The 55,924-nt window shown below is 55.8% G+C and carries 58 protein-coding genes and 1 tRNA gene (2 of these 59 cut by a window edge); 26 read left to right on the top strand and 33 right to left on the bottom strand.

All coding sequences use genetic code 11. The annotated features are described in order from the left end of the window. The 5 genes from ybeY to V5T82_RS01145 all read right to left on the bottom strand — a co-directional run. On the bottom strand, positions 1-121 hold the 5' portion of the coding sequence (gene ybeY, locus V5T82_RS01165; RefSeq protein WP_332893741.1) for an rRNA maturation RNase YbeY. 392 nt of this gene lie to the left of the window's left edge; 121 of the gene's 513 nt are visible here — the first part of the coding sequence; it begins with the start codon at positions 119-121; its stop codon lies beyond the left edge, outside the window. Continuing rightward, positions 118-1,179, bottom strand: a complete 1,062-nt coding sequence (locus V5T82_RS01160; protein ID WP_332893740.1) for a PhoH family protein — start codon at positions 1,177-1,179, stop codon at positions 118-120. Before V5T82_RS01160 ends, ybeY begins: the two co-directional genes overlap by 4 nt. Then, a complete protein-coding gene (gene miaB, locus V5T82_RS01155) occupies positions 1,176-2,534 on the bottom strand; it encodes a tRNA (N6-isopentenyl adenosine(37)-C2)-methylthiotransferase MiaB (protein ID WP_332893739.1) in 1,359 nt (452 codons plus the stop codon). The genes V5T82_RS01160 and miaB overlap by 4 nt, the downstream gene beginning before the upstream one ends. Positions 2,535-2,611: 77 nt before the next feature. Beyond that, on the bottom strand, positions 2,612-3,073 hold the full coding sequence (locus V5T82_RS01150; protein ID WP_332893738.1) for a Fur family transcriptional regulator: 462 nt from the start codon (positions 3,071-3,073) through the stop codon (positions 2,612-2,614). 126 nt (positions 3,074-3,199) lie between these two features. Continuing rightward, complete coding sequence (locus V5T82_RS01145; protein ID WP_332893737.1) at positions 3,200-3,625, bottom strand: Ros/MucR family transcriptional regulator; 426 nt, start codon at positions 3,623-3,625, stop codon at positions 3,200-3,202. Between the two features lie 105 nt (positions 3,626-3,730). Here V5T82_RS01145 and V5T82_RS01140 point away from each other — a divergent pair, with 105 nt between their 5' ends. Then, the gene (locus V5T82_RS01140) at positions 3,731-4,021 is read left to right on the top strand and encodes a sulfurtransferase TusA family protein (protein WP_332893736.1); all 291 of its coding nucleotides are present in this window, start codon (positions 3,731-3,733) and stop codon (positions 4,019-4,021) included. A 20-nt stretch (positions 4,022-4,041) separates the two neighbouring features. Here the strand turns inward: V5T82_RS01140 and V5T82_RS01135 are convergent, their stop codons facing one another. From V5T82_RS01135 to tsaB, 3 genes are read right to left on the bottom strand one after another with little or no spacing between them, the layout of a single operon-like run. Further along, on the bottom strand, positions 4,042-6,216 hold the full coding sequence (locus V5T82_RS01135) for an ATP-binding protein (protein WP_332893735.1): 2,175 nt from the start codon (positions 6,214-6,216) through the stop codon (positions 4,042-4,044). 54 nt (positions 6,217-6,270) lie between these two features. Then, positions 6,271-6,744, bottom strand: a complete 474-nt coding sequence (gene rimI / locus V5T82_RS01130) for a ribosomal protein S18-alanine N-acetyltransferase (RefSeq protein ID WP_332893734.1) — start codon at positions 6,742-6,744, stop codon at positions 6,271-6,273. Continuing rightward, positions 6,741-7,448, bottom strand: a complete 708-nt coding sequence (gene tsaB, locus V5T82_RS01125; RefSeq protein ID WP_332893733.1) for a tRNA (adenosine(37)-N6)-threonylcarbamoyltransferase complex dimerization subunit type 1 TsaB — start codon at positions 7,446-7,448, stop codon at positions 6,741-6,743. The genes rimI and tsaB overlap by 4 nt, the downstream gene beginning before the upstream one ends. Before the next feature lie 71 nt (positions 7,449-7,519). Between tsaB and ddpX the strand changes: the two genes are divergently transcribed. Then, positions 7,520-8,080 (top strand): D-alanyl-D-alanine dipeptidase, encoded by a 561-nt coding sequence (gene ddpX, locus V5T82_RS01120; protein ID WP_332893732.1) that lies wholly within the window; start codon positions 7,520-7,522, stop codon positions 8,078-8,080. Here ddpX and V5T82_RS01115 read toward each other — a convergent pair. Further along, the gene (locus tag V5T82_RS01115) at positions 8,077-8,778 is read right to left on the bottom strand and encodes an SDR family NAD(P)-dependent oxidoreductase (RefSeq protein WP_332893731.1); all 702 of its coding nucleotides are present in this window, start codon (positions 8,776-8,778) and stop codon (positions 8,077-8,079) included. The genes ddpX and V5T82_RS01115 overlap by 4 nt on opposite strands. 121 nt (positions 8,779-8,899) lie before the next feature. Here V5T82_RS01115 and V5T82_RS01110 point away from each other — a divergent pair, with 121 nt between their 5' ends. Both V5T82_RS01110 and V5T82_RS01105 read left to right on the top strand, forming a co-directional pair. After that, positions 8,900-9,955 carry a polysaccharide deacetylase family protein gene (locus V5T82_RS01110; RefSeq protein ID WP_332893730.1) on the top strand — a complete coding sequence of 352 codons (1,056 nt, stop codon included), beginning with the start codon at positions 8,900-8,902 and terminating at the stop codon, positions 9,953-9,955. Between the two features lie 22 nt (positions 9,956-9,977). After that, positions 9,978-10,373: an MmcQ/YjbR family DNA-binding protein gene (locus V5T82_RS01105; protein ID WP_332893729.1), complete on the top strand. Its 396-nt coding sequence runs from the start codon at positions 9,978-9,980 to the stop codon at positions 10,371-10,373. Here V5T82_RS01105 and V5T82_RS01100 read toward each other — a convergent pair. Both V5T82_RS01100 and V5T82_RS01095 read right to left on the bottom strand, forming a co-directional pair. Continuing rightward, entirely contained in the window at positions 10,355-10,543 is a 189-nt protein-coding gene (locus tag V5T82_RS01100) for a GNAT family N-acetyltransferase (protein WP_332893728.1), read from the bottom strand. The genes V5T82_RS01105 and V5T82_RS01100 overlap by 19 nt on opposite strands. Next, positions 10,540-10,899, bottom strand: coding sequence for an acetate--CoA ligase family protein (locus tag V5T82_RS01095; protein WP_332893727.1), 360 nt, complete (start codon positions 10,897-10,899; stop codon positions 10,540-10,542). The genes V5T82_RS01100 and V5T82_RS01095 overlap by 4 nt, the downstream gene beginning before the upstream one ends. On the opposite strand from V5T82_RS01095, the gene V5T82_RS01090 reads away from it, so the two are divergent. Continuing rightward, positions 10,879-11,247 (top strand): arginase family protein, encoded by a 369-nt coding sequence (locus tag V5T82_RS01090; protein ID WP_332893726.1) that lies wholly within the window; start codon positions 10,879-10,881, stop codon positions 11,245-11,247. The genes V5T82_RS01095 and V5T82_RS01090 overlap by 21 nt on opposite strands. A gap of 2 nt (positions 11,248-11,249) precedes the next feature. Here V5T82_RS01090 and V5T82_RS01085 read toward each other — a convergent pair whose 3' ends face one another. Beyond that, a complete protein-coding gene (locus tag V5T82_RS01085) occupies positions 11,250-12,158 on the bottom strand; it encodes a universal stress protein (RefSeq protein ID WP_332893725.1) in 909 nt (302 codons plus the stop codon). A 14-nt stretch (positions 12,159-12,172) separates the two neighbouring features. Beyond that, complete coding sequence (gene nhaA / locus V5T82_RS01080; RefSeq protein WP_332893724.1) at positions 12,173-13,396, bottom strand: Na+/H+ antiporter NhaA; 1,224 nt, start codon at positions 13,394-13,396, stop codon at positions 12,173-12,175. Positions 13,397-13,504: 108 nt separating this feature from the next. Here nhaA and V5T82_RS01075 point away from each other — a divergent pair, with 108 nt between their 5' ends. Beyond that, the gene (locus tag V5T82_RS01075) at positions 13,505-14,413 is read left to right on the top strand and encodes a hydrogen peroxide-inducible genes activator (RefSeq protein WP_332893723.1); all 909 of its coding nucleotides are present in this window, start codon (positions 13,505-13,507) and stop codon (positions 14,411-14,413) included. On the opposite strand, the gene V5T82_RS01070 is transcribed toward V5T82_RS01075, so the two are convergent. After that, positions 14,410-15,390, bottom strand: a complete 981-nt coding sequence (locus tag V5T82_RS01070) for a glucosaminidase domain-containing protein (RefSeq protein WP_332893722.1) — start codon at positions 15,388-15,390, stop codon at positions 14,410-14,412. The two genes, V5T82_RS01075 and V5T82_RS01070, sit on opposite strands and share 4 nt — an antisense overlap. Positions 15,391-15,748: 358 nt before the next feature. Further along, positions 15,749-16,297, bottom strand: a complete 549-nt coding sequence (locus V5T82_RS01065; protein ID WP_332893721.1) for a NifU family protein — start codon at positions 16,295-16,297, stop codon at positions 15,749-15,751. 134 nt (positions 16,298-16,431) lie between these two features. On the opposite strand from V5T82_RS01065, the gene V5T82_RS01060 reads away from it, so the two are divergent. Continuing rightward, a complete protein-coding gene (locus tag V5T82_RS01060) occupies positions 16,432-16,827 on the top strand; it encodes a hypothetical protein (RefSeq protein ID WP_332893720.1) in 396 nt (131 codons plus the stop codon). Between the two features lie 125 nt (positions 16,828-16,952). Here V5T82_RS01060 and trpS read toward each other — a convergent pair whose 3' ends face one another. Continuing rightward, positions 16,953-17,954 carry a tryptophan--tRNA ligase gene (gene trpS / locus V5T82_RS01055; protein WP_332893719.1) on the bottom strand — a complete coding sequence of 334 codons (1,002 nt, stop codon included), beginning with the start codon at positions 17,952-17,954 and terminating at the stop codon, positions 16,953-16,955. A 78-nt stretch (positions 17,955-18,032) separates the two neighbouring features. Continuing rightward, positions 18,033-19,571: a murein biosynthesis integral membrane protein MurJ gene (murJ, locus tag V5T82_RS01050; protein ID WP_332893718.1), complete on the bottom strand. Its 1,539-nt coding sequence runs from the start codon at positions 19,569-19,571 to the stop codon at positions 18,033-18,035. Positions 19,572-19,710: 139 nt separating this feature from the next. Here murJ and V5T82_RS01045 point away from each other — a divergent pair, with 139 nt between their 5' ends. Beyond that, positions 19,711-20,250 carry a GAF domain-containing protein gene (locus tag V5T82_RS01045; protein ID WP_332893717.1) on the top strand — a complete coding sequence of 180 codons (540 nt, stop codon included), beginning with the start codon at positions 19,711-19,713 and terminating at the stop codon, positions 20,248-20,250. A 21-nt stretch (positions 20,251-20,271) separates the two neighbouring features. Beyond that, the gene (locus tag V5T82_RS01040) at positions 20,272-21,387 is read left to right on the top strand and encodes an NAD(P)/FAD-dependent oxidoreductase (protein WP_332893716.1); all 1,116 of its coding nucleotides are present in this window, start codon (positions 20,272-20,274) and stop codon (positions 21,385-21,387) included. Here the strand turns inward: V5T82_RS01040 and V5T82_RS01035 are convergent. Then, a complete protein-coding gene (locus V5T82_RS01035; protein WP_332893715.1) occupies positions 21,377-24,151 on the bottom strand; it encodes a [protein-PII] uridylyltransferase in 2,775 nt (924 codons plus the stop codon). The two genes, V5T82_RS01040 and V5T82_RS01035, sit on opposite strands and share 11 nt — an antisense overlap. An 84-nt stretch (positions 24,152-24,235) precedes the next feature. Between V5T82_RS01035 and V5T82_RS01030 the strand changes: the two genes are divergently transcribed. Further along, complete coding sequence (locus tag V5T82_RS01030) at positions 24,236-25,762, top strand: hypothetical protein (RefSeq protein ID WP_332893714.1); 1,527 nt, start codon at positions 24,236-24,238, stop codon at positions 25,760-25,762. After that, the gene (locus V5T82_RS01025; RefSeq protein WP_332893982.1) at positions 25,752-26,393 is read left to right on the top strand and encodes a glutathione S-transferase; all 642 of its coding nucleotides are present in this window, start codon (positions 25,752-25,754) and stop codon (positions 26,391-26,393) included. The genes V5T82_RS01030 and V5T82_RS01025 overlap by 11 nt, the downstream gene beginning before the upstream one ends. Before the next feature lie 9 nt (positions 26,394-26,402). Here the strand turns inward: V5T82_RS01025 and V5T82_RS01020 are convergent, their stop codons facing one another. After that, the gene (locus tag V5T82_RS01020) at positions 26,403-26,864 is read right to left on the bottom strand and encodes a DUF411 domain-containing protein (RefSeq protein ID WP_332893713.1); all 462 of its coding nucleotides are present in this window, start codon (positions 26,862-26,864) and stop codon (positions 26,403-26,405) included. A 95-nt stretch (positions 26,865-26,959) separates the two neighbouring features. Next, the gene (locus V5T82_RS01015) at positions 26,960-27,229 is read right to left on the bottom strand and encodes a DUF411 domain-containing protein (RefSeq protein ID WP_332893712.1); all 270 of its coding nucleotides are present in this window, start codon (positions 27,227-27,229) and stop codon (positions 26,960-26,962) included. Positions 27,230-27,369: 140 nt separating this feature from the next. On the opposite strand from V5T82_RS01015, the gene V5T82_RS01010 reads away from it, so the two are divergent. Together V5T82_RS01010 and V5T82_RS01005 are read left to right on the top strand one after the other, a co-directional pair. Further along, a complete protein-coding gene (locus tag V5T82_RS01010) occupies positions 27,370-28,122 on the top strand; it encodes an MBL fold metallo-hydrolase (protein WP_332893711.1) in 753 nt (250 codons plus the stop codon). 73 nt (positions 28,123-28,195) lie between these two features. Then, positions 28,196-29,005 carry a DUF3800 domain-containing protein gene (locus tag V5T82_RS01005; protein ID WP_332893710.1) on the top strand — a complete coding sequence of 270 codons (810 nt, stop codon included), beginning with the start codon at positions 28,196-28,198 and terminating at the stop codon, positions 29,003-29,005. Positions 29,006-29,137: 132 nt separating this feature from the next. On the opposite strand, the gene mutS is transcribed toward V5T82_RS01005, so the two are convergent. Further along, positions 29,138-31,759: a DNA mismatch repair protein MutS gene (mutS, locus tag V5T82_RS01000; protein WP_332893709.1), complete on the bottom strand. Its 2,622-nt coding sequence runs from the start codon at positions 31,757-31,759 to the stop codon at positions 29,138-29,140. A gap of 198 nt (positions 31,760-31,957) precedes the next feature. Between mutS and V5T82_RS00995 the strand changes: the two genes are divergently transcribed. From V5T82_RS00995 to V5T82_RS00975, 5 genes are all read left to right on the top strand, one after another. After that, positions 31,958-32,440, top strand: coding sequence for a hypothetical protein (locus tag V5T82_RS00995; protein ID WP_332893708.1), 483 nt, complete (start codon positions 31,958-31,960; stop codon positions 32,438-32,440). Between the two features lie 54 nt (positions 32,441-32,494). Further along, on the top strand, positions 32,495-34,771 hold the full coding sequence (locus tag V5T82_RS00990) for an NADP-dependent malic enzyme (RefSeq protein WP_332893707.1): 2,277 nt from the start codon (positions 32,495-32,497) through the stop codon (positions 34,769-34,771). Between the two features lie 2 nt (positions 34,772-34,773). Beyond that, a complete protein-coding gene (locus tag V5T82_RS00985) occupies positions 34,774-35,337 on the top strand; it encodes a pyridoxamine 5'-phosphate oxidase family protein (RefSeq protein WP_332893706.1) in 564 nt (187 codons plus the stop codon). A gap of 229 nt (positions 35,338-35,566) precedes the next feature. Then, positions 35,567-35,734: a hypothetical protein gene (locus V5T82_RS00980; protein WP_332893705.1), complete on the top strand. Its 168-nt coding sequence runs from the start codon at positions 35,567-35,569 to the stop codon at positions 35,732-35,734. Positions 35,735-35,802: 68 nt separating this feature from the next. Beyond that, positions 35,803-37,002, top strand: a complete 1,200-nt coding sequence (locus tag V5T82_RS00975; protein ID WP_332893704.1) for a tetratricopeptide repeat protein — start codon at positions 35,803-35,805, stop codon at positions 37,000-37,002. Between the two features lie 277 nt (positions 37,003-37,279). Here the strand turns inward: V5T82_RS00975 and V5T82_RS00970 are convergent, their stop codons facing one another. From V5T82_RS00970 to V5T82_RS00945, 6 genes are all read right to left on the bottom strand, one after another. Further along, the gene (locus tag V5T82_RS00970; RefSeq protein WP_332893703.1) at positions 37,280-37,948 is read right to left on the bottom strand and encodes a hypothetical protein; all 669 of its coding nucleotides are present in this window, start codon (positions 37,946-37,948) and stop codon (positions 37,280-37,282) included. A 26-nt stretch (positions 37,949-37,974) separates the two neighbouring features. Continuing rightward, a complete protein-coding gene (locus V5T82_RS00965; protein ID WP_332893702.1) occupies positions 37,975-38,901 on the bottom strand; it encodes a hypothetical protein in 927 nt (308 codons plus the stop codon). A 34-nt stretch (positions 38,902-38,935) separates the two neighbouring features. Then, the gene (locus tag V5T82_RS00960; protein ID WP_332893701.1) at positions 38,936-39,469 is read right to left on the bottom strand and encodes an O-acetyl-ADP-ribose deacetylase; all 534 of its coding nucleotides are present in this window, start codon (positions 39,467-39,469) and stop codon (positions 38,936-38,938) included. A gap of 163 nt (positions 39,470-39,632) precedes the next feature. Further along, the gene (gene ppa, locus V5T82_RS00955) at positions 39,633-40,163 is read right to left on the bottom strand and encodes an inorganic diphosphatase (RefSeq protein ID WP_332893700.1); all 531 of its coding nucleotides are present in this window, start codon (positions 40,161-40,163) and stop codon (positions 39,633-39,635) included. 152 nt (positions 40,164-40,315) lie between these two features. After that, positions 40,316-41,863 (bottom strand): AmpG family muropeptide MFS transporter, encoded by a 1,548-nt coding sequence (locus tag V5T82_RS00950; RefSeq protein ID WP_332893699.1) that lies wholly within the window; start codon positions 41,861-41,863, stop codon positions 40,316-40,318. Between the two features lie 64 nt (positions 41,864-41,927). After that, entirely contained in the window at positions 41,928-43,316 is a 1,389-nt protein-coding gene (locus tag V5T82_RS00945; protein WP_332893698.1) for a sensor histidine kinase, read from the bottom strand. A gap of 247 nt (positions 43,317-43,563) precedes the next feature. On the opposite strand from V5T82_RS00945, the gene V5T82_RS00940 reads away from it, so the two are divergent. Beyond that, positions 43,564-44,310: an alpha/beta fold hydrolase gene (locus V5T82_RS00940; protein ID WP_332893697.1), complete on the top strand. Its 747-nt coding sequence runs from the start codon at positions 43,564-43,566 to the stop codon at positions 44,308-44,310. Here the strand turns inward: V5T82_RS00940 and arfB are convergent. Continuing rightward, entirely contained in the window at positions 44,305-44,733 is a 429-nt protein-coding gene (gene arfB / locus V5T82_RS00935) for an alternative ribosome rescue aminoacyl-tRNA hydrolase ArfB (protein WP_332893696.1), read from the bottom strand. The two genes, V5T82_RS00940 and arfB, sit on opposite strands and share 6 nt — an antisense overlap. 105 nt (positions 44,734-44,838) lie before the next feature. Between arfB and V5T82_RS00930 the strand changes: the two genes are divergently transcribed. Continuing rightward, on the top strand, positions 44,839-45,963 hold the full coding sequence (locus tag V5T82_RS00930) for a GGDEF domain-containing protein (RefSeq protein ID WP_332893695.1): 1,125 nt from the start codon (positions 44,839-44,841) through the stop codon (positions 45,961-45,963). A gap of 46 nt (positions 45,964-46,009) precedes the next feature. On the opposite strand, the gene typA is transcribed toward V5T82_RS00930, so the two are convergent. The 3 genes from typA to V5T82_RS00915 form a co-directional block, all read right to left on the bottom strand. Then, positions 46,010-47,845 carry a translational GTPase TypA gene (typA, locus tag V5T82_RS00925; protein WP_332893694.1) on the bottom strand — a complete coding sequence of 612 codons (1,836 nt, stop codon included), beginning with the start codon at positions 47,843-47,845 and terminating at the stop codon, positions 46,010-46,012. A 136-nt stretch (positions 47,846-47,981) separates the two neighbouring features. Then, positions 47,982-48,980, bottom strand: coding sequence for an adenosine kinase (locus V5T82_RS00920; RefSeq protein ID WP_332893693.1), 999 nt, complete (start codon positions 48,978-48,980; stop codon positions 47,982-47,984). Positions 48,981-49,046: 66 nt separating this feature from the next. Beyond that, positions 49,047-49,144: transfer RNA gene (locus V5T82_RS00915), tRNA-Trp, on the bottom strand. A gap of 111 nt (positions 49,145-49,255) precedes the next feature. Between V5T82_RS00915 and V5T82_RS00910 the strand changes: the two genes are divergently transcribed. From V5T82_RS00910 to V5T82_RS00900, 3 genes are all read left to right on the top strand, one after another. After that, positions 49,256-50,758: a hypothetical protein gene (locus tag V5T82_RS00910; RefSeq protein WP_332893692.1), complete on the top strand. Its 1,503-nt coding sequence runs from the start codon at positions 49,256-49,258 to the stop codon at positions 50,756-50,758. A 218-nt stretch (positions 50,759-50,976) separates the two neighbouring features. Next, complete coding sequence (locus tag V5T82_RS00905; protein ID WP_332893691.1) at positions 50,977-51,729, top strand: EI24 domain-containing protein; 753 nt, start codon at positions 50,977-50,979, stop codon at positions 51,727-51,729. 3 nt (positions 51,730-51,732) lie between these two features. Beyond that, positions 51,733-52,107, top strand: coding sequence for a hypothetical protein (locus V5T82_RS00900; RefSeq protein ID WP_332893690.1), 375 nt, complete (start codon positions 51,733-51,735; stop codon positions 52,105-52,107). A gap of 50 nt (positions 52,108-52,157) precedes the next feature. Here the strand turns inward: V5T82_RS00900 and nth are convergent, their stop codons facing one another. Beyond that, the gene (nth, locus tag V5T82_RS00895) at positions 52,158-52,739 is read right to left on the bottom strand and encodes an endonuclease III (RefSeq protein WP_332893689.1); all 582 of its coding nucleotides are present in this window, start codon (positions 52,737-52,739) and stop codon (positions 52,158-52,160) included. Between the two features lie 62 nt (positions 52,740-52,801). Here nth and V5T82_RS00890 point away from each other — a divergent pair, with 62 nt between their 5' ends. From V5T82_RS00890 to V5T82_RS00880, 3 genes are all read left to right on the top strand, one after another. After that, positions 52,802-53,617, top strand: coding sequence for a bifunctional transcriptional activator/DNA repair enzyme AdaA (locus V5T82_RS00890; protein ID WP_332893688.1), 816 nt, complete (start codon positions 52,802-52,804; stop codon positions 53,615-53,617). 95 nt (positions 53,618-53,712) lie between these two features. Next, positions 53,713-55,008 carry an adenylate/guanylate cyclase domain-containing protein gene (locus V5T82_RS00885; RefSeq protein ID WP_332893687.1) on the top strand — a complete coding sequence of 432 codons (1,296 nt, stop codon included), beginning with the start codon at positions 53,713-53,715 and terminating at the stop codon, positions 55,006-55,008. A 44-nt stretch (positions 55,009-55,052) separates the two neighbouring features. Further along, a complete protein-coding gene (locus tag V5T82_RS00880; protein ID WP_332893686.1) occupies positions 55,053-55,565 on the top strand; it encodes a DUF2244 domain-containing protein in 513 nt (170 codons plus the stop codon). 1 nt (position 55,566) lies between these two features. Here V5T82_RS00880 and V5T82_RS00875 read toward each other — a convergent pair whose 3' ends face one another. Then, on the bottom strand, positions 55,567-55,924 hold the 3' portion of the coding sequence (locus tag V5T82_RS00875) for a hypothetical protein (protein ID WP_332893685.1). It continues 176 nt past the right edge of the window; the window shows 358 of its 534 coding nt (coding positions 177-534); the start codon falls outside the window, past its right edge; its stop codon occupies positions 55,567-55,569.

Genomic DNA, 55,924 nt, shown 5'->3' with positions numbered 1-55,924 from the left:
TGGCGACGCAGGCGTTAATGGCGCGTTCAATGATCGCTGGGTGGTCCGGCAAAGCCGTTTTCCAATCGCCGTTTTCCAGGCTGATGTCGATCCACAGATTGGGCAGGGGGGCATTGATCATTTGCGGTTGGTCCCGTTTTTGTCGTCTTGTTCATAAGGCGCGCTGGCCTTGCGGCGTTTTTCGGCTGCGTCGTAAGCATTGACGATGCGTGTCACGATTTTATGACGAATGACATCCTTTGCGCCAAACTCGACAAAGCCCAGGCCCTTGACGTCCTTCAAAATTTCACGCGCGTCGCGCAGCCCCGAACGGGTGCCGCGCGGCAAATCCACCTGGCTGAGATCGCCGGTCACCACCATGCGCGCATTTTCGCCCAATCGCGTTAAAAACATTTTCATCTGCACCGCGGTGGTGTTTTGGGCTTCGTCCAAAATCACAAACGCGTTCGCCAATGTGCGCCCGCGCATAAACGCCAAGGGTGCCACTTCGATCTCGCCATTTTCCAGACGCTTCACCACTTGGTCCGTGGGCAGCATGTCGTAGAGCGCGTCGTAAAGCGGGCGCAGGTAAGGATCGACCTTTTCTTGCATATCGCCCGGCAAAAAGCCCAGCTGTTCGCCGGCTTCCACCGCCGGGCGGGACAAGATAATGCGGTCCACATCGCCGCGCACCAGCAATTCAACCGCCTTCGCCACGGCCAAGTACGTTTTGCCCGTGCCCGCAGGCCCGGTGCCGAACACCATTTCGCATTCATCAATGGCTTTCAAGTAAGCCGCTTGCGTGGCGGAGCGGGGCGAGATCACACGGCGCTTGGTGTGCACTTCGACGTTCACGTCAGCCAGTTTGCCGCCCGGCTGTTCGACCATGCGCAAAGCCGCCGCGACTTCGTCGGACGTCACTTCCAGCCCGCCGGATAAGCGATCGTACAATCCCATCAGCACCCGTTCGGCCATATCCACACCGCTGGGACCGCCGGTGATGGTGAGATCCGCACCGCGCGCTTGGATGGAGACGTCAAGCTCGGTTTCGATCTGCACCAAGTGCGTTGAATGTGCGCCGAACAACGCCTGAGCCAAATGATTGTCGCCAAAGCTCAGCTTGGCCGAGCGGGTCTCAGGCTTGGCGGCTTTTTTGGCTTTCGGCTTGGATTTCGATTTGGGTTTTGGCTTGGTGCTCACGCGCAGGCTTTCGTGTTGTCAGGCTGGATACGGCCCATCAAAGAGTTCGGACTACCTTGCTCAATGGTGACATCAAAAATCTGATCAATCAACGTGTTAGGCGCATCGTTCACGACCACGGCTTGCATATAGGGGCTGCGGCCCACCAATTGTCCCGCCAGCTTGCCCGCCCGGTCGAACAAAACCGGCAAAGTCTTGCCCACGGACGCCGTGTTGAACGCCAAGGTTTGTTCGGTAAGCCGCGCTTGCAACGCGGCCAAACGCTCGGCCTTGACGGCTTCGTCCACTTGAAAATCCATCAGCGCGGCAGGTGTTCCGGGACGCGGCGAATACTTAAAGGAATAAGCCTGAATGAAGGTGACGTCGTCGACCAATTTTAAGGTGTCTTGAAAGTCCCCGTCCGTTTCCCCCGGAAAGCCCACGATAAAGTCCGACGACAGGGCGATGTCGGGACGCGCGGTGCGCAGTTTGTCCACCAACGCGCGGTACTCATCGATGGTGTGATCCCTATTCATAGCTTGCAATATACGGTCGGACCCCGCCTGCACCGGTAAATGAAGATAAGGCATCAGCTTGTCCACATCACCGTGGGCTTTGATCAAATCATCATCGATTTCTGCAGGGTAGCTGGTGGTGAAGCGAATGCGCTTAAGCCCGTCAATCTCAGCCGCCTCGCGGATCAGACGCGCCAGGCCCCATTCGCCGCCACCCGGCGCTTCGCCGTGGTAGCTGTTGACGTTTTGGCCCAAGAACGTGATTTCCTGCGCGCCCGCCTGGACCAAGCGTTTGGCTTCAGCCAACACGTCGGCAGCGGGACGTGAATATTCGGCACCCCGGGTATAGGGCACAACGCAGTAGGTGCAGAACTTATCGCAGCCCTCTTGGATGGCCAAAAACGCGGCCGAACCTTCAACCGCACGGTCTTGGGGCAGCGCGTCGAATTTGCTTTCTTGAGGAAAGTCGGTGTCCAAAATCTGGCCCGATTGGCGGGTGATTTCGGCCACCATTTGCGGCAGGCGATGATAGGTTTGCGGACCGAATACCATGTCCACAAACGGTGCGCGTTTGAGAACCTCTTCCCCTTCGGCCTGGGCGACGCAGCCGGTCACAGCCAAGACCATGCGTTTGCCCGCTTGGGCCATCTTGTCTTTTTGAATGCGCAGACGCCCGAGCTCGGAATAGACCTTCTCGGCGGCCTTTTCGCGGATGTGGCAGGTGTTCAGCACAACCATATCCGCACCTTCGCCGTCATCGCTCAAGCCATAGCCCAGGGGCTTCAAGACCTCGGTAATGCGTTCAGAATCATAGACATTCATCTGACAGCCGTAGGTTTTGATGTGCAGTTTTTTGGTCAAATTCAGTCGTCCTCAAAACGAAAAGAGGGGCTAAAAAGCCCCCGATTTCCGCGAAATTAGCATTGAACCGCACGAAGTCAATCCCCGTCGGCGTCCGAACCCGGGTCGTTGGTCTTGTCCGCGTTGATGGGCACACCGTAGAGTTCCAGTTTGTGGCCCACCAAACGATAGCCGTATTCTGCCGCAATTTTTTCTTGCAACGCTTCGACGGCAGCATTGTGAAATTCAATCACTTTGCCGGAATTGATGTCGATCAGGTGGTCGTGGTGATCGCTACCCGCTTCTTCATAGCGCGCGCGCCCGTCACCAAAGTCCAGGCGTTCCAAAATGCCGCTTTCTTCAAACAGACGCACGGTGCGATACACCGTCGCGATGGAAATGTGATCATCAACCTCAACGGCACGACGGTGAAGTTCTTCCACATCGGGGTGGTCGTGGGCATCCGACAACACCCGCGCGATGACACGGCGCTGCCCGGTCATCTTCATGCCCTGCTCTTGGCACATGACCTCAATGCGTGACAGTTGGTCTGCTCCCATGTATCGATTCCCCTAAAATCGCCTTTGTTTTTATAGACTTTTTATGTCCCCGCAGGAAACAGAGCTATATTTCCATTGATCGCAGCAGAGGTAAAGAGGCAATAGCCGAACCGCGCGCTCGGTTTCTTATTTTTTGCGAGTACGTCCACCCTTGCGCGGCTTGGTGCCCAGGCCGATTTTTTTCGCCAGCGAGCTGCGGTGCTTGGCATAATTGGGTGCGACCATGGGATAATCGGCCGCCAGGCCCCAGCGTTCGCGATAGTCTTCCGGGCTCATATCATAAGCGGTTTTCAGGTGACGCTTGAGCATCTTCAGCTTTTTGCCGTCTTCCAAACAGATGATGTAATCGGGTGTGATGGATTTTTTCACCGGGACAGCAGGTTTGGGGCGTTCCGCCTCAACCGTTTGTGCCCCCAAATTCATCAACGTCTTGTACACGTCTTGGATCACGCCGGGCAGGTCCGATGTGCTGACAGAGTTGTTACTGACATAAGAGGCAACGATTTCCGTGGTCAATTCAAGCTTTTCAGCCGTGTCTAATTTATCACTCATCAGTTAATCCCTTTCTAAAAGGAAGACCGGGCAAGAAGCCCCCCGATCAAACATATTGTTTCATTTGAAAATTTTGATGCTTATATAAGGACCACGTCGTCAAACATGCAAGTAAAAGTCACAAAAAACATGAGCTCTATTCCATCTAATAGTCATACCGATTACTTTCTCGATATTACGGGCGATGTTTGCCCGATGACGTTTGTTCGTACGAAACTCTTGATCGAAAAGATGAAATCAGGAGAAACCGCCGAAGTTCGTCTGAAAAGTAAAGAGCCGTTGGAAAATGTTCCGCGCTCCGTGCGCGAAATCGGGCATGAGGTCGTGAGCCTGGAGCCCGAAAGTGCGGATGAGACTGACGAAGGGGTTCATCTTCTGGTGATCAAGAAGGCGTGAGTTTAGCGCTCTTGGCTTTCTCAAGACCTTGGCAACACCAAACACACCCGCGTTCCCGCGTCGACTTCGCTGGACAATTCAATCGTTCCGCCATGCAGTTCCATAATCTTTTGCGCCAAGCTTAAGCCCAAGCCCGTCCCGCCCGAACGCCGGGTATAAGCCCGACCATGAGCTTGTTGGAACGGTTGCATGGCAATTTTGGCTTGCTCTTTGGTCATGCCGACGCCGGTATCCGTCACGTTGATGCGATATGCGGTTTCGTCACTGTCGATTGTTATGCAGACCGTACCGCCATGCGTGAACTTGATCGCATTGCCAATGATGTTGAACATCACCTGCTTCATCCGCAAGGGATCAATCGTCATCTCATGATCTTCTGAAATGTCGGTGATCACGTCGACGGCGTTGTCTTTTGCCAAGGCGTCGAGGATATCAACACACTCGGTGATGATGGCGTTGATGTCTGCAGGGCGGCAATCGAGTTCAAGTTTGCCCGCTTCGATTTTCGACAAATCCAAGATCTGATTGATGGTTTCCAACAAATGCTGGCCGCTGGCGGAAATCAGATGAGTGTATTCATGGTAGCGCTCCGATAGCTCACCATAGACCTTGTATTCCATGAGTTGCGAGAATCCGATAATGGAGTTCAGCGGCGTGCGCAGCTCGTGGCTCATATTGGCCAAAAACGCCGACTTCGCTTTATCCGCAGCATTCACGGATTTAATCGCGTCTTGCAATTCCAGGGTCTTGCTTTCTAAAGCGATTTCCGTGCGTTTGCGCATGACTATTTTTTGAATGTCTTGGGCCGCGCGTTGTAAGTGTAAAACGTCTTTGTCCCCATACGCTTCTTGTTTGTTGCCGACGCCGATAATCATACGCACGAGGTCCCCATCCAACACAGGGGCCGACATATGACGGTGAACGGGGAAATGGCCTTCGGGGTAGCCCTTTTTGGTCTCTAGGGCCTCATATTCATTGTGGACCACAGGCATACGCCGTCGAACGGCGTCGGCCCACACCCCGGCTTCGTCGATGGGGTAATGGTCCGTATGCGACGCGGTGCAAAGCTTGCGCGCCTCCTCATTCCACACCGTCAATTGCAATGTGTTCTGATCTTCGCCCACCAGATGGAGATAGCCGATTTTCGACGCGGTGGCCTCAACGGCAATGTCCAGAGCGCGCGATAGAATTTCGTTTTCTGAAAGTGACGGAGCGTCTTTGTTCAGCTCCAAAAAAGCATTGAGACGATGTTCCGTTCTGAGCTGATCGGTGCAATCTTGCACGACGCTTATTAAGCGGTATGGCCTTTGGGACGCGTCCCGATAAATGCGCCCAGTTTGACGCACGGTCCGCACCGGGCCGTCATCGCCACCGTATCGAATTCTGTGTTGAATGTCGTAATTGCCGCCGCTGCGCATGGCATTGTTGATGGTCGCACGCACACGGTCGACATCGCGGTCATCCACACACGACATCAAGGCATCGAAACTGGGGTGTGTCACGTTGGCATCATAGCCCAAAATGTCGAACAGCTCTTGGGACCAAACCATGTCAAGATTGGCGACAACCATGTCCCAGGTTCCCACGTGCGCAATTTCTTGAGACATGCGCAGGCGCTCTTCACTGACTTTCAAGGTGCGTTCGCTCTCTTGCAACGAGCTTAAGAGCAACCGGTTCGACAAGCTTTCAGAAAGCCTCGCCGCAAAATCTTGAAACAATTTCTGTTCGTTGGGGCTCCACTGTCGCTCATAGCGGCACTGATGCAGCCCAAACATCCACGGTTTGCCTATCCGCGGGTAAAGCGCACAAATCATTGCCGATTTAGCGGGTGCAACGTTGGCTTCCTTGAAGTCCCTGAGATTGGCCAATTCCTTTTCGCTGTGAATGATCACACCGTCGGCGTTTAAGACGGCCTGAAATGCCATCTCATGAAAAGGAGTCAACGGAAAGTCCAACCCGGTTTCCAGCGCCCCGGGATAGTCGGGCTTCGTCGCTTCCACAGCGATGCGAAACGTATCTGCGCCGGGGTCCAATGGGGTCAGAAGAAAAACGCGATCACAATCCAAGACTTCGAGAACCGTTTCCACGAACGCTTGGACCAACGCATCCACGTCCTGGACGCGGTTGAGCACATCCAGAACCGCGTTCATGCCGCGGTTGTAAAATTCTTCCCCTCGATGTCCATGCACGTCCATACCACGCCCTTTACCAGAGCCTCCTGAGACATACTCTTATTTATAGTATTATAATTAGGGGTATTGGGGAACCAAATTGCGTTTCATCACCAAACCATCGGCCCGGGACCCATCGAAACGTTTGTAATAGCCTTGGCGGCGGCCAACCTCTTCAAAACCCAGGCTTTGATAGAGTTTCAGCGCCGCCGCATTATCTACGGCCACCTCCAAAAACATCGACTTGGCCCCAAGCTTTTGGCTCTGGGCCAGCGCGCGGTTCATCAGCGCTTTCGCAATACCTTGCCCGCGCAGGCTCGGCCGAGTGGCGATGGTGAGGACTTCAGCCTCGTCCACACTGGTGCGAAACAGGCCAAAGCCCAAGGGCTCGCCAGCAGCGTTTTCGGCGATGAAGCCGAACGTGCCGGGCATTTCAAGGGTGGTGCGAAGGGATTTTGTGCTCCAGCCCTCTTCAAAGCTTTCGCCGTGCAGCTCGGCCAATACATCCGCGTGATGAACACAGATGTCCGTGAAGCGCAGGGGCTTGATCATGGGCGGGCGCGCCCTTGATTTTTGGGCAGTTTGGCGTCGGGCGGGCGCAAATACAGCGGCGCGGGCGGATCAAAGGATTTTGCCCCGTCAAAGCGCGACAAAGCGATTTGGCCGACCAAGCGCGCGTCCGGCAACGCCGGGGCAGAGGACAATTTGAGATCGCCGCCATGGGGCGCCGCCATCTCTTGAGCGCGCCCGCTGGCGTCGCCGACACAAATCACCGGGCCTTGGCCATCGATCATAGCGGCGATGGCTTGGCCTTCGGCAGCGGTGGGTTCATTTAAGGCTTTTAAGTCTTCATCAAACAACTGCACATAAATGTCCGCACGTTTACTTTCGATGGCAGCCAAAATCACGTGGCCTTGGCGTTCATCTGCGCCAACATTTGCGGCGACGGCTTCTAATGTGGTGACGCCGATGCAAGGAATGCCAAGCGCCAAAGCATACGCACGCGCAGTGGACAAGCCGATGCGCATGCCCGTAAACGCCCCGGGACCACGGGTAATGGCGACGGCGCACAAGTCTTTGGGCAAGCGGTCCGCTTCTTTCAACACGCCTTCGATCATAGGCAGCAGGACTTCGGCCTGACCGCGCGCCATTTCACGCGCATCCAGCGCCAATGTGCAGTTGCCGTCCATCACCGCTGCTGAGCATCCGGTGGTGGTGCAATCCAAAGCCAATATCAAAACAGGCGTGTCGCTCACAGTTAATCCTTTGCCAAATCTTTGCCCGTTATACTCCCGCCTGAAACCGTTTGCCAGTTTGGGATTTTGAAATGTCTTTGGTTGAGATCACCCCCGCCCGACACAACGTCGAAATCGATTTACGCTACGCCACGTCCGACAACTTCACCGGCCAGCCCGTTTATCAGCGCGCGGCGTGTTATCTGCACACCGAAGCGGAAAAAATGTTGGTCGAAGCCGTTGAGCTCGCAGCGCTTCAGGGCTGGACGCTCAAAGTCTTCGACGCGTTTCGGCCCAGCGAGTCCCAATGGAAGCTGTGGAATCACACACCGGACCCAGACTTTTTGGCCGATCCGCGCCGGGGCTCGCCCCATTCGCGCGGGGTGGCGGTGGATCTGACCTTGGTTGACCAAAAGACTGAACAAGAGCTTGATATGGGCACGGGGTTTGACGCCTTCACGCCCTTGAGCCACCACGCAAATCGCGGCGTCAGCGTCCAGGCCCAGCACAACCGTTTGCTGTTGATGGGCCTGATGACCACAGCGGGCTGGGATTTTTACCGCAATGAGTGGTGGCACTACCAACTATTCGACAGCCGCGATTATGAGCTGTTCAGTGATAGCGACCTGCCGGAACCCATGACGGCCACTTAGACCCGCCCGTACACCGGAACCACGGCAGACCGCGCCGCACCATTGGCGGGCGAGGCCAAATGTATGATGGTGGCGGCCACCTCTTCGACCTTGGGCCAAGACGCATGATCTGCGTCGGGCATGGCTGAACGGTTAGCGGGTGTGTCCAAAATCGACGGGGCCACGGCGTTGACAAAAATACCTTCTGGCGCGAGCTCTTCGCCCATGGCCTCGCTCAGTGCGGCAACAGCGGCTTTGGACGCCGCATAGGCCACCATGCCCGCCCCTTCGCGCGGGGAAACCCCTGGACGCGCAGCAATGTTGACGATGCGCCCAATCCCTTCGGCTTTGCGGATGGATTTCACCGCTTCGCGCGCACACAAAAAACACGTCTTGGCATTCATGGACATCTGTTTGTCGAACTGAGCCGCAGACGTTTCGGCCACCAAAGACATATCGAACCCACCCGCAATGTGGACGGAACCCCAAAGACCCGGAACGCCTTGATAAAAGCCTTCGACCAAGGCCTCGTCGGTCAAATCGATGTCGGCAACCAGGTGCACGTTGCCATGGTCTTTGTGGACGAAGCGTTCGCCTTCCTCTGCGTTGAAAACGGGGATGTGTACAGTGGCACCCAAGTCCAACAATTGGCCCACGACAGCGGTGCCCAAGGCGCCTGTGCCGCCCGTAACGACAACGTGCTTTTGACGAAAATCCATAAAAACCTCTTTCAGCAGGGTCGAAATAAACCTGGGGAGTTGTGATGAATATCACTTGTACTTTGACCTTAAATGGAAACAATAGCGCAAAAGATCAAGTCGTTGAATGTGAGGGGCTCGCATGATTCACCGTTTTTGGCACGTAACCGCCTGCACCGCCACCATTTTGGCTGCGGTGTTGAGCAGCCAAACCACGCCTGCATTTGCCCAAGACGAAGACTTGGCACCCGACGATGGCGCGTCCGTTGTCATGTATCACCGCTTCGGTGAAAACGACTATCCTTCCACCAACACACGTTTGGAACAGTTGGACGCCCACATCCAAGAGCTCAAGAACGGCGAGTACACATTGCTGTCCTTGGGCGAAATCGTGCGCCGTGTGAAAGCCGGTGAAGACTTCCCGGAAAAATCCGTGGGCGTGACCATCGACGATGCTTATCGCTCCGTCTACACCGAAGCTTGGCCGCGTTTCAAAGAGGCCGGCATTCCGTTCACCCTGTTTGTCGCCACCAACCCGGTGGACCGGGGGCTTAGCCGTTACATGACGTGGAACCAGATCCGCGAGATCGCCAACGATCCGCTGGTCACCATCGGCAGCCAGACCGCTACGCATCTCCACATGATCGACGTCAGCGAAGCGCAAAACCGCCAGGACTTGGATGCTTCGAACAAGCGGTTTCAAAACGAATTAGGTTATGTCCCCGAATTAATCGCTTATCCCTATGGTGAGTTTTCAGAAGATGTCATTGCCCTTAGTCAAGAACTCGGCTTTGTCGCAGGCTTCGGCCAGCACTCCGGTGCGTTTGGCGCGAACGACAACATCTTTGCCCTGCCCCGTTTTGCCATGAACGAAAATTACGGCGACGTGGCGCGCTTGCGCACCGCCGCCCAAAGCCTGCCTGTGCCTGCAAACGATATGACCCCCACCGACACGGTCGTGGACCCCAGCAACAATCCGCCGCCCTTGGGCTTCACGGTGCCGATGGATTTCAAACGCATGGACCAGTTGGCGTGCTTTTCCAATCACGAAGGCAAGCTACAGCTGGAACGCTTGGGCCCCCGCGTCGAAGTGCGCATGACAGCCCCCCTGCCCAAAGGCCGCACGCGGATCAACTGCACCATGCCCGCAGGTAAGGGGCGGTGGCGCTGGTTTGGTAAGCTTTTGTATGTGAAGTAGGGTTTCCTATATACTCACAGACATGCTCACCATCGACGACTACAACGCGTTTTGCCAATCTTTGCCCGCCACGCACTATGTGGTGCAGTGGGGCGGTTCGCACGTGTGGAAGGTGGGCGGGGCGAAGGGCAAGGTGTTCGCCATCGCCAACCATCACAGTGTTCACACCCACGCAGATCAACCCGGCATTACCTTCAAAGTTTCCGACTTCGCCTACGACATTTTGCGCGATGCCCCGGGTTTGCGCCCCGCGCCGTACTTAGCATCACGTGGGATGAAGTGGATTCAACACTACGACGAACCGGGGCTGAGCGATGATGAACTGAAAGCGTACCTCGCTGAATCGCACCGTTTGGCAGCGGCCAATCTCACCAAGACACGACAAAAAGAGCTTGGGCTTTACGCCGACAAACGATGAATCGGGGCACTTTGCGGCTGGAGCTCCAGTTGCACCTCGACGATGTCGTGTTCCACGTGTTCGGTGAGCCGGAAGCCCATGCCTTCGACAAACTTGAGCATGCGCGTGTTGTCGGCCAAGACTTGCCCCACCATGGTGCGCGTGCTGCGGCTTTTGCAATACTTGATCATTTTTTGCAAAAGTTCACGGCGTCGAAATCCACCGCAGCGTGATCGCGGTAGCCTTCCAACAATTTGGAAACCTTGGTGCGCGACACCAGATCGCGCGCCAACGCCATGTTGAGCAGCGGCAACGCAACGGCGCGATCGCCCACCACTTCGACGGAGCTACCACCTTGGCCGAACATGATGACAGGGCCGAAGATCGGATCGTAGGACACCCCGATAATCAGCTCCTGTGCACCGGGGCGCAGCGACATTTGCTGCACCGAAAACCCTGTGATGTCGGCGTTGGGATAAGCTTCTTTTGACCGCACCAACATATCGTGTGCGGCGTGCTCGACCTCTTGGCGGGATTTCAGATCCAAGACCACACCCGCGAACAGCTGGAACGTGTGCATACATCTCACCACATTGAACACATCGTCAATTGCGCGCCAAACGACGGCCTCGGTTATTTAGACGCCGACACGGTGGTGTCCTCCGGCAGTATCGAAGCCGCGCTCTACGCTGCGGGCTTTGATGCACATTCCAGTGATCCGCAAGCGCAGCTGCGGCTATTAGCGCCAGACTATGCCTGGATCACCCACGAGCTTGTGATGCTGGCCAATGAGTGTTGCAAAGGGCGCGTGGTTTCCATGATGGAAGGCGGGTACGATTTGCACGCGCTCGCCAGCTCGGTCGGCGTACACGTGCATATCTTGTTGACGCAATAGCGCTATTCTGCGGCTGTAGCCGCCTGTTCAAAGTTCGCAGGAAGTGGCCTTGCAAACAAAACGGAACATGCAGCCTGTGCCAAAAACTTCGTCGCCTTGGTGCTGATGATCGCACTCATGACCGGATTGCTCACTTTGCCATCCGTGACCAAAATATCGGCTTTTTGTGTTTCGATATAGTCGTGCACCACGCTTACGGCATCACCATGCTGGACCACGGGGATAAACGTTAGGGGATCCCCCAACACAGTGCGGCCAAGATCCACCAATTGGCCCAAGTGCTCCAAATGCGCAAGTTTCATGCGATCCGCGTACTCGCTCGGTGAAAGGCCGTTGTCCATACGGTTTTTATCCTGGCCTTCAAAATCCCAAGCATAAACCACATGCAACTCGGCCTGTTCCAGTTCGGCCAGGGAGGAAGCCATTTCCAAAATGCGCCGATTGGCCGGGTCCGTGAGCGCGTCTTCTTTGCCCGCATTGACCGCTGCGACCACCCGGTGATAGTTCTGCTTGGTCTTTGCATGCACGACCCACACAGGGCAATCGGCGCGCCGCATCAAGTCCGTCGTTAGGTCCAGGCCGAACATCTGCTCATATTCGCCTGCATAACCGTCTGAGGTCATGATCAAGTCGGCTTGACGGGCACTGGCTTCACCTAAGATTTCAATAACTGGTGTCCCCAATAATACAACGTGATCTTTGCGATATGTTGGCAAGGGGATTCCAACCGCGACGCGTTCGATCATGCGCTTGTGTTGGTCGATGTGCTCCCAACCCCGTGACGGATCGACCACGTTCAACAGTGTCAAATGCGCGTCGTTCCGCTTCGCCAATTCAATGGCACGCTCGAGCGTTTCATCTCCCCCGGGTAAAATGTCATAGACGACAATGATTTTTTTAAAGCGCTTCATGATCAGGTCCTTTTTTACGCAGCAAGGGATTGCGGGGCGGTTTTTTCTCCGGCTTTGGTCGAATTGTCTTGGCGGGCGGACAGTGCGCGGCGCAGCACGACGAAGCCCAGGGCACCCGATGCTAACGAGCCCATCAACACGCCCAACCGCACAGCGTTGAGCTGATCGGGACTGTCGAAAGCCAACGTGCCGATGAACAAGCTCATGGTGAAGCCAATCCCGGTGAGGCACGCAACGCCATAGGTCTCGCGCCAGCTGACACCGTCGGGCAAGCGGGCCAGGCCGGCCTTCACACTGATCCAAATCAAGGACATCACGCCCAGCTGTTTGCCGATGAATAAGCCCAAAGCAATGCCCAAGGGCACGGGCGTGAAAAGATCGGCAAACGACAACCCCGCCAAAGACACACCTGCATTGGCAAAGGCAAACACGGGCATGATAAAATAGCTCACCCAGGGAAACAGTGCATGCTCGACGTCTGTCAGCGGCGAGTTTCCTTCGTCGTCGCGCATGGGCACGGTGAGCGCTATCAACACACCGGCCAACGTCGCATGCACACCGGATTTCAACACCCCAACCCACACGATCAGGCCGATCAGCACATAAGGGGCGATGCGTTTGACACCGAAAAAATTCAGCGCCAGCAAAACCAAAAAGCCGAGCCCACCGATGGCCAAGGACTGCGTCGACAAATCCGCCGTATAAAACAGCGCAATGGCCAAAATCGCACCCAAATCGTCAATGATGGCAATGCCCAACAACAAAACCTTCAGGACCGGCGGCACGGCGGGGCCCAACAGCGCCAAGATGCCCAGGGCAAAAGCAATATCGGTCGCTGCAGGAATGGCCCAGCCACCCAAATTTTCGGGGGTAGCGGCATTGATGGCGAGGTAGAACAGGGCTGGTACCACCATGCCACCCACTGCAGCGACCAGGGGGAGAGCTGCTTTATCTCGGGACGACAGCTTTCCCTCTAACACTTCACGTTTGATTTCCAGACCGACAAAAAAGAAAAAGATCGCCATCAAACCGTCGTTCACCCACAGCAATAAAGGCTTGTCGATGCTTAACGGGCCTGCAGACATGGACACGGGGGTGTCGAATAAGGCCACGTAATATCCGGTTAAGGGGGAATTGCTCACCAGCAGTGCGGCCAGCGCAGCCATCATCAACAACACACCGCCTAAGGTTTCTTTGTTGATAAAACTCTGTTTTTGGGATGCATATGAGGCGTTCATTGTTCTCTTCTCACCATACGGAGGGGCACCAGCTCCTTAAAGTATGGGGACTCTCCTTTGATTATTAAAATTGAAAGATATCGTCGAAACTGATAGTTTTTATCTATCATGCCCACATTGAGACAGCTGCAATACCTGGTCGCCATTGACGATGAACGCCATTTCGGGCGCGCCGCCCAGCGCGTGCATGTGGCGCAACCGACCTTGAGCGCCCAATTTTCCGCACTGGAACACAAACTCGGCTGCCGCTTAATGGATCGTGACCGCAAAGGCGTCAGCCCAACGCCTGTGGGCCGCGAAGTGATCGAGCGCGCGCGCAAAGTCTTGGACGACGTTCAGGGCATCGTCGATTATATCGACACCAGCCGATCCCAGCTCAGCGGCAAACTCAAGCTCGGCGTGCCGCCGACGTTGGGGCCGTATCTTTTGCCCCACATGGTGCCTGTGATGCACCAACGCTTTCCCGCGTTAAAACTCTATGTGCGCGAAAGCACGCCCCGCGACATTCAAGACGAATTGCTGCAAGGCGAGTTGGACGTGGTGCTCACGCCCGCGCCGGTGGTGCATTCCAGCTTGGAGGTGCGCAAGCTTTTTCAAGAGAACCTCTCTGTTGTCTGCGCACCTGATCATGAATTGCGTGAAAAGGACGCCATCACCCTCGAAGACCTGCGCGGCCAAAACGTTTTAACGCTGGAAGCCGGACACCACCTGCACGCCCAAGTGCGCCAGCTCTGTGATGCCCATGGGGCCAAGCTGTTGTCCGACTATGAGGGCACCAGCTTGGATACCTTGCGTCACATGGTGGGCATGGGTGTGGGCTTGTCGTTTTTTCCGGAACTCTACATCCGTTCTGAAATGCCGGACCAGACGGAGGTGAAGGTGCTCAAGCTCAGCAACGCCAAGTTATCACGCGATATTTGCATAGCGTGGAGGCCCGGCCATGGATTGGCCGAACACATGGAAGAAATCGAAGCCATTATCCGCGAAGCTTATGCGGCTTTGGCCAAACGCTATTAGATGATCGGCTCAAGCGTGCCGTTGGACGTCAGCTGGGCGTTGTCCAACAGATCCAAATCGTTGGTGGAGATGATGGCGCGCAATTCCGCCACATAAGCAGCGCCGCGTTCGGAATAGCGGTGCAGCGTGCCGGCCAGCTCCATCCCGTCGACCACACGGCCTTGGGCGCGCATGTGTGTGCGCTCGGCGCGGAACTCTTTATAGGCGCGGTGCTTGTTCAAGTTGGCGACGTAAGAGCGCACCGAATCTTGCAACGTGTCAAACGCCCGCACGCGGTGGGTTTTCCCGTTTTCACGGCCATTGGGCACAATGCCTTTGTGATCGGACTTAAAGGTCCACTCGCCAAACATGGCATTGCCTTCGCGCACGAAACGCGACGTGCCCCAAGCACTTTCGGTCGCTGCTTGGGCCAAGGCCAAAGACGGCGGCACCACGTCGTGGCGTTCTAAGATGGCAACAATGTCGCCCCGGCGTGTGCCGTACTGTTCAGCCAAAACGGCCAACCACAGACGATCCAGCGCATCGAGCTCTTTGCCGCGCATGATTTGGGATTGCAGCTCCCACAAACGACCGCGCTCGGCTTCGATCTGTTCGTTCACCTGAAGCACCAACGGCAACACGGTTTTGAAAAAGATTTGTTTGCGCGCATTGGTTTCGCGCACGGCGCTCAAATTTTTGGGCAGAGCCGCCTGGGTGATGCGCGGCACTTCGCGTTGGCCAGCCAAGACTTCATCCAAGTCGTAATCGGGGCCTTTGGGCAGCGGGCCTGCGGCGGTGTCCATGTCATTGAGCACTTCCGGCACCGTGGCGACGGAAATTTCCATCTCCAAACCTTGGGCCACGCCCGCTTCGGGATCGGCAAAGGTTGCGCTGACAGCCGCAGTGCCGGTCGGTTCCGGCATCCACGCGGCAGTGGCGTAAAGGGCTGCACCCAAAACGGAAGCGGCGCTCAAAGAGCTCCAAACTGTATTTTTCATTTCGGCGTCTCGATCTGGCGTATCAAACAAAGGTTCAAAGTCTGCGTCTTGCCCAAAAAGGCGTTCTGCTAGACCGGTTCCCTCCTCGAGCAATGTTTCCAAAACCACTGCTTCGACCGATCTGTTTCACTTCCGGAGCTGTTGTCAGCCATTGCGGGATCTCGTTCTGATCCCTACCGGGTGAAATTCGGGCGCTTTTCTACGCGCTTTTTTCACGCGTTTCCAGCCCCTTTTTTTTACACAAGAGAAGTTACTGAATACTTTAGATAAATCTAAAAGACCCCCAACCGAAACGATTGGGGGTCTAAAGAATTTTGATCAAAAAAAACCCGATTCGCGAACTCGGGAATTGTGACACTTAGTTAACGGCGCGCACTTCCGTAACTTCGGGAACGAAGTGGCGCAGCATGTTTTCAATGCCGTTTTTGAGCGTCGCGGTGGAGCTGGGGCAGCCCGCGCAGGCACCTTGCATGTGCAGGTAAACCACACCCTCTTCGAAGGAGCGGAAGACGATATCGCCGCCGTCCTGGGCAACAGCCGGACGCACGCGGGTTTCGATCAACTCTTTGATTTGTTTGACGGTATCGGAATCTTCCGCACCATCGTCAGCGGCTTCGCCAGCGTCTTCCATCACTGGAAGGCCTTGGGTGAAGTGATCCATCACAGCCGCAAGCACGCGGGGTTTGACCACGTCCCAATCGACCGCGTCGGTTTTGGTCACGGTGACAAAGTCTGCGCCTAAAAAGATGCCGTCCACGCCGTCGATGCCAAACAAGGTGACCGCCAGAGGTGATTTTGCCGCACTCTCGGCGTCTGTAAAGTTAGCCGTGCCGGACGCCATAACCGCTTGGCCCGGAAGGAATTTCAACGTCGCCGGGTTCGGCGTGGCTTCGGTTTGGATAAACATGGGGGCTGTCTCCGCTATCTCTTAAAATCTGTTGATCGGAATATGGGGGTAAAAGGGTGATTGATCAACCCACGTTAAATTGTGGATATTGAAACAGTGAACGGCGCTCAAAATTCAGATCACAGGAGACTTCCATGACACCACCCCTGTTGCGGTACGCTTTGTTGGCCGGAGTGGCTTATTTTTGTTGCATGGCGGTGGCGCACTTTTTTGGCATCAAAGCGCCTTTGCTGTTTGTGTATTACGACACACCATTTTACGCCTATCAGGACAAGATCATTGCGTTTGCCGTGGTGGCCTACATTGGCCTGTTCCACGCCGCTTCGCGCCACATCAGCGTCGTGCCGACGGCTTTGGTGGTGATGGGCATCACGGTGTTGGGGCTTGCGGCGGTGAACATGTCTGACGCTTTGGCCTCCGTCATGGGGCCGGACCATAGCCTCACACCCTATTGGGTGCAGACGGGGCTGATTTCTGGGTATTTTGCCGTGCTGGTGGGACTTTATCTACAGACGCGCAAAGCGATATAGGTCTTTTCACCACAGAGAACACCGAGAAAAAGGAGGACACAGAGGTGAAAAAGAATGCTCTGTGTGCTCTGTGTCCTCTGTGGTTCAAAATCAATAGAAGTGATTTGTGCCGCTGACCATCGAACTTAAGGCCGTAAAAACCCGACGATGTCTTTGATTTCGTCCAAAATCGGCTCTGAAATTGCGCGGGCGCGCTCGGCACCATTGCGCAATACGCCATCGACATACGACGGATCGTCCATCAAACGGCGCATTTCGTTTTGGATGGGGCTGAGTTTTTCAACCGCCAAATCGGCCAACGCGCCTTTGAAGTCGCCAAAGCCTTTGCCGGCAAATTCAGCGATGGTGTCGTCCAGGCTCAAATCCGCCAAAGCGGCGTAGATGCCCAGCAAGTTGGCAACTTCCGGGCGGCCTTCCATGCCGTCTTTGGTTTCGGGCAAGGGTTCGGGGTCCGTTTTGGCCTTGCGGATTTTTTTGGCGATGGCGTCGGCGTCGTCGGTCATGATGATGCGCGACAATTCCGACGGGTCGGACTTGGACATCTTCTTGGTGCCATCCTTCAAGCTCATCACACGGGTGGCCGAGCCTAAAATCAGCGGTTCAGGCTGAGGGAAGAACCCGTCCACGCCGTAGTCGTGGTTGAACTTGTCCGCAATGTCGCGGGTCAGCTCCAAGTGCTGCTTTTGGTCTTCGCCCACCGGAACGTGGGTGGCTTTGTACAGCAAAATGTCCGCCGCCATGAGGTTCGGATAACAATACAAACCCACCGAGGCCTTTTCGCGGTTTTTGCCCGCCTTGTCCTTGAACTGGGTCATGCGGTTGAGCCAGCCCAAACGGGCCACGCAGTTGAAGATCCACGCCAGTTCCGCATGACCGGACACTTGACTTTGGTTGAAGATAATGTGCTTGTCCGCATCCACGCCCGACGCAATCATCGCCGCCGCCACTTCACGGGTGGACGCCTTCAAATCCGCAGGGTCTTGCCACTGGGTGATGGCGTGCATATCAACGACACAGAAAATGCATTCATAGTCATCTTGCAACTGAACCCAGTTGCGCACCGCGCCCAAATAGTTACCCAAGTGAAGATTGCCGGTGGATTGAATGCCGGAGAAGATGCGAGACATGGTTTGGTTCCTTCCGTGTGGACCGGATGGTTGAAGATCAATTTGTGCAAGGGGTTATGGACCGAGGCGTCACAGAAATCAAGAACGGCGCATCCAACCTTTGAGATCACCGAGCCGTGCTGCGCCCAAAACCTGGGCGGCGGCGCCGTAGCTGAGCATGCCGCCGACCACGATGGCGATCAGGCCCAGGACTTTTCCAAGATACTGCGCCACCACTTGATCTAACCCCCACACCACGCCCGCCATCATCAGCGTCGCCAACAGCGTGCGCCACAAGCGCCGCCTAAGCTGCCCGTCCATGTGAAAATGCCCGCGTTTGATGAGGAAAAACGCAAGCAAACCCGCGTTGAGCCATTGGCTGATCACCGTGGCCGCCGCCAAACCCACGTGCGCCAACGGCCCCATCAAGGCCAAAGCAATGGCGATGTTCACCGCAACACACACCGCACCAATCTTAATCGGCGTCGACATATCTTCACGGGCGAAATAACCGGGGGCAAAGGCTTTGACCAAGACATAGGCCGGAAGACCCAGCGCAAACACCATCAGCGCCATTGCCGTTTTGTGAGTGGCTTCGGCGCCGAATTCTCCGCGTTCGAAAAGCACGGATATGAGCGTTTCGGGGAGGATAAACAGCGCCGCCGCTGCGGGCAAAGTCAACAACAGCGCAAATTCCACCGCGCGGTTTTGGCTGTCTTGGGCTTGGGTGTCATCGCCGGATTTAATCTGGCGGCTGAGCATCGGCAGCAACGCCGTGCCCACGGCCACGCCCACCACGCCCACAGGCAGCTGCACCAGACGATCGGCATAAAACAAATAGGAAATCGATCCCGACACCAATAGGGACGCGATGATGGTGTCGATGAGCAAGCTCACCTGATAAATGCCCGCACCGACCGCCACGGGGGCGATGCGTTTGAGCAAGCGTTTGACGTCATCGGTCATGTTGGGGCGCACCAGTTTTGGGCGCCATCCGGCTTTGGTGACGTGATAAACCATCCACAACAACTGCACCACGCCGCCCAAAGCCACACCCCAACTGAGCGCGTGGGCGGGGCTGGGCATTAAAGGTGTTAAGGCAAACACCGACGTGATCAAGGTGATGTTCAACAAAACCGGCGTGGCTGCGGCCTGCCAGAACTTGTGCAGGGAATTCATGATCCCGCCTAACAGCGAAACCCAGGAGATAAAGATCAGATACGGAAAGGTGATGCGCATCAAATCCACGGCGAGATCGTATTTTTGCGGCTCGTCTAAAAACCCCGGGGCGATGGCCATCACCACCCACGGCATGGCGAGCTCGATGACGATGGTGAACATCAACAGCACCACCAAAAGCCCGCTTTGAGCTTGGGCGGCAAAGGTGCGCGCACCTGAGGCGCCGTCTTGATTGTCTTCCGTTTCCAGCTTTCCGGCAAAAATCGGCACAAACGCGAGGTTAAACGCCCCTTCGGCAAACAAGCGACGGAACAAATTCGGCAGCTTAAACGCCACAAAAAAGACGTCGGCCATCCAACTGGCCCCCAACGCCCAGGCGACCGCCACATCGCGGACAAAGCCCAGGATGCGGGAAATCAGGGTCATAGAGCCCACGGTGGCAATGGCGCGCAAAAGCAAGACAGCAGTCCTTTTCAATCAAGCGAGCAGAATAGCGTTTGAGACTTAACGGATGATTACACTGGATATCTGCCAAATCGTTCATAAATATGACCATAAGGGGCAGCGTTACATATTCGCCGTGTGGAGAAAGAAGACAATGGTTTACAGCCCAGATGATGCCGACCGCTTAGCCGCCTTGGTCAATTACGGCGTGCTCGACACCGATTTCGAAGAGGCCTACGACTGCATCACGCGCTTGTCCGCGCGCATATTTCATGCGCCGATTTCGTTGGTGAGCCTGGTTGATGAAAAACGCCAATGGTTTAAATCTGCCCACGGACTGGATGCCCGCGAAACGCCGCGCGAATATGCCTTTTGCGCCCATGCGATCAAACAGCGTGACGTCTTCATCGTGCCGGATGCGACCAAATCAGACGTCTTTAAGGACAACCCCCTGGTCACCGATGCGCCCAACGTCATCTTTTATGCGGGCGCGCCGCTGGTCAATTCCGATGGATTTGCTTTGGGCACGCTGTGCGTCATCGACAATCAACCCCGCGAAGAAGGCATGAGCGAAGAAGACCAAGACATGCTCAAAGACTTCGCCACATTGGTGGTGCAGCTGTTAGAGCAACGCAAAGAAATCCGCACCTTAAGGCGCGAACATAACACCGAAACGTCACTTGCTTTCGCGTAAAATTTCAGCACACTCCGGTGCATGACGGATTCGTTGGATACAGTCGTGATTGGCGCGGGAGTGGTGGGCTTGGCCTGCGCGCGCGCCATGGCTTTGGCCGGGCACGAGGTCGTGGTGGTCGAGGCTTTGGACGCCATCGGCACGGTGACCAGTTCGCGCAATTCCGAAGTCATTCACGCCGGTATTTATTACCCCGAAGGCTCGCTCAAAGGACGGCTGTGCGTTCAGGGCAAGGCCATGCTGTACGACTATCTTGAAGCCCACGCAATTGAGCACAATCGCTGTGGCAAATTGGTGGTGGCGACCACGGACGAAGAGGTCTCCATCTTAAAAACCGTGGTGACAAAAGCCGCTGCAAACGGCTGCACCGAGCTCAATTGGTTGGACGGCGACGAAGCCCAAGCGTTGGAGCCGGAACTGAGATGCCTCAAAGCCCTGTCGTCCCCCACCACCGGTATCGTCGATACCCACGGCTTTATGCTGAGCCTGCAAGGCGAGTTGGAAGCCCACGGGGGTGCTGTGGCGTTGAACGCTCCTGTGTTGAGCGGCGACGTGAAAGCAGACGGAATTTTGCTGCGCGTTGGCGGCGACCAACCCATGGAAGTTCTGGCCAAACATGTCATCAACGCCGCCGGGCTGGATGCACAAAAGCTGGCTGGGTGTATAAACGGTTACGCCACCCACCACGCACCTCCTGCCCACTTGTGCAAAGGCAATTACTTTTCGCTTATGGGAAAAGCCCCTTTTGACCAGCTGATTTATCCTGTCCCTGGAAACTCATCGCTGGGCTGTCACTACACCCGCGACTTAGGCGGGCAAGGACGGTTTGGCCCGGATGCCGAATGGATTGAAGATGGCAGTACAATCGATTATGCGGTAAACCCGAAACGGGCCGAGAGTTTTTACAAACAAATCCGAAGCTATTGGCCTGGGCTTCCCGACGATGCCCTCAGCCCCGCCTATTGCGGCATGCGCCCCAAAATCCAAGCCCAAGGCGAACCCGCACACGACTTCGTCATTCAAGGTCCGGATATTCATGATGTCCCTGGTTTGGTGAATTTGTTTGGGATTGAATCGCCGGGTCTAACATCGTCTTTGGCGATCGGAGATTTCGTCAAGGAACGGATTACCCCTTAACGTTTTCATCCTTAATCGGGTCGCCCTTGGACGTGCCGATGGCGCGCAACAAGACTTTGTTCAGCGCTGTGATTTTGTGGTCTGAATCGATCTTCAATCCAAACACATCACGGATGTAAAACACGTCCACCACTCGCTCACCATACGTCGAGATGTGCGCCGACGTCACTTGCAGTCCAAAATCCGTAAGCGCACGGGTCACGTCGTGCAAGAAGCCCTGGCGGTTGCGTCCGTTGACTTCGACAACTGTCGCCGATTGGGACGCGTCGTTGTTGACCAGAACCCGTGGGGCGACTTCGAACACGCGGGTGCGCGACGGCATTTGGCGCGACCGTTCGTCGGCCAATTCGCGTTCAGGGCGAATGCGGCCGGTCAACGCGCCTTCGATGCGTTCTTCCATGCGCTGAATTTTATCCGGATCTTTGATGGAGGCGTCTTCGACGTCTTGCACCCAGAACGTATCCAATGCCATGCCGTTGCCCAACGTGGCAATGTTGGCGTTGACGATGGAGCCCCCTGAAAGCGAAATTGCACCGGCGATGTTGGCGAACAAACCCGGGTGGTCCAAGGTATGCACCAGGACCTCGGTCACATCGATGTCTTCGCGCACCCGGGTTTTAATGACCAAGTGCGTGGCGGATTTGTCCGCATCGCGCACAATTTCGGCGTGATAGGCCAAGTCTTGCGGCGTATAGGCCAGAAAATAGTTCGCATGGCCCTGTTCCAAGAACCAGTCCACGTCGTCGCTGGGCCAATGGTCCAAATGTTCGATGAGCTTTTTGCGCACATTGTCGGCGCGCGCTTCACGGCGCGGGACCGGCAACCCGCCAATCATGGTTTCTTGTACGCGGTAGTACAGTTCACGCAACAACGAAGCTTTCCAGTTGTTCCACACGTTGGGGCCGACCGCGCGGGTATCGGCAACGGTCAAGATCAACAGCAAGCGCAGCCGTTCCGGCGATTGCACCAACTTGACAAAGTCGCGAATGGTCTTGGGGTCATCCAGATCACGTTTATAAGCGCAGCGGTTCATGTCCAGGTGATGCAAAACCAACCACGCAACTGTTTCCGTTTCCCACGCGTTGAGACCTAAACGGGGACATAAACTTTTGGCAATCTTTGCACCCTCGACCGAGTGATCGCCGCCGCGGCCTTTGGCGATATCGTGCAACAGCACAGCGACATACAACACCTCACGCGACTGGACGTCTTTGATGACTTCCGTGCTGAGCGGATGGTCGTCGGCCAAGAGCCCGCGTTCAATGCGGCTGAGAATATCGATGGCGCGGATGGTGTGTTCGTCCACGGTGTAGACGTGATACATGTCGTATTGCATCTGCGCCACAACGCGGCCGAAGTCCGGAATGAAGCGACCAAACACACCCGCTTCGTTCATCCGAACCAAGGCCTGCTTCGGCCCTTTTTTGGCGGTCAACATATCCAAAAACAGCTTGTTCGCTTGGCTGTCGTGACGCACTGCTTTTTTCAGGTATTTCAGACTGCGGGCCGCCAAACGCAACGCTTCGGGGTGAATGTCCAGATCGTATTTTTCCGCTTCGTAAAACAGGCGCAACAAATTGACCGCGTCGTCTTTGAACACTTCTTCGTGTTCGATGGTAATGCGTCCGCCATCCACTTTGAAACCGGGGATTTTGGTGCGCCGAAAATTGAACGACGGCAGGGATGACAAGATGGATTTTTTGGTGTGCTCTTCTTCCAACACCGCACAAATGATGCGCGTTAAATCGCCAACTTCTTTGGCGGTGAGGAAATAGTGCTTCATGAACCGTTCAACAGCGCTGACCCCTTCGCGGTCGGAATAATCCATGCGCGCGGCCAGTTCGTTTTGCACGTTGAAACTGATGGTTTCGTCGGGACGGCCCGCCAAGTAGTGCAGATGACAGCGCACAGTCCACAGAAATTTTTGCGCCTTGTTGAAACGCCGCGCGTCGACCTTGTCCAGCACGCCTTTTTCGACCAAGCCCTGAACCGTGTCGACGCGATACAAAAACTTCGCAATCCACATCAACGTCTGCAAATCGCGCAAGCCGCCTTTGCCGTCTTTGATGTTGGGTTCCAACACATAACGGGTGTCGCCCATCTTGTTGTGGCGTTCGTCGCGTTCGTCCAGCTTGGATTTGACAAAGTCCGCGCCGCCGCCACTGACCACGTCTTTTTCAAAGCGGCGCTCGAACTCTTCGAACAGCACGTGATCACCCGAGATCCAGCGCGATTCCAGCAAGCTTGTGGTGATGGTGATGTCGGACTTTGCCATCTTCACGGTTTCATCGACCGAGCGCGTCGCATGCCCGACCTTAAGCCCCAAATCCCACAGCATATACAACATCCACTCAATCGCTTCGTTGGCTTGCGGGTGGGGTTTTTTGGGCAGCAAAAACATCAAGTCTAAATCGGATTGGGGCGAGATTTCAGCGCGCCCATAACCGCCCGTGGTGACCAGGCAGATTTCTGTGTCGCTCAGATCAAACACTTGGGCAATGGTGAATTCATGCAAGGTGCGGATCAGCTGATCCAACAAATACGCCCCGCCGCGCAAGGTGGCGACGCCGGACGCTTCACCGCTTTCAAAGCGGCGCTGAATTTCCGTTTGGCCGTTTTCCAAAGCGGTCTTAAATTGCTTTAAAACCTTGGCACGTCCTTTGGGTTTTTTCACGTCGCCGCTGGTCTCGCTGATGTCGCACAGCGCCGTCATAAACGTTTTGCGACAAATCACGCCACGCGGCTTTTTGATCTTCAAAAGCATCTGTCTTCCATTAAACCGTCCCGTATCCCCAAACTGCCCCCCTTTGCCATAGATGTATAGGCATTTTCGCATTATTGTAAGCCCATGGACACCACGGCCCACACCTCTGCATCCTGTCTGGCGGATTTGCACGCCTTGATCGCGCTATATGATGACATGCGCACGCATCTCGACGATGGCAACGACGGACCGGCCATAGACACAAAACCCTTAGACAACTGGCACACCAAGGCCAGTACCCTTACTCAAAGTAAGGCTTTAGAAACCCTGACCGGCGAGCGCAAACTCGAAGCGCTGATTATGGAGCTGCGCCATCTGTGGCTGCAGGCCGTGCATAGCCGTTCGAGCCGCTACATGATGAGCCCACCGCAAACCCAGATCAAATACCTGCCGGGCGGTGATCGGGTGAACTATCCCTATGATCGCTGGCTCAAACCCATCAATCTGGAAAACCGCTTGGCGGGCGCGTGGCCGACGCCCAAGGGCTGGCACAAACAATCCTTGCTTTTTGCCAGCGCCATGGCGGCCATCACTACGTTTTTGCAGGCCTACCGGGGCTTGGCGCCGCAGTGGTGGACAGAGCTCAGCGCCCCCCAGACCTTGCATTGGTGGGGGGGGTATTTCGAAATTAGCAAGGCCTTACAATTGGTGTGCGACCAACGCTTCATCGGCCGCAAACACGCCACGCAAGACGGTCTGCACAAACACATGCAAGACGGTCAGACCGATCTGATTGTGTTGGAACCTGTCGCCGCAAAACTGGAGCTCGACGTGTTCGACTTGGACAGCTTCGTTGCAGCGTGGTCCAAACGAAAATCCAAACGCCCGGCAACCCTTTTAATCGACACGTCCTTGCTGGGCGACACGATTTCCATGGAGGATTTTTGTAAACGCCTGAACGATCAAGCGCCCGCGCTGATCGTCGAAGTCCGCTCCGGCCTCAAGCTCGACCAACAGGGTTTGGAGCTTGCCAATGCGGGGCTGATGAACCTGTGGATGCCCGAACACAGGGACGATAAACTCGACGACATCGTCAACAGCTTGCAAATCAGCCGCACGACCCTGGGCACGAACCTGAGCCACAACGAACTCGCCGCCCTGCAAGCCCCGCTATTTTTGCACGCAGACCTTTTAAACACCCACACCACCGCCGTGTTTGCGGCCAACCGCCTCTTTGCCGAACAGCTTCACCCCTTGATCAAACCGGACACGGGTGTGTTCGACGCCGTGTTTCATCCAAGCCTGGGGGACAATGCCCGCCTTCCCTGGGCGCAATCGCCGTTTGTGAACATCCGCTATCGCCCCGACGACGACAGCGCGCGGTCGTTTCTCAACAATGTTTTGGATTTCGAAAGCCATCGCAGAAAGCTCTGCTTTTGGCCGGCGTCCAGTTTCGGCTTTCGCTCGCACCGCTATGAAATGGGCTATGGCCGGGACATCAAATTCAACACGTTACGTGTGGCTTTGGGCGCCCGCCATGGCCCGTCTATGCACGAAGTCATCAAATTATTTCAAGAACTTGCTAGGTTTTCCGATTTTCAGGACTTACGTAATGCCTATCCAGAAGTTTCCACCCGCATGACCCCCGATCAACGTGACAATGACGACTGAGCATCCCATCCTCTACAGTTTTCGCCGCTGCCCGTATGCCATGCGCGCGCGATTGGCGCTGCATGCCAGCGGCCACGTATATGAGCTGCGCGAGGTGGTGCTCAAGGACAAACCCGAAGAGATGCTTAACCTGTCCCCCAAAGGCACCGTGCCGGTGTTGCTGTTGCCAAACGGCCGGGTAATTGATCAAAGCTTGGACATCATGGCCTGGGCCTTGGGCCAACATGACCCGCATCGCTGGTTGGACCCGGACTTGATCAGCCAGACCGGATTGATCCGCGCGTGCGACGGGGATTTCAAAACCCATTTGGATCGCTACAAATACGCCACCCGGTATGAAGACGCCGACCCCATAGAAGAGCGCACACTGGGCGAAAAGTTCATCGCGACGCTGGAACGCCAACTGGACCGTCCGTGCTTGTTTGGCGATATGCCCTGCCAAGCCGACTTTGCCATCGCACCGTTCGTGCGCCAATTCGCCATTGCCGATGAAGATTGGTTTTACGCCCAGCCTTATAAAAATGTACAACGCTGGCTCGCCGCGTTTCTCAACTCCGAACCCTTTGGTGCGGTGATGGACAAGTTCGACCCGTGGAAGCCCGGCGACGAACCTGTTCTTATAAACGCCTAGGGCCAGAACCTAGTGTTGGGCAAAAATTTTATAGCCTTGTTTTCCGAACAGCACAGACGCATAAGGCTCTTTGTAGTCGCCTTGTTCCATGCCTGGAGACCCGATGGGCATACCGGGAACGGCAATACCTTTGACATCCGGTTTTTCAGAAATCAGGCGTTTGATGTCTTCGGCGGGAACGTGGCCTTCAACCACATACCCATCAATCATCGCGGTATGGCAAGATTCCATTTCACCGGGCACACCGGCCGAGGCCTTAATGGGGTCGAGATCAAAGACTTCTTTGACCTCAACTTCAAATCCGTTGGCGCGCACATGGTCAACCCATGCCCCACAACACCCGCACGTGGGTGATTTGTAGACCACCATTTCTGCCGCGTGTGCCGGTTTCGGATCACTTAAGGTCCAAGCACCGAAGCCAACTCCAGCCAAAACAACAGCTGCCAAACCAAATGTCACGGATTTGTTCATCGTTCCCTGCCCTCTGTTCTCTTCAGGTTAAGATAATTTCACCAAGAGACTATGGCAAGGGTAAGGCAGCCCAGCGCTGTGCCCCGTCTTAAGTTTTAGTGGCGGATGACGAAGCGTTTGTCGTGGGCCATGACGGGTTGGAGCGTATCTGCGAACAGGGGTTTTAAATCGAACGCTTTGCCGACTTCGTCATCGACACCGCTGGCACGCATGTGATCTTCCCAGGTGGAACAGCATTTCAAGGGCGACACCGCCGATTTGCTCACCGCCGCCGTCGGCCCGTCCGCCGTCCACAGCCCAATACTTGCACTGGTCAGCACAATGGCGGCCAGACCCAGTTTGTATAATGCGTTTTGCGAAATCATGACCCCGCCCTCTGAACGTTTTCGATTTTCTATTGGACCAGGCAACTGTGGCAGTGCTGAGGCGTGAATGGGGCGGGTTGGACTTGATCGGCACCTCGAACCACCCCATATCAGATACACCTGATATACGGAGCAAGCCGATGATTTTCCGCCAATTGTTCGAGCCTACCTCATCGACCTACACCTATGTGATCGGCTGTGAAGACAGCGGCCAAGCGATCCTGGTCGACCCGGTGTTGGAGACCTTTGCGCGCGATTTGGAGGAGCTGAAAGCTTTAAACCTCACCCTGGCCTACACGCTGGACACCCACGTGCATGCGGATCACCTGACCAGCGCTCTAAAGCTCAAGTCCATCACGGATTGCGACATCGCTATGCCGTCCGGCGCGAACATTGCCTGCGCCGACGTGCAGTTGAGCGAAGAAACCCCGCTGGCGCTCGGCACCGTCGAGCTTGCCCCCCTGTTCACCCCGGGTCACACCGACCATCATTTAAGCTACCGATTCAAAACAAGTGCCAGCCAAGCCGTTCTGACGGGGGACGCCTTGCTAATCGACGGGTGCGGACGCACGGATTTTCAGGGCGGATCGTCGTCCGCGCTTTATCGCTCCATCCACACCAAGCTGTTCACGCTACCCGGCAAAACCTTGGTTTATCCGGGACATGATTACAAAGGGCGCAACGTGTCATCCATCACACAAGAACGCACCCGCAACCCACGTTTGAAAGACGGCACCGAAGAAGAGGCGTTTGTGCAAATCATGAAAGACCTAGATTTGGCCTATCCGAAAAAAATGGACCTCGCCGTGCCTGCCAACATGCTGTGTGGTCAATGTCCCGATACCGTGCCGGATGAGATGGGCAAGCTGTGCGAGATTGCAGTGCAAGGGTGAGCCCCCATACAGGGCGGGCGATTATCTCTAAACAACTTTAAGTTACCGTCCGAATCGTGCAATATATTGCCCTATGGGAACACCATCTTTTCATTTGTATATCGATGATTCAGGCACACGATTGCCCGATAAGTCACAGCCGATAACGCGGAACGATGGCCTTGACCATTTTGCGCTCGGTGGTGTTCTCATCGCGTCCGAGGACATTCATTCTACCACACGCCAACACGAAGAATTCTGTGAGCGGTTCAATATCGATTACCCATTGCATTCACACAGCATTCGAACACAGAAAAATGCTTTTCGCTGGCTAAAACATGATTCTAAACGTGCCAACTCTTTTCACTCAGCACTGGAATCATATCTCTGTAACTTACCGATCAAATGTCACGCATGCGTCGTGCACCGGCCCGGCTATAACGCTCGATATGAACACCTATACGGTCAGGCAAGATGGGAATTGAGCAAAAGTGCCTACACGATCGTCGTAGAGCGCGCTTTAAAGTACGCACGTCACCATGGCCGAAAACTCATTGTGTATGTTGAACAAACTGGCAAACGAGAAGACCGCGCCATCCGCGATTATCACGCCCACATGCGCGAACACGGGATGTACTTTGATGCCAATCGTTCCCAAGCATACTCACCTTTAGCAGAAGATGATTTTACGAAATATCTCCTGAAAACGCCTCAATTCACAACGAAATATCACCCCATCATGCAAATCGCAGATCTGGTGCTCTTTCCATTGGTAAAAGGCGGGTATGATAAGACATACCGACCCTATGCCGCATTGCATAGTGCCAACCGACTTATTGATCAACACCTACCTCAGGAGCTTGCAGACGAAGCCTGCGTCAAGTACTACTGCTTTGATTTTTAAGTAGAAAAGCGAAAGGCTCCCCGAAGGGAGCCTTGCCCGCCGTCTAGGACGACGCCCGGTCTCAATTGACCATACGTCGATTCTAGCGCAAAGGTTGCATGTTGTGCAACATTTTGTTAAGTGCCGATTCGTTTATTCGCCCACATCCATATCCTTCAACCGATACAGATAGTCCAACGCTTCGCGCGGGGTCATTTCGTCGGGCAGCATGGCTTTGATGGCGGCTTCGACTTCGCTCTCGACGCGGGGGCCGCTTGGTGTCCCTGCATTGGCGGGGGCGTGGCTGAACAGGGGTAAGTCGTCGGCGAGCTTGGTGACGGTGGAGGATTGTTCGCCTTCTTCCAGCGACTTCAAAATCTGTTCGGCGCGCGACACCACTTTAGGCGGCAGGCCCGCCAGTTGGCCCACGTGAATGCCGTAAGACCTGTCCGCCGCACCCGGTCCCACCTCGTGCAAGAACACCACTTCACCCTTCCACTCTTTCACTTTCATGGCGTGACACGTAAGCCCGTCGAGCTTCGCTTGAAGCGCGGTGAGTTCGTGGTAGTGGGTGGCGAACAAGGCACGACACGTGTTCACTTCATGTAAGTGTTCTATAACCGCCCAGGCGATGGACAGACCGTCGAACGTGGATGTACCACGCCCAATTTCGTCCAAGATCACCAGCGCGCGTTCGCCCGCTTGGTTCAAGATCGCTGCCGTTTCGACCATTTCCACCATGAACGTGGAGCGTCCACGGGCGAGGTCGTCCGCCGCGCCGACACGGCTAAACAAGCGATCGACCACGCCAATGCGCGCCGAGGCGGCGGGCACAAACGCGCCCATCTGCGCCATCACCGCAATCAAAGCATTTTGGCGCAAGAAGGTCGATTTACCGGCCATGTTGGGACCGGTCAGCAGCCAAAGCCGTCCGGCTTCATCGTCTTGGGCGCAATCGTTGGCGACGAACTTTTCCCCTTCGCCAGCTTCCAAAGCCGCTTCAACCACCGGGTGGCGGCCTTGGGTGATTTCGAAATCGCGGCTGTCGTCGACGACGGGGCGGGTGAGGCGCGCGTCCAAGGCCAATTGCGCCAAGCCAAACGCCACATCCAGTTCGGCCAAAGCCCGGGCACACAAGGCAATGGCGTCGGCGCGCTCAACCACGCGGGCGACCAGCTGCTCAAACACGTCCAGCTCCAACGCCACCGCGCCGTCGGCGGCGCGGGCGATTTTGCCTTCGAGCTCCGACAGCTCGACGGTATTAAAGCGCACGGCGTTGGCCATAGTTTGGCGATGGATATACGGCCCGTCTGGGTCCATCAGTTTGTCGGCATGCTTGGCCGAAACTTCAATGAAGTAACCCAGCACGTTGTTGTGTTTGACCTTCAGCGCGCTCACGCCCGTGTGGTCTTGGTAGTTGCCTTGCAGCCCGGCGATCAGACGGCGGCTTTCGTCGCGGAGCGTCTTCAGCTCGTCCAAATCCGGACGGTAGCCCGCGCGCACAAACCCGCCGTCGCGCGCCAACACGGGCAGCTCGTCAGCCAAGGCCTGGGTGAGTTCCCCCACCAGTTCGCCATGTTCGCCGAGGTTTTCTAAACTCGCCGTCAAACCTGCGGGCACGGTTTTGCCGTGAAACAAATCGCGCGCATCGGCGCTCAACGCCAAGCCGCCCATAACGGCGGCCAAGTCACGCGGCCCGCCGCGACCGAGTGTGAGACGTGACAGCGCGCGTTCCAAATCTGGGCAACGCTTCAACAGGCCCTGTACATCTTCACGGGTGCGCGTTTCGTCCACGCCAAACTGCACCGCGCAAAAGCGCGCTTCTATAGCGCTCACATCCGTCAAGGGTGCGGCCAAGCGTTGTGCCAACAAGCGTGCGCCCGCGCCCGTAATGGTCTTGTCCATGACCGACAACAGCGAGCCCTTGCGCGTTCCGGTCAACGTTTCGGACAGCTCCAAGTTCCGCCGGGTTGCGGCATCGATTTCCATGACGCCGCCCGTGGCAATGCGTTGCAAAGGTGTGATGCGCGGAAGCTTGCCCTTTTGTGTGAGCTCCACATAATCCAACAGGGCACCCGCCGCCGCCACTTCGGCACGGCCAAAACCACCAAACGCTTCCAGCGTCTTCACCCCGAACAACGCCTCAATGCGTTTGCGCCCGTTGGTACTGTCGAACCTCGATGCCGGCTGGGGCGTCAAAGCCTCCACCCAATCGCCTAAGATAACAGGGTAACCATCCTTGCTCATGAGGCTGTCGGGATACATCAATTCGCCGGGTTTCAACCGGGCCAGCTGCGCGCCCAACTGATCCAGGCCGGAGCTTTGGGCAAAAAACTGTCCGGTCGACACGTCAATCCAGGCGAGACCTAAATCCCCCTGAGCCTCGGCAATGGCCGCAAGATAGTTGTTGGACCGGGCGTCGAGCAGACTGTCTTCCGTAATCGTGCCCGGTGTCACCACACGCACGACTTCACGGCGCACCACGGATTTAGCCCCGCGCTTTTTCGCTTCGGCCGGGTCTTCGGTCTGTTCGCACACGGCGACGCGAAAGCCTTTGCGGATTAGGCGGGATAAATACTGTTCATGGCTGTGCACCGGAACGCCGCACATGGGGATGTCGTTGCCGTCATGCTTGCCGCGTTTGGTGAGCGTGATGTCCAACGCGGCAGACGCTTTTTCAGCGTCTTCGAAAAACAGCTCGTAAAAGTCGCCCATGCGATAGAACAACAAAGCGTCTGGGTGGTCTTCTTTAATCGACAAAAACTGCGCCATCATCGGAGTCACTCCGGCGGCGGGCTTTGTGGGGTTTTTTGGCGCTTCGTTGTTCATTAAGCTTAAGAGAATCCGGGCTAAAAATGACCCGTTCACATTACACGCGAGCGTCCTTAAATCAACACGCGAAAGACTTGGACTTGTGTATAAACCGCCCTAACATGAGCCTATAACAATAAAGAGAGAGTGGGAGGAGTATACATGACCTTGCCAACACGCGAAGCCGTCGGCATTTTCAACGAACGCACCGGGTTCGAAGCCGCCGTCCATCATCTTTTGACCGAAGGCTTTGAAAGTGTGGACTTATCCGTTTTGGACAGCCACGAAAGCTTGGACGCCGCAAATCCGCCGGAAAAAACCTGGAAAGAGGTGCTCACCGCTCTGGTCGGTGAAGTCAAATACGAAGGCCCGCTGGTTGCCTCAGGTGTGATTTTGCTGGCCGGTGGCCCAACGGCTGCGGCCATCGCGTCGGTTATTGCCGCCGCCACCGCCGGCGTGGTCGCCAAAGACGTTTTAGACGAAGTCACCGCGCACCCCCACACCGAACATTTCGCCAACGCCCTGGACGCGGGCGGTGTCATCTTATGGATTGCCTGTTTTTCTGAGGAAAAAGAGCAAAAAGCGCTAAAAATCCTTGAAACCTTTGGTGCTGCCAACGTACACATGCACCAACGCGGGGCTTAACCCGGTAATAAAATTACAAAACGCTTCACTTTGACTTGAGAGACTTCCCCACAAATGTCCCATTCCGATGACAACGACCATATGAGCGCCACCGACCAAGAAGCCTTGGTGATGCACGCCTCTGGCCGTCCCGGCAAGCTGGAAATCCACCCGACCAAGCCGCTGACGACGCAACGCGACCTGTCGCTCGCCTACAGCCCCGGCGTTGCCGCACCGTGTTTGGAGATCGAACGCGACCCGCAACTGGCCTACGACTACACCGCCAAGGGCAACATCGTCGCCATCATTTCCAACGGCACGGCCGTTTTGGGTTTGGGTGATTTGGGCGCTCAAGCCTCCAAACCCGTCATGGAAGGCAAAGCCGTCCTGTTCAAACGCTTTGCCGACATCGACGGCATCGATTTGGAAGTCGACACCAAAGACGCGGATGAATTCATCAACGCGGTCAAATTGTTGGGGCCCAGCTTCGGCGGCATCAACTTAGAAGACATCGCTGCACCCGATTGTTTCATCATCGAACAGCAATTGCGCGAAATCATGGACATTCCGGTGTTCCACGATGATCAACACGGCACTGCCATCATCACCGCTGCGGGTCTGATCAACGCGTGTGATCTCACCGGGCGCAACATGGAAGACATCAAAGTCGTCGTGAACGGTGCCGGTGCGGCCGCCATCGCGTGTATTGAGCTGGTCCAGTGCCTGGGCGTGCGCGCACAAAACACCATCATGTGCGATTCCAAGGGCGTCATTTACCAAGGCCGCGAAATCGGCATGAACCAATGGAAAACCGCCCACGCCGCACCCACAGATGCACGCACGTTGGAAGACGCTATGGTCGGCGCCGACGCGTTTTTGGGCCTGTCGGTCAAAGGTGCCGTGACGCAAAAAATGGTCGAAAGCATGGCCGACAAGCCGATCATCTTCGCCATGGCCAACCCCGATCCCGAAATCACCCCCGAAGACGCCAAAGCGGTGCGCGACGACGTGATCATGGCCACGGGGCGTTCGGACTACCCCAACCAGATCAACAACGTGTTGGGTTTCCCCTATATCTTCCGCGGCGCACTCGACGTGCGCGCCACCACCATTAACGAAGACATGAAAGTCGCCGCCGCCCACGCCATCGCCGGATTGGCGCGCGAAGACGTGCCCGACGAAGTGGACATGGCGTATTCCGGCCAGCACTTGCAATACGGACCCGACTATTTGATCCCGGCACCCTTCGATCCGCGCCTGATCACCACCGTGCCGCCCGCCGTTGCGGGGGCCGCCATGGAAAGTGGAGTGGCGCAACGCCCGATCATCGACATGGATGCCTATCGCAACGAGCTGACCGCGCGCATGGATCCCACCGCGCCGTCGCTGCAAGCCATCTTTGAAGACGTGCACCTGCATCCGCGCCGTGTGGTCTTTGCCGAGGGTGAAGAAGAAAAATCCATCCGTGCGGCCGTGGCGTTTTACAACGCAGGTTACGGATTCCCCATCTTGGTGGGGCGCGAAGACGAAATCCATGAAAAGCTGGTCGAGCTGGGCTTGCCCAAACTGGACGGCGTGGAAATCACCAACGCTAAGCTGTCCGACGCGACCGAACGTTATATCGATGACGTCTACGACCGCCTGCAACGTGAAGGCAAACTGTTCCGCGATTGCTCGCGCATGGTCAAGCAAAACCGCAACACCTTTGCCGCATGCATGGTCGCCCAAGGTGACGCGGACGCCATGGTCACGGGTCTGACGCGCAACTATCACGTGGCGCTCAAAGACATCACCCAAGTCATTGACCCCGTTCCCAACCAATCGGTACTCGGTTTGACGCTTTTGGTCGCCCAAGGGCGCACCGTGTTCTTGGCCGATACAGCTGTCAATGTCATGCCTGATGCTCAACAATTGGCCGACACCGCCATCCAAGCCGCAGCCAAAGTGCGTCACTTGGGCCAAGAGCCCCGCGTCGCCATGATGGCGTTTTCGAACTTCGGCAACCCCATGCCCGAACGCACCCAGGTCGCCCGCGAAGCCATGAAGATTTTGGACAAGCTCAACGTCAGCTTCGAATACGAAGGTGAGATGAACGCCGAAATCGCGCTGGATTACGAACTGCAAAAACGCGTCTATCCGTTCACCCGCTTGTCCGGTCCCGCCAACGTTATGGTCATGCCGGGCTTGAACGCTGCCAACATCTCTGCCGGTTTGGTACAGCAGTTGGGTGGCGGCACGGTGATCGGGCCGTTGTTGTTGGGTATTTCCAAACCCGCACAAATCGCGCCCATGGGGGCAACGGTTTCGGACTTGGTCAACTTGGCGGCACTTGCTGCCCATGACGCGATTTAAATATGGCTAAGTTCTTCGACAACATCTCGGACGCGCAAAAGGCGTTCATCGAAGACCAGCACATGTTCTTCGTCGCCAGCGCGCCCTTGTCGCAAGACGGCCACGTCAATGTCTCGCCCAAGGGCATGGACAGCTTTCGTGTCTTAGGCCCCAACCAAGTGGCGTACTTGGACATCACCGGCAGCGCCAACGAGACCTCGGCACACTTACAAGAAAATGGGCGTATCACATTTATGTTCTGCGCCTTCGACGGCCCACCCAAAATCCTGCGCCTGTTCGGCACGGGCCGGGTGATCACGGCGAACGATGAGCAATGGGATGAGTTCTCCAACCTCTTCCCACCCCTGTCCGGCACCCGTCAAATCATGGTGGTCGATGTGCACAAGACCCAGGAATCGTGCGGCATGGGCGTGCCCAAATTCGACTTCGTTGAAGACCGTGACGCCTTGGTCAAACACTGGGATAAAAACGGCGACGATTTTGTGCGCGATTATTGGGGTCGCAAGAACTCTGAAAGCCAGGATGGGCTGAAGCCTTACGCGCTGCACCCCTCCACGGACGACTGATTTTTGCACATGCGAGATTCGCGCCTGTGGGCAAATCGGCTGCAACATAATGCATGCTATTGTTTTTTGCCGGACTATCTCCTTGACGAAAATAGCTCTTTTTTCATACCCTTACCCAATTGTGACACAGCAAACGAACACTGGCCCACGTGTCATAAATTTGTTATGAATTACACGCGCGCGGCGGTTGAGGACCGTCGATAATCATCTTTTGGATATTGAATTTAAGATGCCAGACTCCCAATCGCCTTTAAGCAAAGACTTGAAAAAAATCACGCAAAGTGAAGCGGATGCGCAAACCAAGAATCGCATCCTATCCATGCTGGGCCTGGGCGCTCTGTTCATCATCACCGTCGCCATCTACGTCGCCAACACGTCGGGCGACACGCTGCTTTAGTTAGATTTTTTTCATGACAATTTATACGACTTCTTGTCATAGTATTTCTGTGATGAGGAGATTCGGTGATGCCCGACTGGCAGTGGCTTACGACCCTGATAGATTGGTTTGTCACGCACCAAGATGACATATTGAAACCGGTTGCGACGGCGATCATCTTAGGCGGCGCAGCTTGGTTTTTTGGCGTTCCCAAACGTATTCTCTCGTTCATGCGCCCCGCCGCAGACGAACTGCCTCCATCTCCACTATCCCAAGACGCCCAACTCGCCAAAGAGCTCGGCGTCACCGAAGCAGCGCTGCGCAATTTCTTCAAAATTTTGGAAGAAGATCATGTCGGGCCGGATGAACTGGACGCCAAGCTCCGCGAAATCGCCGGGCGGCACAAAGACCTGCTTACCCGTGTCGCCGCCATTCCCGATGTGGATGAACGCACGACTGCCCTGCGCCAAGACGCCGAGGCCGCCATCGCCGATGGTCGATACGATGACGCGGATGCCATTTTGCACGATGCCGAAAATCAGGATTTGCAGGCGGTGGCAGAGCTCGAAGATCAACTGCATGCCCGCCACATGGCCGCGTACGAATCCGCCGTTGCGCGCGCCGAATTGGCGAAAACCCGGATCAAATATCTGGACGCGGCCCACCATTACAAACGCGCTGCAGACCATTGCCCAGATAAATGTATTGAGGAGCAAATCGGCGCGTTAGCGAGTGCTGGAGGTTCTTATTATCTCGCGGCTGACTATTCACAAGGCGAAAACGTTTTAACCGCGGCGCAGGAACTGGCAGACCAACATCTCTCTTCGGATGCTCCACTGACAGCAATCGTCCTCAACAATTTGGCGCTGCACTATAAAGCCACCAATCGGTTGGACAAGGCGGAGCCTTTGATGGAACGCGCACTGAAAATCCACGAAAACGCCTTTGGACCGGACCATCCCAAGGTCGCCATCCGACTCAATAATTTAGCCCAGCTCTATCATGCCACCCATCGGTTGGAAAAGGCCGAGCCTTTGATGGAACGCGCCCTGAACATCGACGAAAATGCCTTTGGACCAAACCATCCCAAAGTCGCCACCCGACTCAACAATTTAGCCTCGCTCTATTATGACACCCATCGGTTGGACAAGGCCGAGCCTTTGATGGAGCGTGCCCATGGAATTTTGTTGGCGGCCTATGGGGCGGAGCATCCGAAGACGCAAGGGGTGGCCAACAATCTCGACATTTTGCGCCGGGAGATTGCGGCGTGCTCAGATCGGGCGGATTGAGGGGTGGGGCTTTTTTCCTTCCCGTGACGTTCACGCCCATGGACCCCGGATCACGTCCGGGGTGACAGTATTCTAACGGGCGTCATGCCCGGGCTTGACCCGGGTATCCACGTCTTTGGGTGTCGTTTGAAAGAAAAACGTGGATGGCCGGATCAAGTCCGGCCATGACACTTCTACTTTTTTGTCATGCCTAAGCCCAGCTAACGACGACAGAAACTCTGTGTCCTCTGTGTCCTCTGTGGTGAAATCAACAGCGCGCGAAACGGAACACCCCCCCTCACCCGCGCCGGGCCGCTGCGAGCCAGATGCGGCCAAGCACGAACCCCATGACCAAGATCATCAAACCGAATTCCCAAATCAGCGCGACGTCCAACACATACCCGGCAAGGGCGATATACCCCCCTGTCCAAAACGCCTGGGCCCAGCCGAGACCCGGTGCAGGACGGCGACTTTGTTTTTGTTCCGCCTTCGCCAAGCGCATGGCCAAAAACGCATCCGGGTCGAGCTTTTGACCTTTTTGAAAGACCTCTTGCCCTTCAACAGCTTGGGACTCCACTTCTTGCAGCGTGCGGGCAAACATGGTGCGGTGGAAATATGTAGGGGATGATTTGTGCCCGACCAATATAAGGGACAGGATTATGGGGTACAGCACAAACGGCCAAGCGTTCGCCCAATCGATACTGAGCAAATCCCCGCCCACGTCGGACGAGGCATAGCCCAGACCGACAATCCATGCATACGCCAACCAGATGCCGCGCACAAAATAATGGCGAGTCCAAAAGCCGATGAGCACAGGCGCGGGCAAAATATATAACAACCCCGTGCCGGCACCGGTGTCATAAAAACCTTGGGCCAAAAAACCGCTGAGCAAAAGAGCGATATGGAGCACCTCTGCCCCATACAACACATAGAGCAGCCAAAACGTTGATCGCGTATCTGCGGTCATAGCGGGTGCTTGGGCCTACATCCCCCCTACATGCCCAAAACCTCAACCGATTTCACAATCACGTCCGCTCCGGCGTTGATGATGGCCGCGCCGTCGAACGCATCGCGGAAGCTTGCGTCACGCGCGCTCATGACTTGCTTGCCGTCCACGCTCACGGTCATGTTGCCAAGCTTGTCGCGGGTCCAAGCCAGCGCGTGGGTTTTTTGGTCTTCCAGTGCATCGATGGAGTGCGAGTTGATCACGCCTTCGCCGCGCGAGGATTTGCGCACCAGCTCCACTGTGGCGCTGCGCCCGCTTTGTTTGGGCGTGTAGACCAGACGATACCCGGCCCCGCCGGAGCCTTGGGTCACGGCAAAGGCAAAATCGCCCTCACCCTTCCACGAGGAAAATTCTGCGTTCAAAGCAAACGCGTTGGAGATGGTCGCGCGCGTGCTCAACACCGCAGGGGTCGCAGGCGTGGGTTTGGTTTGTGTCTGCGTCGAACTTTTGTTTTTGCCCTGTAGCACTGCGCCTAAGATCGAAATGGCGAGCTCTTCTTTGCTCATCTTTCCGCTGGAGGTCGAGCCCACGCTGCCCGCCACGGCTTTGGAGCGCAGGCCATAACCGCGTTCAACCCAGAATTCACCGGACACGGTTTTCCAGCTGGGGTTTTTCGCCAGCTCGCCGTCCATAAAGTCGTCAAACAGCGCGCGCTTGATCCACGGGTTTTCGTAACGCGCCATCAAATCGCGCAAATCGCGTAAAAACAAACGGTCCGCGGCCTTGGCTTTTTCCGCGTCGTCCACCAGGGCCTTTAAGTCTTTGAGCAGGTCTTCGGTGTTGCCCGCGGGGCTTGATGAATTGGCCCCCGGCGGCGACCAGGCCCCATAGCGGCCATCCGCTGCTTCGGCGCTGAGCGGCAGCGCAACCAAGGTCGAGATGAGAAGGGCACGGTGAAACGCTTTGAACAACATATGAAAACCTCCGAATAACAAGGACTTCACTCTATCAAGAGGGATGGAGTTCGGACAAGGCCTGTCGGTGAAGTTCTGCACTTTCGTCCGAAAAACAGCAAAAGACGACTTGGGCCGGGCAGCCTTGGGTCGCCACAAACCCCGCCACCGTGTGCACGGCAATGCGCGCGGCGCGCTTTGGCGGGAAGGCATACACACCCGTAGAAATGGCGGGAAAGGCGATGGTGTGAAAGTTGTGTTCACACGCGATATGGAGGCTGGCTGTGTAGCACGACGCCAAGGCCGCATCCTCGCCACTGCCGCCCCCGTGCCACATGGGGCCGACGGTGTGGATCACGTAATCGGCGGGTAGATCATAGCCCTCGGTCAGCTTGGCGTCGCCGGTCATGCAGCGTTTCAGACGACGACATTCCGCCAACAACCCAGGTCCGGCGGCTTTATGAATCGCACCGTCTACGCCACCACCGCCCTGAAGTGATGCGTTGGCCGCGTTGACAATGGCGTCCACGGATAAAGTTGTGATGTCTGCCGTGATAATTTTGATGCGGTTGGATACATCCACCCCCATAGGCGCCCTCCCCGGCAATCCCTCACCCGCCCGTGGCTTTCTTGCCCGAGCTTTTGTTTGTGCACGTCCGTCTGGATCCCCTCTCCGCGCACAGTATAGCAAAAGGGCGGCCCCTGAGAAAGGAACCGCCCTTTTTGCATGAATTATGGAAGCTGGATTGAGCTTACTTGCTTTTGGCGCGCTCGATGCCTTCTTGGATCAGCTCTTTGGCGCGTTCCGGACCTTCCCAGCCCGTGACCTTCACCCACTTGCCGTCTTCCAGGTCTTTGTAGTGGGTGAAGAAGTGAGCAATTTGCTCGATCAAAATCGGGCGGATGTCCGTATAGCTTTCCACCTCTTCGTAGTAAGGATGCAGGCTGTGATCGGGCACGCACAGAACTTTTTCATCGATGCCGCTTTCGTCTTCCATCAACAACACGCCGATGGGACGGGACGGAATGACAGAGCCCGGGGCCACAACGTGTTGACCCAACACAGCCGCATCAACCGGGTCGCCGTCGTCGGACAGCGTGTGCGGGATAAAGCCATAGTTACACGGATAGTGCATGGCGGTGTGCAGGAAGCGATCCACGAACATGGCACCGGATTCTTTGTCCAGTTCGTACTTCACCGGGTTGCCACCCATGGGCACTTCGATGATCACGTTGAAGGAGTTGGGGGCGTCATCGCCGATGGGAAGCTTGGTAATGTCCATTTTAAGCCGCTCTGCTTTGAGTGTTATCAGGAGGCGCACACTGTTATGCTGCGCTGCACAATGGGTGTATGCCATGGATGACGGGCGCGCGTCCAGACTTTTTGCGCCTATTTGCGCGCCATTTGGTGTAAAATATGGCAGTTTTCCAGGGTTTATGTGCGCTTCACAACCACAGGCGGCGTTAATTTCGCCACAGCCAGCAGCAAAATCAGCGGAACAACGCCAATCAGCGCCGATCCGGCGAAGAACCAAGCATAACCCACCGCATCCACCGCCACGCCCGAATACCCGGCAATCAGCTTGGGCACCAACATCATAATGGAGCTAAACAGCGCATACTGTGTCGCGGTAAAGCCCCGGGACGTGAGACCCGACAGATACGCCACGAACACCGCAGACGCGATGCCCCCCGCGAGATTATCTGCTGTAATCACCACCATCAGCACCCAGATCAGCGGGTCCATATGGCTCATAACAGCAAACAACGCATTGGTGGCGATCACCAGCACGGCGCCTAAGACCATCACCCGCATGACCCCAAACCGCACCGTCAGCAAGCCACCGACAAAGCCGCCCACCAACGTCGCACCCAATCCAAAGCCCTTGGAAATGCGGCCGATGTCTTGTTTGTCGAAGCCTAAGTCCAAATAAAATACGTTCGCCATGACGCCCATAACGATGTCGGATATGCGAAACGTGGCGATCAGCGCCAAAATCACCAATGCCACCCGGCCATAGCGCTTAAAGAAGTCGGCAAAAGGCGCCACGTACGTTTCGTGAGCCAAAGCTTTGGGCACCATGCCCCCGCGCACCATAGCCGACCCCGCGACAAATGCCGCGAAGATCGATGCCGCCAGGCGCCCGGCTCCATCGATAAACTTCGCCAAGCCTTCACCCAGCACGCCTTTTAAGTGCTCGGCCAATCCCGGCCACAGGGCGAAGACTGTGCCAAACGCCAGCACGGCCAAAATGAACAAGGCGATGAACCGCGCATAATCACCCTTGTCGTTGAGCTTGTCGGCCACACCGTTTTTATAAGTGGGTTCCGCAATAAACAAGGTGGTCAACACGCCTATACCCATCACGCCGGCCATGGCAAAGTAAGTGGAGCGCCAGGCCGCATAATCGTAGCCTTCTATAACGTCCAAAAACCCGGCGATTTCCAACGCACCCGCGCCCGCCACCAACATGCCGATGCGATAGCCCGCAATGTAAGTGGCGCTGAGCAAACCTTGCAAATCTTCGTCCGCCGATTCGATCCGGTAAGCGTCAATGACAATGTCTTGTGTCGCGGACGAAAACGCCAACAACACCGCCCCCAAAGCCATGGCCGTGACGGTGCGACTGGGGTCCGTCAGCGCCATGAACGCCAATGCGCCGATCACACAAACCTGCGCCACCAACAGCCACGCACGCCTGCGCCCCAACAAACGCGCCAACACCGGCACGGGCAGTTTGTCGATCAAAGGCGCCCAGACGAACTTGAAGCCGTACGCCAACGCCGCCCAGCTGAAAAAGCCGATGGTCGCGCGCTCCACCCCCGCTTCGCGCAACCACACGGACAGGGTCGAAAACACCAAATACAACGGCACGCCCGCGCTGAAGCCCAAAAACAGCATGGCCAGCACCTTGGGCGTGAAAAACAAGCGCGCACTTTCGCCCCAAGACCGATGCGGCTTTTCATGAAGAAGATCTGTCATGGGACGATTGTGCACGGTGAGCGTTGTGATTGGGTTAAGGCGGACATTTTCTGCGCATAAAAATCTACGACACGGCACGCACGGAACGGATCACACGCACGGGCGGGAAGCTAACGACGGCTTGCGTGCCTTGGCCCGGTTCGCTGTTGATTTTCAACACGCCCCCGTGCAATTCCACCAAGCCCTTGGTCAACGGCAGGCCCAGACCCGTGCCTTCGTGTTTGCGGTTGAGCCCGCTGTCCACTTGTCCAAAATCGCTCATGGCGGTTTCGATGTCCGCCTCAGCCATGCCGATCCCCGTGTCTTGAACGCTAATGAATAGAGAACCGTCATCGTTCATAAACGCGCGGACTTTAATTTTGCCATCTTCAGGTGTGAACTTCACAGCATTGCTGAGCAGATTCAACAAAATCTGGCGCACCCGACGAGCATCACCCTGGATTTGCGGCAAGCCAATAGCAATGTCCGTTGACAGGGACACCTTACCCGTCAAGGCGCGTGGCTTTATCAAACGCAGCGACACATTTATCATGTCCCCTAGATTGATAATGCTTTCGTTTAAGGACATGGCGCCAGCCTCAATCGCTGATGCGTCCAAAATATCGTTGATTAGCTCCAATAGATGTTCGCCAGAACGGTGTATGTCGCCCAAATAATCGAGATATTTTTCATTCTCAATAGCACCGAACAATTCGTCTTTCATGGTGCCGGAAAACCCGATAATGGCGTTCAAGGGTGTGCGCAACTCGTGGCTCATGGAAGCCAAAAACTCCGACTTGGTTTTATTGGCCAGCGCGGCTTCGTCACGGGATTTTTCCAATTCGTGTTGCGCCTGCATTTGCTGGGTGATGTCGCGCACGATGACGATCACGCCGCCTTCGTTGGTGCGCCGTTCTTCAATTTCGAACCAACGCCCGTCTTTGACCTGATAATTGCTGACGCCTAAGCCCTTGCGGTGCGCTTCGACCCGGTTTTTCAAAAATGTTTCAGCATCGATATCGTCTGGCAAGTAGGTGCCGGACTTCGCCAATTCACGGAGTAACTGTTCAAACGTGATGCCGGGAATGACGACTTCGGGGCTGCACGGTAAGATGTGGCGGTATTGTTCATTGCACAGAACCAGGCGATCTTTGCTGTCGAACAGAACCACACCGCCATTGACGCTTTCGATGGCGTCCACCAGCAACAGGCGTGCTTTATTTTCATTGCGGTGGCCGACGGTGGCAATGCCCAAAACCCACGCCACCACCCACGCCATAATCGCGGCCGTAATCAGCGGCGTAATAAAACCCGCGAGCATCAGATGCGCATCCAGCTTTCCGTGCATCACGAAGCTTTCGATCACAACCAGCGTTTCGGAGATCGCCACGGCGATTACCACAAACACACTCACAAAGGCCCAAACCGGGAGCCTTTTGACCCATTCCACAATTGCCAGATGATGCACCGCCATGGACGTATTGTTGGCCCCGCACCACAGAACGTCAACGCATCAAAAGTATAATGGTGTGCCTCAAACCCAAGATTTATCTCTTTATGCTTGATTGTATTCCCCTTGGATCAAAAATAGTTAGTCAATCTGTGCGGCCTTGCCTGCCCGCCTTGCCTAATCGTGTGAGTTTTCGTTAAATCGTGAGAACACTTCAATCCGGCGGGGGATAACCATTATCTTTAGACTTTTAATCATTGCCTTAGCGGCGTTGTTCATCGCCGCGCCCGGTTATGCGGCAGACCAAGTCGGCGTCGTTGTCCTACACGGTAAATGGAGCACCACCAAACCCAAGAGCCCCATGGGCCAGTTGGCAGCCAAGCTGAAAACCGCTGGCTTTTTGGTGGCACTGCCCAGCGTCGCTTGGTCGCGCACGCGCTACCTCGATCGCGATTTCGACAGCGCCATGACCGACATCGACACAGCGGTTCAACGGCTCAAGTCCCAAGGGGCCACCACAATTGTGGTGGCGGGTCAAAGCATGGGGGCCAATGCCGCACTGGGATACGGCGCGCGCCGCAACGGCCTCGCGGGGGTCTTGGCGCTCGCTCCCGGGCACATCCCCGAAGATCAAAACTATCAAGACCGCCTGGGCCATGCCTACAAACAGGCCCAAACCGCCGTTGATGCGGGGCAGGGCGACAAAGTCAGCGGCTACCCCGATATCAACCAAGGCCGCAAAAAAACCGTGAGCATGACGGCGAAAACGTATGTGTCCTGGTTTTCGCCCAACGGCCCTGCGCACATGCCCAACAACACCGCCCAGCTGAAACCCGGCACAGCTTTGTTGTGGATGGTCGGCACCAAAGACAACATGTTTAAGCGCGGCGAGGCGTATGCGTTTGCCAACGCCCCCGCCAATCCCAAAAACGCCTACGTGGTCATTGACGGGGCCAGCCACCGCAATACGCCGATGAAGGGTGCGGCCAAAGTGATCCAGTGGCTCAAAGGATTATAACTCGCTGTCGCCGCGCACCTTTGAGCGTGTTCGCTTGATATCGCTTGCCCGCTTTTTCGATTGAAGGCGGCGTTCTTTCGACGCTTTTGTCGGCCGCGTCTTGTGCCTTTTTTTAGGCGATACCAAAGCGCGGCGCACCAAATCCACCAAACGATCCCGTGCATCTTTGCGGTTCAAGTCTTGGGTGCGAAAGTTTGAGGCGGAAATCACCACCACCCCATCCGCCGTCATGCGCTTGCCCGCCAACGCTTTGAGCCGCAGAAACGCCGCGTGAGACAGTCCGGGGCAGCCTTTGGCGACAAAGCGCAACTGCACCGCCGTCGCCACCTTATTCACATTCTGCCCCCCCGCACCGGGTGCCCGCACGAATTTTTCATCGAGACGGTCTTCGGGGATGGAGAGGGTGGGGGTAACAACAAGCATAGCAAAGCCATAAACAAAACAATTCATATGAGATGTATTTTTCATATGATAAATCGGGTTATCATTCACATATAGATACGAATGTTCTTAAAAAAGGCCAAACCCATGGATTCATCTGCAGATAGCCTGACACATCGTAAAGCCACAGATAAGACCCTCGCGGAACAAATGCAAATTACGGAACGTGAAATTGAATATCGCAAAACCTTGTTGGGCTTTACCGACGAAGATGAACAGCATTTAAAGTCTGTCAAAGACATCATCATTGACGGCGTGGATACAATTGTCGACAGATTTTACGAGGCCCAACTCAAAAGCAACGAAATCTCTTTGTTGATTGGTGACGCAGACACCTTGCAACGCCTGAGCCAAGCCATGCGCCGTTATATCCTTGAGATGTTTGAAGGCTTTTACGATGCCGAATACGTCAACAAACGCCTGCGCATCGGCAAAGTGCACAAACGCATTGGCGTGTCCCCCAAGCTTTATGTGTCCGCCGTCAATTTGCTGCAAACGTTGTTGGACCAATATATTTCTGAGCAGAGCTCTAAAACCAACAACTGCGACATTTGTGATGCAGGACGCAAATCCATCCACAAGCTGTTGATGTTCGATATGCAGCTTGTTTTCGACACCTACATTTCGTCTCTCGTCGCCGAAGTTGAAGTCGCGAAAATTGAGCTGGAAGATTACGCCGAAGGCCTCGAATCAACGGTCGCAGAACGCACCCGCCAACTCCAAGAGCAATCCATTCGCGACGGTCTCACAGGCCTATTCAATCAGCGCGCCTTTTTCGATTACTTGCGCCGCGAAATTTCCGTCGCCGAGCGCAACTCACGCCCTTTGTCGATTGTCTATTTCGACCTCAACGGTTTCAAAGCCGTCAACGACAATATGGGACATAAAGAAGGTGATCGTATCTTAGAGTGTGTCGGTGATGCGATACGAAAAACCATCCGCGATGTTGATGTGGCTTGTCGCTATGGCGGTGACGAATTTTGCGTCATCATGCCCAACACCGATAAAGCCGTTGCAGCTGACATTTGCCAACGCCTGATCCAAAATTACGATGCCCACGAAACAAGCGGTGTCACCTTTTCCATCGGCGTTGCCCAAACGGGGCCTGATTCATTTATCGATTCAGACACATTGGTCAAAGCGGCAGATGCCCTAATGTACACCGCCAAAGGCAAATCCAAAGAAAAGCCTGGGCATTACATCGAAAGCTAATAAGCACACACAAAAAACGGGGCTTGTATCAGCCCCGTTTTGTTTCTTAACCCTCAGCCTCCGCTTTGCGCGATTCGCGTTTGCGTTCGTGGGGGTCCAAGTGGCGTTTGCGTAGGCGGACGTTTTCGGGCGTGACTTCCACCAGTTCGTCGTCTTGGATATACGCGATGGCTTGTTCCAAGGACATGCGGATGGGCGGGGTCAAGCGCACGGCGTCGTCCGTACCAGACGCGCGCACGTTGGTGAGCTGCTTGGCCTTCATGGGGTTGACTTCCAGATCACCCGGGCGCGAATGTTCGCCGATGATCATACCTTCGTAAACTTTGATTTGGTTACCGATGAACAGCGGACCGCGGCCTTCCAAGTTTTGCAGAGCATAGGCCACCGTTTGACCCGGTGCGTTGGAGATCAGCACACCGTTGCGACGACCGGGCAGCTTGCCTTGGTATGATGTGTAGCTGTGAAAAACACGGGACATGATACCTGTGCCACGTGTTTCGGTCAGGAACTCACCGTAGTAACCAATCATGCCGCGTGCGGGCACGTGGAAGATCAGGCGGGTTTTGCCGGCACCCGACGGCCGCATTTCTTTCATTTGGCCTTTGCGCAGAGACAAGGCTTCGACCACGATGCCGGAAAACTCTTCGTCAACGTCGACGGTGACTTCTTCCAACGGCTCTTCGCGGCTGCCGCTTTCGTCTTCGCGGATCAACACGCGCGGGCGTGAAATGGTGAGCTCAAAGCCTTCGCGGCGCATTTGTTCGATCAACACGCCCAACTGCAATTCGCCACGTCCGGCGACTTCGAAGGCGTCTTTGTTTTCAGCCTCGGTGATGCGAAGGGCCACGTTGCCTTCCGCCTCGGCCAGCAAGCGATCGCGGATCATACGCGACGTGACTTTGGAACCTTCGGTGCCCGCCAACGGCGAATCGTTGACCGAGAACGTCATGGCCAAGGTCGGCGGATCAACGGGCTGAGCCGTCAGGGGTTCTTCAACAGCCGTGTCGCACAGGGTGTCGGCCACGGTGGCTTTTTGCAAACCCGCGATGGCGACCAAGTCACCTGCGTGCACTTCGTCGGCCGGAACGCGTTCGAGACCACGGAACGCCAACAGCTTGGTGATGCGGGCTTGTTCGATGACTTCGCCGTCGCGGCTCATGGCTTTGATGGTCATGTTCGGTTTGGCGATACCGGTTTCAACCCGGCCCGTCAACACACGGCCTAAGAAGTTGTCGCTTTCCAGCGTCGTCGCCAACATGGAAAACGGCAGCTGGGAATCGTCGTTTGCGATCTGTTTCGGTGCGGGCACGTGTTCCAAGATGGTGTCGAAAATTACGTCCATATTGTCTTGCGCACCATCGGGCTCGGACGCGGCCCAGCCGTTTTTGGCGGAGGCAAAAATGGTCGGGAAGTCCAACTGATCGTCGTTGGCTTCCATGGCGGAGAACAGATCGAAGATTTCGTCTTGGACTTCGAACGCACGCTGTTCGGGCTTGTCCACCTTGTTGACGATGACGATGGGTTTAAGGCCCAGCTTCAACGCTTTGCCCGTGACAAACTTGGTTTGCGGCATGGCCCCTTCGGCGGCGTCCACCAACAAACACACGCCGTCAACCATGCTCAAGATGCGTTCCACCTCGCCGCCGAAGTCTGCGTGACCTGGGGTGTCGACGATGTTGATGCGCGTGCCTTTCCATTCCACCGATGTGGGCTTGGCGGTGATGGTGATGCCGCGTTCTTGCTCCAGCTCGCCTGAGTCCATGGCGCGCTCGGCAACCTTTTGGTTGTCGCGAAACGTGCCGGACTGTTTCAAGAGCTCGTCAACCAGGGTTGTTTTGCCGTGATCAACGTGAGCGATAATCGCAATGTTGCGTAATTCCATATTGGAATTCCTTTTTATATTGGCCCCTCAAGCGCCGGGCGCGAGCTGTGCTCGCTTGGCTCACGCGCATTCGCGCGGCGGCCAGTCGGCCTTGCCTCAACCCACAAGCGGGTTTCGGATCGGAGCAATGCGTTGGTTAGCCGATTTTTTCGGCCACAAGATCCTTCAAAGACACTTCCGGGCGGGCCCCGAAGTGAGAAATAATTTCAGCCGAGGCAATTCCGCCCATGCGCGCACAGAGCGCCAAGTCGTTTTGACCGCCGTCGGTATAGCCAAACAGGAAACCCGCCGCGTAAGCATCGCCCGCACCTGTGGTATCCACCACGTTTACACCGGGCTCGGCGTCGGAAATGTGAAGCTTGTCACCTTGGAGCACGACGGAGCCTTTGGCACCACGCGTCAAAGCAGCCACCGATGTGTGCCCACGCACGTATTGCAACGCCGCGTCAAAGGTGTCGGTTTGATAAAGGGACATGATCTCGTCTTCGTTGGCGAACAAGATGTCGACATGGTTTTCCACCAGCTCCAGGAAGCTATCGCGGTGACGGTCCACACAGAACGGGTCGGACAGGGACAGCGACACTTCGCGCCCCGCCGCATGGGCCAGCTCAGCCGCTTTTACAAAAGCCGCCTTGGCGTTGTCTTTGTCCCACAGATAGCCTTCCAAATAGGTGACTTGCGAGGCACGGACCACGTCTTCGTCCACGTCCGACGGGCCCAGCTCGACACACGCGCCCAAAAACGTGTTCATGGTGCGCTCGGCATCCGGGGTGACGTTGATCAGGCAGCGCGCGGTGGACAGTCCGTCTTCGGCCGGAGAGGTCGGGAAGTCCACGCCGATGGCTTTGATGTCGTGGCGAAACACTTTGCCCAGCTGGTCGTCCTTGACCTTGCCGATGAACGCCGCTTTGCCGCCCAGGGACGCAATGCCCGCAATGGTGTTCGCAGCGGAGCCGCCCGAGCATTCAATGCCCGGACCCATGTCGTCATAAAGCTTATCGGCCTGATCGGCATCGATCAGCGCCATGGTGCCCTTGGTCATGCCATGACGGGTCAAAAAGTCGTCATCTTCGTGGCTCAACACATCTACGATGGCGTTACCGATCCCGCAAACGTCCAGGCGTGCGTCAGACATGGTGAAATCTCCTCAAAACAGTAAGAGCCCCCAAAACTGGAGGCCTAGAATTTGGCCGCAGTATAGCCAGGAATAGCGGGGCGTCCAGCAAAAGGAGGCGCGGGGGTTTAAACCCGCGAACAGCGGTTTTGGAGACCGCCGCCCCCCTTGGGCCGTCATTCCCGAAAAAGCACGTAACCAGAGGCCCCCGCACCCTCCCAAATCCTGTCATGGCCGGGCCCAGACCCGGCCATCCACGTCTTTACTTTCCATCTACTCTGGGGGTTCAGACGTGGATGCCCGGATCAAGTCCGGGCATGACGGTGGAGGGGACATATCTGTCTCTAGACATTGCGGCCAAAACGGGTAAATACTTTCCCATGACAACTTCAGATTCCGAACTCGCTTTCGACGAAAAAACAGGGTGCGCCGTGGCTTTAACGCCGGCGGAGCAGTTGGTGTTGGATACCGTGAAGACGGGTGAAGTGGCTGAGATATCAAAACATCTGGATGTTGATGATGAAAGCGTCTGGGAGCCCAAGCAAACCATCCGCGCCCGGTTTTTACGCCATCTGTGCCTCAACCCCGACCTTTACCACATGGATGTCAAAGGCATCGGCATCTCGCGGGCTTTCATCTCCGGGCACCTGGATCTCAGTTTCGCTCACTTGACCAAGCCGTTGAGAATTGTGGAAAGCCGCTTTGAGCAAGAGGTCATGCTGCTATACGCCACCGTAACCTGGATCCGTTTTTCAGGCAGCTTCTTGCCCGGGTTTTTTGCCGATGGCCTCACAACCAAGGGCGATGTGGTTTTGCAAAAGGCCTCCGTAAAGGGGGAGGCCCGATTGCTGGGGGCTTATATTGGCGGCGTTTTGGATTGCACCAATGCCCGGTTTGAACATGAAGGGCAAACAGCTTTCACCATGGAACGCGGCTGCATTCAGGGCCGATTGTTTTGGCGTGGTTTTGCACATCCCCCCCTGGGCACCGTGAATTTTAGTCATGCAAGCGTGGGCGTTTATATTGACGACGGCAGCGGTTGGCGCGAGGGCGGTGAAGACTTTGAAATGGATGGCTTTGTGTATGAAAACCTCGGCACTGATTTGGGGGCCGACCATCTGATTGACTGGTTAGGGCACATGCCTCGTGAAACCTATCTAAGGGAGCCCAAATACTGGCCGCAACCCTATGAACAACTGATCACCTGTTTGCGCCGCGCCGGCCATGAACGTGATCCCCGTAAGATTGCCATCGCCAAGCAAGAAGCCTACCGCGATTACTTGGTGCGCAAGCAACAACATGAAAAGAAATCCACATGGTGGTCGCGCTTTAAGTTGGGATTATGGCGGGTGCTGTCCGGTTATGGCTATCAGCCACTCCGCGCCTTGGGATTTCTGCTGGCGGTATGGCTCATGGGGTTGTGTATCTTTGAATGGGCCCAAGTGAAGGGTGAGATCTTACCGGCCAAGGACCGGGTCTATACGCACATGTGTTATTCTCGGGCCAATGACACCTGCGACGCCACGTGGATGGATTATTCACCGCCCTGGCCCATGGCTGGGTTGGAGAGCGTGTTTGGTGAACCCACACGCTACGGGCTGCCAGCGGATTATGTCGAATTCAGCGCGTTTGCCTATGTGACGGATGTGCTTATTCCTTTTGTCGATTTGGGCCAAGAGGATAATTGGGCCCCCAAACGCGGATGGGTTCAGGTTTATATGTGGGCCCACATCATCCTCGGTTGGGTCTTCACCACCATCGCGGTGGCGGGTTTTACGGGGTTGATTATGAAGGATTGAGGCCTTTACGTGGCCGACCATCACCGTCATGGCCGGGCTTGACCCGGCCATCCACGTCTTTTTTGTCCATCCTCATACTCAGGGGGTTCAGGCGTGGATACGCGGGTCAAGCCCGCGTATGACGGGGTTTTGAGGGTGTAGGCCTTGCGAAACCGCCGTTTCGGGTTTATTTCTCTAAAACGTATGAAACAGGCACGACCGCCGGGGGACTTTCGTTTATGAGCTTGATTATTTCGTCTTATTACAAGGCATTCGAACAATTGTCCGATCCGAAGACGCGCTCGGTCGTGTGGAAATCCATTGGCCTGTCCGCCGGCCTGTTTGTCGCCCTGTTTATCGGCATTCACGTCCTTTTGTCCGTCACCACGTTTGTGATGATCGGCCCGTTGGAGTGGTTTCTCGATGTTTTGGGGCAGTTTGCCGCGATCTTTTCGGCCTGGTATCTGTTCCCGCCCGTGGTTATCGCTGTCGGTTCGTTGATGTTGGACAAGGTTGTCGACGCGGTCGAAGCGCGCCACTACCCCGACCGTCCTGTTGCCCCGGGCCAGACGCTCAAAGAATCCATCTGGCCCAGCATTAAGTTATTGGGCTCCACCATCGGGCTGAACTTGTTGTGTCTGCCCCTGCTGATCATTCCGCCGCTGTTTTTTGCCGCCCTTTGGTCGTTGAACGGTTATTTGCTCAGCCGGGAATATTTTGAGCTGGTCGCCAATCGCCGCATGACCTATGCCGACACCACCGCCATGCGCAAACGGTGGCGGTTTCCGTTGTTTATCGCCGGGGTCGGCTTTGCGTTCATGTTGAGCATTCCGATCTTGAACCTGTTCACGCCCGTGATCGCCACGGCTGCCGTTGTGCACCTGTTCGAAGCGTGGCGGTTGAAGGACAACATTGACGAAAAGCCCGTAATCCATCACAAGGGGGGAGCCGTCACGGTTCCGCCAGAAAGCACACCCCCAACTGAAGTTTGATGGATGCCCACAACGTTTAAGCTTTTGATATTGAGCCTCGGCCTCACGCTTGGCGCGTGCGGCGGTGGTGCGACCAAACCGGTTGAGACGCAAAAGCCCGCTGAAACGGCCAAACCCGCCAAACCTGCCAAGCCCAAAATCACCCCGCAGCAATTGTTGGGCGCAAAGGGGCCGTGGTTGCTCAGCCACATGGGCCGGCCGGATTTCAGCCGCCAAGATTTAAACGCCCACATTTGGCAGTACAAAAACCAAGCGTGTGTGCTGAACGTCTTTCTCTATGACGAAAACGAAGACTTCAAAGTCCTGCATTTTGATGCGCGGGACGCCAAGGGCTCGAATACGGATCGCGCCGCGTGCCTGAGCACCTTGCAAGACTAGGCCGTGGTCTTACCCTTAAACCCGCACACATCCGAAACCACACAATTCAATCAATCGGGCTTGCGTGCTTTACAAATGTAGCGCCCGTGCAAAATCAGCCAATGGTGTGCGTGCACCATGAATTCGTCCGGCACCACTTTCAAAAGCTTCTTTTCCACCGCCAAGACGGTCTTGCCCGGTGCCAAAGTGGTGCGGTTGGAAACGCGAAAGATGTGGGTGTCGACGGCCATGGTGGGCTCGCCCCAACAGACGTTCAACACCACGTTGGCGGTTTTGCGGCCGACGCCGGGCAACTTTTCCAGCTCGGCCCGGTCGCGGGGGACCTCGCCGCCGTAATCGCGGATCAACATCTCGCTCATGGCCAAGGCGTTTTTGGCTTTGTTGTTGTAAAGCCCAATGGTCTTGATGTGCTCTTTGAGCCCGCCCAAGCCCAGCTTCAACATCTTTTCAGGCGTGTCGGCGATTTTGAACAGCTTTTCGGTGGCTTTGTTGACGCCCACATCCGTGGCCTGCGCGGACAAAGAAACCGCGACCACAAGGGTGTACGGATTGGTCCAGTTGAGCTCGGATTTTGGCTCCGGATTTCCGGCACGCAGGCGGGTGAAGAACTCTTGGATGTCAGCTTTTTTCATGGCGCAAACACTAGCGCAAGAACCGGGTGGGTTCCAAGGGCGGAAAACGCTAACCTCCATTTATGAGCAATGACTACACCCGCATTGAAAAAGCCATCCGCTTCATTGTGGACCACCGCTTGGACCAGCCGGACTTGGACCAAGTGGCGGCAGAGGTGGGTTTGAGCCCCTCTCACTTTCAACGCCTGTTTGTGCGCTGGGCCGGGGTGAGCCCGAAAAAGTTTTTGGGCGCCCTCACCTTGGCCCATGCCCAAGACCTTTTGAAAGCGGGCGAAAGCGTTTTGGGGGCGAGCTTGGACGTGGGCCTGTCGAGCCCGTCGCGCCTGCACGATCTGTTCATCAGCCTCGACGCCATGACCCCCGGGGAGTTCAAAAATGGTGGGGAAGCCTTATCGATCACTGTCGCTCCCGTCCCGACCCCTTTTGGAGACGCGGTTGAAATGCGCACGGATCGCGGACTTTGTGGGTTTGAGTTTGTGGAACCCGGCCTTGCCCCCATGGACCTAGCCCGGGCGCGCTGGCCGAACGCGTCTCTCTGCTCTGTCGCACCCGACACCACGCTGGTCGATCAGCTGTTCGGATCAGGCCGCGAAAACCCCGTTCGGCTGCATGTCAAAGCCACACCGTTTCAGTTCAAGGTTTGGCAAGCGCTGATCCAAATTCCACCGGGTACGGCGTCTACCTATAAACGTGTGGCCGCTCATATGGGATCGCCAAAAAGCGCAAGGGCCGTCGGCGGTGCGGTCGGCGCAAACCCCGTCGGCGTGATCATTCCGTGTCACCGAGTGATCCGCGAAACAGGGCTGGTTGACGGCTACCGCTGGGGGAGTGCGCGCAAACACGCACTGTTGGCGTGGGAAACTGTCCACAGCGCATAAATTCATGTCTCATGTACACCGTTCAGGTGATGTTCAGCTAGGCAAAGCAACGATAGGCGTTTATATTTGGCAAAAAATTTATGTGGAATGTTTTCATGCCTTCTGAATCTTCTCATACCGCCGACGAAATTCATCAACCGTTTCCCTTGCAGCGCCTGTATTTGTGGCGAGGGATACCGGCAATTTTGATCTTTGCCGTCCTCTTAAGCGCGGCATTGTGGTACGCGTTCAACTCCTTCACGCGCGGCATCTACCTCGAACAGTCTGCTTTTCGGGGCGAATTGATCGCCCACGTTTTAGAAGACAGTGCCCCCGAAGCTTGGCACGCCATGCAAGACGCTCAAGCCACCGAAGCGCAATTGGATGAATTACGCAACATTTTTGAAGAAGAGATCGAGCGACAAAAGCTGATCAAACTTAAAGTCTATGATCTTGCGGGTCGCATTGTTTTTGACGTCGATCCCACCAAAATCGGCGTTCGGGAAACCGCCCCCGCGCTCCGCACCACACTGATTGACGCTGTTCCTTTACTTCAAGAAAAGGTCGAAGCCGACGGAACCGCCGTCTATGAAATTTACACCCCATACATCAATGACCAAGGCCATTTGACGGCGGTGTTTGAAATGTATGAAACGGTCACCTATTTGGACGGTCTACTGCGCCGAACAGCCGTTCCCGCCATTGCCGTTCCCATAGCCATTCAGCTGGTCTTTGCCCTGGTTTTCGGGATGCTGGTCAAACGTGGGCAGCGCGCCATCGACCGCCAATCCGCCGCCATTGTCCGCCTGAGCGAACGGCTCAAATCTTTTGTGTCCTCCAGCGCTGTGAACGCGGCGTTGAGCGCCGATACCCACGACGATATTCCCTCTTCAAAAATCGAAATGACCCTGTTTCATTCCGATGTCCGCGACTTCACCAGCTACTCCGAAACCAATGATCCGGAACGCGTTGTCTTTTTCCTCAATGATTTGATGGGCATTCAGGTGGCCATCGTGCAAAGACACGGCGGTGATGTCGACAAAATGATCGGCGACGCCCTTTTGGTGCGCTTTACCGGAACGGATGCCCAAAAGCGCGCCATACAAGCGTCGCAAGAGATCCTCCAAGACGTTCAAAAGACCGGCCAGCCCCGGGGCTTGGGCATCGGCATTTACACCGGGCCAGTCATTTCCGGCGCCATTGGACCGAAGGACCGACGCGACTTCACAGTCATCGGCGACAGCGTCAACATGTCTGCGCGCCTTTGTTCCCAAGCCAGTAGCGGCGAGCTGGTGACGGACAAAGAGACCTTGAACGCTTCTGCTCTGGACGGGTTTTCACCTTCCGAAGACGTCGCCGTCAAAGGCCGCCGCCGCCCCATCGCTATCAATCGTTGGCAGGTCACCACGTAAAAAACCTTAGACATTTCAGCACCGCTTTCTACATAAAAACAACGATGCAAAGTATCGACAAAACCGAACACACACAAACGTCTGAAGGTCTCAAGGCCTTCGTCCTCACCTTGCGTCCGCGCCGCAGCGCCGACCCACGGGTGGCCTATACGTTTTGCGGTTTCTTAGGCGTGGTGTGGTTTGCGGCTGGGGTTTTCTTGACCACACTTGGCGGCTGGCCGGTTTTGGGCTTTTTCGGGGCCGAGTTCATCTTTATCGCCGCCATGGTGCACGTGTTCATCAAACGCACCGAAGTTTTTGAGACCATTGAGATTACGTCAGAGAACGTACGGGTGTCTCAACGCGACCTAAGCGGCGTGCGCCACCACGACTTCCCCGCATATTGGGTTCAGGTCAACTATACCGGCTCGAGTACAGAAAACGGCGAGCTTGAAGTGCGCAGCCACGGCGAAGCGATAGAGATCGGCAAGTTTTTATCCGCTCACGAAAAACAGCGTATGGCTGAACAGCTGAACACACTCATCTTTCAGCAACACACGCCGCTGAACACGAACTGATTCAGCTTTCGTGCAAGACGAGAGCGCAATCGGCGGGGGATAGTTTTCTGATCAACGCGGCCTTGATAAACGCGCGGCGCGAACCATCATCCGTCCAACGGTCCTTCGTATCGTTCAAGGCTTGGGTACAAATGTCTTTGTCTGATTTTGACATGTGAGCAGAATGTTGAACTGTCTGGCTCAAAGATAAAATTTCTTTCAAGGTGAAAAACTCACCGTTGTCTTTTTGCCAAACGATGCGTTTGCGTGATGCCAAGAGCTTGCACTCATGCAATTCGTTTTCGCATTCCTGAATCGCTTTGTGATAAGCGGCACCATTATCACCGCATGTGACGATCGAACAAAAATAGTAACGATAG

The organism is Magnetovibrio sp. PR-2, assembly GCF_036689815.1.
In the GTDB taxonomy this organism is placed as follows: domain Bacteria; phylum Pseudomonadota; class Alphaproteobacteria; order Rhodospirillales; family Magnetovibrionaceae; genus Magnetovibrio.
The sequence above is the reverse complement of the archived record's forward strand: the minus strand, read 5'-3'. Positions and strand labels throughout refer to the sequence as shown.

Excerpts from the sequence above, each read along its gene's own strand:
- V5T82_RS00960 (WP_332893701.1), bottom strand. The coding sequence starts at position 39,469 with ATGGGGGTGGATGTATCCAACCGCATCAAAATTATCACGGCAGACATC.
- nth (WP_332893689.1), bottom strand. The coding sequence starts at position 52,739 with ATGAAAAAAGCTGACATCCAAGAGTTCTTCACCCGCCTGCGTGCCGGA.
- V5T82_RS01035 (WP_332893715.1), bottom strand. The coding sequence starts at position 24,151 with ATGCTTTTGAAGATCAAAAAGCCGCGTGGCGTGATTTGTCGCAAAACG.
- V5T82_RS00905 (WP_332893691.1), top strand. The coding sequence starts at position 50,977 with ATGAGCTTGATTATTTCGTCTTATTACAAGGCATTCGAACAATTGTCC.
- rimI (WP_332893734.1), bottom strand. The coding sequence starts at position 6,744 with ATGATCAAGCCCCTGCGCTTCACGGACATCTGTGTTCATCACGCGGAT.
- V5T82_RS01045 (WP_332893717.1), top strand. The coding sequence starts at position 19,711 with ATGGTTTACAGCCCAGATGATGCCGACCGCTTAGCCGCCTTGGTCAAT.
- V5T82_RS01145 (WP_332893737.1), bottom strand. The coding sequence starts at position 3,625 with ATGAGTGATAAATTAGACACGGCTGAAAAGCTTGAATTGACCACGGAA.
- ppa (WP_332893700.1), bottom strand. The coding sequence starts at position 40,163 with ATGGACATTACCAAGCTTCCCATCGGCGATGACGCCCCCAACTCCTTC.
- V5T82_RS00880 (WP_332893686.1), top strand. The coding sequence starts at position 55,053 with ATGCAAAGTATCGACAAAACCGAACACACACAAACGTCTGAAGGTCTC.
- V5T82_RS01075 (WP_332893723.1), top strand. The coding sequence starts at position 13,505 with ATGCCCACATTGAGACAGCTGCAATACCTGGTCGCCATTGACGATGAA.
- V5T82_RS01150 (WP_332893738.1), bottom strand. The coding sequence starts at position 3,073 with ATGGGAGCAGACCAACTGTCACGCATTGAGGTCATGTGCCAAGAGCAG.
- V5T82_RS00900 (WP_332893690.1), top strand. The coding sequence starts at position 51,733 with ATGCCCACAACGTTTAAGCTTTTGATATTGAGCCTCGGCCTCACGCTT.
- V5T82_RS00885 (WP_332893687.1), top strand. The coding sequence starts at position 53,713 with ATGCCTTCTGAATCTTCTCATACCGCCGACGAAATTCATCAACCGTTT.
- V5T82_RS01040 (WP_332893716.1), top strand. The coding sequence starts at position 20,272 with ATGACGGATTCGTTGGATACAGTCGTGATTGGCGCGGGAGTGGTGGGC.
- V5T82_RS01010 (WP_332893711.1), top strand. The coding sequence starts at position 27,370 with ATGATTTTCCGCCAATTGTTCGAGCCTACCTCATCGACCTACACCTAT.
- ddpX (WP_332893732.1), top strand. The coding sequence starts at position 7,520 with ATGTCTTTGGTTGAGATCACCCCCGCCCGACACAACGTCGAAATCGAT.
- V5T82_RS00890 (WP_332893688.1), top strand. The coding sequence starts at position 52,802 with ATGAGCAATGACTACACCCGCATTGAAAAAGCCATCCGCTTCATTGTG.
- arfB (WP_332893696.1), bottom strand. The coding sequence starts at position 44,733 with ATGCTTGTTGTTACCCCCACCCTCTCCATCCCCGAAGACCGTCTCGAT.
- V5T82_RS00980 (WP_332893705.1), top strand. The coding sequence starts at position 35,567 with ATGCCAGACTCCCAATCGCCTTTAAGCAAAGACTTGAAAAAAATCACG.
- V5T82_RS01060 (WP_332893720.1), top strand. The coding sequence starts at position 16,432 with ATGACACCACCCCTGTTGCGGTACGCTTTGTTGGCCGGAGTGGCTTAT.
- V5T82_RS00975 (WP_332893704.1), top strand. The coding sequence starts at position 35,803 with ATGCCCGACTGGCAGTGGCTTACGACCCTGATAGATTGGTTTGTCACG.
- V5T82_RS00930 (WP_332893695.1), top strand. The coding sequence starts at position 44,839 with ATGGATTCATCTGCAGATAGCCTGACACATCGTAAAGCCACAGATAAG.
- V5T82_RS01110 (WP_332893730.1), top strand. The coding sequence starts at position 8,900 with ATGATTCACCGTTTTTGGCACGTAACCGCCTGCACCGCCACCATTTTG.
- trpS (WP_332893719.1), bottom strand. The coding sequence starts at position 17,954 with ATGTCTCGCATCTTCTCCGGCATTCAATCCACCGGCAATCTTCACTTG.
- V5T82_RS01115 (WP_332893731.1), bottom strand. The coding sequence starts at position 8,778 with ATGGATTTTCGTCAAAAGCACGTTGTCGTTACGGGCGGCACAGGCGCC.
- V5T82_RS00990 (WP_332893707.1), top strand. The coding sequence starts at position 32,495 with ATGTCCCATTCCGATGACAACGACCATATGAGCGCCACCGACCAAGAA.
- V5T82_RS01030 (WP_332893714.1), top strand. The coding sequence starts at position 24,236 with ATGGACACCACGGCCCACACCTCTGCATCCTGTCTGGCGGATTTGCAC.
- V5T82_RS00965 (WP_332893702.1), bottom strand. The coding sequence starts at position 38,901 with ATGTTGTTCAAAGCGTTTCACCGTGCCCTTCTCATCTCGACCTTGGTT.
- V5T82_RS00970 (WP_332893703.1), bottom strand. The coding sequence starts at position 37,948 with ATGACCGCAGATACGCGATCAACGTTTTGGCTGCTCTATGTGTTGTAT.
- V5T82_RS00910 (WP_332893692.1), top strand. The coding sequence starts at position 49,256 with ATGCCCGGATCAAGTCCGGGCATGACGGTGGAGGGGACATATCTGTCT.
- V5T82_RS01100 (WP_332893728.1), bottom strand. The coding sequence starts at position 10,543 with ATGATCAAGTATTGCAAAAGCCGCAGCACGCGCACCATGGTGGGGCAA.
- V5T82_RS01025 (WP_332893982.1), top strand. The coding sequence starts at position 25,752 with ATGACGACTGAGCATCCCATCCTCTACAGTTTTCGCCGCTGCCCGTAT.
- V5T82_RS01140 (WP_332893736.1), top strand. The coding sequence starts at position 3,731 with ATGCAAGTAAAAGTCACAAAAAACATGAGCTCTATTCCATCTAATAGT.
- V5T82_RS01135 (WP_332893735.1), bottom strand. The coding sequence starts at position 6,216 with ATGGACGTGCATGGACATCGAGGGGAAGAATTTTACAACCGCGGCATG.
- mutS (WP_332893709.1), bottom strand. The coding sequence starts at position 31,759 with ATGATGGCGCAGTTTTTGTCGATTAAAGAAGACCACCCAGACGCTTTG.
- V5T82_RS01105 (WP_332893729.1), top strand. The coding sequence starts at position 9,978 with ATGCTCACCATCGACGACTACAACGCGTTTTGCCAATCTTTGCCCGCC.
- V5T82_RS00945 (WP_332893698.1), bottom strand. The coding sequence starts at position 43,316 with ATGGCGGTGCATCATCTGGCAATTGTGGAATGGGTCAAAAGGCTCCCG.
- V5T82_RS00920 (WP_332893693.1), bottom strand. The coding sequence starts at position 48,980 with ATGTCTGACGCACGCCTGGACGTTTGCGGGATCGGTAACGCCATCGTA.
- V5T82_RS00950 (WP_332893699.1), bottom strand. The coding sequence starts at position 41,863 with ATGACAGATCTTCTTCATGAAAAGCCGCATCGGTCTTGGGGCGAAAGT.
- nhaA (WP_332893724.1), bottom strand. The coding sequence starts at position 13,396 with ATGAACGCCTCATATGCATCCCAAAAACAGAGTTTTATCAACAAAGAA.
- V5T82_RS01070 (WP_332893722.1), bottom strand. The coding sequence starts at position 15,390 with ATGAAAAATACAGTTTGGAGCTCTTTGAGCGCCGCTTCCGTTTTGGGT.
- V5T82_RS00985 (WP_332893706.1), top strand. The coding sequence starts at position 34,774 with ATGGCTAAGTTCTTCGACAACATCTCGGACGCGCAAAAGGCGTTCATC.
- V5T82_RS01085 (WP_332893725.1), bottom strand. The coding sequence starts at position 12,158 with ATGAAGCGCTTTAAAAAAATCATTGTCGTCTATGACATTTTACCCGGG.
- V5T82_RS01065 (WP_332893721.1), bottom strand. The coding sequence starts at position 16,297 with ATGTTTATCCAAACCGAAGCCACGCCGAACCCGGCGACGTTGAAATTC.
- V5T82_RS01005 (WP_332893710.1), top strand. The coding sequence starts at position 28,196 with ATGGGAACACCATCTTTTCATTTGTATATCGATGATTCAGGCACACGA.
- V5T82_RS01020 (WP_332893713.1), bottom strand. The coding sequence starts at position 26,864 with ATGAACAAATCCGTGACATTTGGTTTGGCAGCTGTTGTTTTGGCTGGA.
- V5T82_RS00995 (WP_332893708.1), top strand. The coding sequence starts at position 31,958 with ATGACCTTGCCAACACGCGAAGCCGTCGGCATTTTCAACGAACGCACC.
- typA (WP_332893694.1), bottom strand. The coding sequence starts at position 47,845 with ATGGAATTACGCAACATTGCGATTATCGCTCACGTTGATCACGGCAAA.
- V5T82_RS01015 (WP_332893712.1), bottom strand. The coding sequence starts at position 27,229 with ATGATTTCGCAAAACGCATTATACAAACTGGGTCTGGCCGCCATTGTG.